This is a genomic window from Chryseobacterium oryctis, assembly GCF_025971925.1.
Taxonomy (GTDB): Bacteria; Bacteroidota; Bacteroidia; order Flavobacteriales; family Weeksellaceae; genus Chryseobacterium; species Chryseobacterium oryctis.
In genome coordinates this window covers 1-57671 of the sequence record NZ_JAPDHV010000002.1, presented here as the reverse complement: position 1 = coordinate 57671, position 57671 = coordinate 1, and the positions used below count along the sequence as shown (strand labels likewise).

Genomic DNA, 57671 nt, shown 5'->3' with positions numbered 1-57671 from the left:
GCAATTTTAGTTACAAAAACACTTCCTGCATCTGTGCTTATATTAGTTGAGCCTCCATCATTATAGGAAATACTTCCTTTATATGTTCCTGCAAAAAAATCGTTGTCCGTAGGATCGTCATCATTACTACATGATAAAAATGATGTCACCGTGAAAAGAACTAACGCAAATAGTCCTAAAATTTTAATAGCTTTTTTCATAATATTTAAATTTCATTTAGAGTTGAATTTTAATTTTCAAACTATATGCCATTAAATTATAAAGGATATTTTTTAACTAATAATTAGAATAAATTGTAAAAAATTATGATTTGTCATGATTTTGTGTGCTTTTGTTGCTGTTGTGGTTGTTTGGGGCGAGATTGTTTAAATCAAAAAAAAACTCTGGAATTTTCCAGAGTCTTGATTGAATTTTAAATTAAACTACTGTATAATTTCACAAAGTTTATTTGGTAAATTATAGATTTGAGATGGTGTTTATCTCAATATCTTGTGATTTGGTTTGACGAAAGTACAAAATATTTTTCATACTCAGGGGATATAATTTAAAATAATTTAAGTTTTTTATCTTTGCATTGTCAAAAAACGGTTTCGGAAACTTTCTGAAATCGCTTTTGCCATTTATACCAACACTATTTATGCAATTGAAAACCATTAAAGAAAAATTTCTTCCGGAGCTTTTACAACTTGAATTTGGAAAAGAAATTTTTACTCAGCTAGAAAATAATGACCACATTTTTGTAAAGGGGAGTGCAGGATCTTCAGTTTCTATTTTCGTGGCCGAATTGTTTCTTACCCAAAAGAAAACGGTTCTGTATTTAGTAGATGATAAAGAAGATGCATTGTATGTCAATACAGAAATGGAAGATTTGTTGGGAAAAGATAAGGTTCTTTACTTTCCGGCAACTCATCTTGAGCCTTATCAGGTTGAAAAAACGCAAAATGCCAATTTGGTGTTGAGAACTGAGGTGATAAATAAAATTACATCTGAAAAATCACCCAAAGTAATTGTAGGTTATGCAGGAGCACTATCTGAAAAGGTGCTAAAGAAAGAAGATTTTAAAGCAATTTCTCATCATATAAAAGTTGGAGACCAGCTTGATTTTGATTTTGTTGATGAGTTATTGAATCATTATAATTTCCAGCAAGTAGATTTTGTTTCTGAACCTGGCGAATTTTCTGTAAGAGGAGGTATTGTAGATGTTTTTTCTTTTTCTAACGAGAAACCTTATCGTATTACTTTTTTTGGGAATGAAGTTGAAAATATAAAAACTTTTGATATAGAAACACAGCTTTCTGTAGATAAGGTGAATGATTTTCAGTTGGTTTCTAATATGAATTTTTCTGTAACGGGAACGAGGGTTTCATTGTTGCAGTTGCTTGATAAAGGAAGTTTTGTAATAACTAAGAACGGAATCGTAGGAATGCAGAAAATCAAAACATTCTACGAAAAATCATTAGGGAAATATGAAACTTTAAGTAAAGATATTGCACACAGAACACCACAAGAGTTATTTATATCAGATCAGGAGTTTTTATTTGATTATAAAAAATTTAAGACAATAGATTTTGGAAGTGCTCCTATTGAGGGAATTAAAGAGCTTGCTGAGCTTAAGCTTGAGCAAACATCTCAACCATCTTTTCATAAAAATTTTGAGTTGCTGATTGAAGATTTGGAAGAAAAACAAAAAAATGGTTTTGATACCTGGATTTCCTTCTCTACAGAAAAACAAAAAGAAAGATTAGAATCTATTTTTGAAGAATTGGAACATGAGGTTCCTTTTAAAAGTTTCAAATCTGAGCTTCATGAAGGTTTTATAGATAATCATCACAAAGTATTGGTGTATACAGATCATCAGATATTTGACCGTTATCAGAGATTTCAGGCTAAAAATACTTTTGCAAAGTCTGAACAGCTTACTTTAAAAGATTTAATGTCTTTAAAAATAGGAGATTATATTGCTCATATAGATCACGGAATTGGAAAATTCATGGGGTTGGTAAAAGTGAATAATGATGGTAAAATTCAGGAATGCTTTAAACTGACTTATAAGAATGGAGACTTATTATATGTAAGTATTCACTCTCTTCATAAAATATCTAAATATAATGGGCCTGAAGGGAGAGAAATTGTTTTAAGTAAATTAGGCTCTCCGGCCTGGAAGTCCTTGAAACAAAAAACAAAAGCTAAAGTAAAACAAATTGCATTTGATCTTATTAAATTATATGCACAACGAAAAACGGCTAAAGGTTTTGCTTTCACTCCAGATTCTTATTTACAAAACGAATTAGAGGCAAGTTTTATTTATGAGGATACCCCAGATCAAGAAAAAGCAACCATTGATGTGAAAAAAGATATGGAAGCTGATACTGTAATGGATAGGTTGGTATGTGGTGACGTAGGTTTTGGCAAGACTGAAGTGGCTATTCGTGCTGCATTTAAGGCGGCAACAGATGGAAAACAGGTTGCTGTTTTGGTTCCGACAACAATTTTGGCTTTTCAACATTATCGAAGTTTTAAAGAAAGATTAAAGGATTTTCCGGTAAATGTTTCTTATGTCAACCGATTTAGAACAGCAAAACAAAAATCAGAGACATTAGAAGAACTTAAGAACGGAAAAGTAGATATTATAATAGGAACGCATCAGTTGGCTGGAAGTTCAGTAAAGTTTAAAGATTTGGGATTGTTAATCATTGATGAGGAACATAAGTTTGGAGTTTCTGTAAAGGATAAACTTAAAACTTTAAAAAGTAATGTAGACACTCTTACGTTAACGGCTACTCCAATTCCTAGAACATTGCAGTTTTCTTTGATGGCAGCAAGAGATTTGTCTGTTATTAAAACACCTCCACCAAACAGGCAGCCTGTGGAAACGCAATTGGTTGGGTTCAATGAAGAAATTATTCGGGATGCGGTTTCTTACGAGCTTCAACGAGATGGACAGGTTTATTTTATTAATAACAGAATTGAAAACCTCAAAGATATTGCTGGTTTGATTCAAAGACTGGTTCCAGATGCAAGAGTAATTACCGGACACGGACAAATGGAAGGAAAGCAACTGGAAAAAAATGTGCTGGATTTCATGGAGGGCAAATATGATGTTTTGGTTTCCACAACTATCGTAGAAAGTGGAGTAGATGTACCCAATGCCAATACAATTTTCATTAATGATGCGAATCGTTTTGGAATGGCGGATCTTCACCAGATGAGAGGTAGAGTAGGTAGAAGTAATAGAAAAGCATTTTGTTATTTGATAACTCCTCCTTATGATATGATGACCACTGATGCAAGAAAACGACTTGAAGCAATTGAACAGTTTTCAGATTTGGGAAGTGGTTTTCAAATTGCAATGAAAGATTTAGAAATTCGCGGTGCCGGAGATTTATTAGGAGCAGAGCAAAGCGGATTTATTAATGAAATGGGTTTTGAAACTTACCAAAAATTGATGCAGGAAGCATTAGAAGAATTAAAAGGTGACCAGGATTTTGAAAGTTTGTTTGAAAATGAAGAAGACAGACAAAAACTTTTCAAGTCTGTGAAAGATGTTAATATTGATACAGATTTAGAATTGATGCTTCCAGATTCTTATATTTCAAATACAGAAGAAAGATTATTGCTTTATCAAAAGATTGCAGAGATTGACAATGAGAAAGATTTGCAAAAATTTGAATCCGAGTTAATAGACCGTTTTGGAGCTTTGCCTAAAGAAGCAATTAATTTACTGAAAAGTGTAGCACTGAAATGGCTTGCGGCTGATATTGGTTTTGAAAAAATAGTGATGAAGAACGGTATCTTTTTAGGGTATTTTCCAAGTAATCCACAGGATAAGTTTTATCAAACGGATAAGTTTAAGCATATAATTAATTACTTAACCCAAAATCCAAAACAAGCTCAGCTTAAGGAAAAAATAAATAAAGATGGAAATCACCTTATGATGAGAAAGGATAAAGTTGGAAATGTAGATGAGGTAAATTATTTATTAAAATCTATACTTGGAAATGAGTAAAAATATATTTATTTGATTATCAAGCAAATATTATTTTAGTGTGAAAGCGAAATAAAACCAACAATAGAATCTTTTATAAAAGATTCTATTGTTGGTTTTATTATAATATGAATAAAAATTATATTTTTATTCAAAAAAAAATTATATTTGTGAAATAATAAACAATCTTGTGAAGATGAAACAACTTTTATATTTTATTGTACTATTAGCGGGTCTTTCTTCCGTACATTCTTGCAAACAATTGTTGGATGAAGAAGATGGGAATTCATTGTTGGATATCAATGATAATTCAGGATTTACAGGACCAAGAGCTTTATATAGAGAAATAACAGACTCTGATACTTTAGCAGAATACCATTACAACGGATTACTTCTTACTAAGGTGCTTTTAGATAGTGGTTCTGTTGCTAATATTTCGTATAGCGGAGATAAAATAAGCAAAGTTGATTTCAATGGATTCTTAGATCTAGATGGAAACGGAAAATTAGACAAGGATAGTGTTACTTATACTCAATTATTCACTTACGGACCTACCGGAAGATTGGAAACAATCTCTGAAAACCGTTCATTTTTCAAAAGAGCAGTTGGACCTCCTCCGGGACCACAGACTCTTTACAAAAAAACAAAAAGTCTTTTTAATTTAAAATATTCTGCATCTACAGCAAAATTAGATTCTATCATTATGAGAAACGGACCGGATGTCTCTGGAGTTCCATTTGCTTATACGGATTATTCAAAAACAAAATATGAATATCAGGGAGATAATGTATCACATGTAGAAAGACATTATGGGGCGATGGCTAATGGTATTTTTGGAACTCCTACGACTAAGCTTTCTTATGAGTATATGATTTATGATACAAAAATTAGCCCGTTCACTTTATTGCCTTTCGGATATAAAGTTTCAAGATTGTTATCAACGGATATCAACGATAGACAAAGTTTTATTTTGTCTCCGAACAGTCCTAAAAGGATATCAATATCAGATTTGATGCTTCCAATTCCTTCACCTATTATTTTCAGTACAGATTATAGTTATGATGCTCAAACATATATGAAAGTTGGATATGGAGTAAATTATATTTACAAACCTTTATAAAAGTATAATTTTTAATAAAAATATAAACTCAATCTTGCAGAAGGTTGAGTTTTTTAGTTTAATGGCTTAATTTTGCAAAAAATTTCTCAATGAAATATTTAATAGTTGGTCTTGGTAATAAGGGCGCGGAATACGAAAACACACGACATAATATAGGTTTTAAAGTTGCTGAGAAAATAGCTGAAACATTGGATGTATCTTTCAATACGACTAATTTCGGTTGGATGGCAGATGGAAAATATAAAGGCAGAAGAGTTTTGGTTTTAAAACCGGATACCTATATGAATCTTTCTGGAAATGCTGTGAAATATTGGATGCAGAAAGAAAATATTCCATTGGAAAATGTTTTGATTATTACTGATGATTTAGCTCTGCCTTTTGGAGCCTTAAGATTGAAAGGAAAAGGTTCAGACGCGGGTCATAACGGACTTAAGAATATTAATGAAGTATTGCAAACGCAGAATTATGCACGTCTTCGTTTCGGAATATCAGCTGATTTTTCTGAAGGAAGGCAAGTAGATTATGTTTTAGGAACTTGGAATGAAGAAGAGTCTGAAAAACTGCCCGAAAGAATTGAAAAATTTTCTAAAACATGCCTTTCTTTTGTATTTGCAGGGATAAATAATACAATGTCTGCTTTTAATGGAAAATAGATTTATTTGAATAATATAAATTAGAAAGACCATCAAATATTTGATGGCCTTTTTGGGTTGTACTTTTAAAAATTTAATTTCCAATCTATCTAACTATATATTTTTTAATAATTACATGGCTCTTCTATGGGTGATAAGAACGTGAGAGTCCTGGTCTTCCTCGTAATCTTTATAGGAAGTTTTAAAGCCCAAAAGTTGCACGTCAATATCATCTTCTTTTGCTCTAATGTTTGCAAAATCCTGGATCATTTCTAATACATCAGTAGCAATATATGATGTACCTAATGCATCAATCACGACTTTAGAGTTGGGTTTGATGTTCTTTAAAGTCTTTTTAATTGCTGCTTTATTTAGGAATGAAACTTCTTCAGCCAATTTGATATTAATTTCATCAGCGTCGTTTAAGTTTTCTCTGCTTAAATAATATGCTCTTTTCATATTTCCCTGAAGGATATAGAAAACAGAGATTGCCAAGCCAATTCCAACTCCTTTTAGAAGGTCTGTTGCTACAACTGCAACTACAGTCGCAAGAAAAGGAATAAACTGGAACTTTCCTAAATGCCAGAAATGCTTAAATGTAGCTGGTTTTGCCAGTTTATAACCTACCAAAATAAGTACGGCTGCAAGTGTAGCAAGCGGAATTAAATTTAAAATCATTGGGATTGAAATCACACAGATTAATAGTAAAACTCCGTGAATTATCGCTGAGACTTTTGATGTAGCTCCTGCGTTTGCATTGGCTGAACTTCTTACAACAACGGAAGTCATGGGAAGTCCTCCAATGAATGCACTTACTAAGTTTCCTATTCCTTGAGCTTTCAATTCAAGGTTAGTGTCTGTAATTCTTCTTTGATTATCTAGTCTATCTGACGCTTCAATACAAAGTAATGTTTCAATAGAAGCTACAATAGCAATGGTTGCTCCTACAATCCATACTTTTAGGTTCATAAATCCTGTAAAATCAGGCATTACTACCAAATTTTTAAAATCATCGAAAGATTGTGGAACAGGTAAAGTCACTAAATGTTCAGGTGAGATTACTAATGAACTTCCTGTAAGTTTAAATACTTCATTTAATAAAATACCGGCAACTACGGCAACTAAAGCTCCTGGAAGCATCTTCATTTTTCGTAAAGTAGGGATTTTATCCCAAGCCAGTAGAATTCCTATAGAAACTAATGTTACAATAATCGCTCCGGGATGAATGGCTCCGAATAAGTCTGTAAAATAATTGAAGTTGATTCCGTTATCAAAAATTGATTCGTGACCTTCATAGTCTTTATCAAACCCTAATGCATGCGGAATTTGTTTTAAAATAATAATGATACCAATTGCAGCAAGCATTCCTTCGATAACGTTATTAGGGAAGTAATTTGATATACTTCCGGCTCTTATAAATCCTAAAATAAGCTGTATGATTCCTGCAATCATACCCGCGCAAAGGAAAAGCTCAAATGCTCCTAAATCGGTAATTGCTGTTAAGACAATTGCGGTAAGACCTGCCGCAGGTCCTGAAACTGAAATGTTTGAATTACTAAGTAATCCTACAACTATTCCGCCAACAATTCCGGAAATAACTCCCGATAACGGTGGAGCTCCTGATGCTAATGCAATTCCTAAACATAAAGGAAGTGCAACTAAAAATACGACGAGTCCTGAAGGGAAGTTCTCCTTGATCCCTCCTATTAGTGATGTTTTTTTCATAATATATTTGAAAAATGTATATGATTATAGCCGATCTATTTGTCTTAAATAAATCAATTATAAAAGATTGGAATTTTAATTTTTAAAGCACAGTTTATTGATATTCAAATAAATGAATACAATAAAAAATGATGACACTTAAAAATTAAGCTTCCGGAGGCGGAGAAAATATAGTAAGTAGGGGGGATAGATGGAAAGAATCATCCATCAATACAAAAGACCTACCCTTTAAATCGGGTTCAAAAAACTTCAGATAATCGAAAACGTCTAAAGTTTTTGGAAGTGTCTTTTCATAAACAATAAAAGATGTTGGGCTGGAATGCTGTTCTTCTTCATTTACTATAACATTTGTTGCTAGCAATTCCCAATCCAAAACAGCAGCAATACTCGGCAGTGCTGTAAAGTTTAGAAAAAACAATAATGTGATAATACTCCAGAATTTCATTTTACATTCTTTTTAAGAAAAACTATTTGGTTTTTCTGCTCATTACCCAATCTGAACTTGTAAGATTATAGATTTTTTGAATGTCTTTCAAGATTTTCTCGAAATCGATTTCCAAATCAATTATTTTACCTGTTCTAAGGTCAAAAACCCAGCCATGAACCATAGGATACTCTTCTAAGATGTATCTTTCCTGAACACAAGCCATTTTCACTACGTTAATGCATTGCTCCTGAACATTTAGTTCTACAAGTCTGTCATAACGTTTACCCTCATCTTCGATAGAATCTAATTCAGCTTGGTGCAATCTGTAAACATCACGAATGGTTCTCAACCAAGGATTCAATAATCCTAAATCCTGAGCTGTCATCGCTGATTTTACACCGCCGCAGTTGTAATGTCCACAAACAATAATGTGTTTTACTCTTAAATGTTCTACAGCATATTGAATAACTGCTGTTGAACTCATGTCTAAAGTATTAACTACATTAGCAATGTTTCTGTGAACGAAAACTTCTCCCGGCTTTGCTCCCATCAATTCTTCTGCTGTAGCTCTACTGTCTGAACATCCGATGTATAAATAATCAGGGTTCTGCGTTTTTGCTAGTTCTTCAAAGAATTTAGGGTCTTGCTCCAATTTGGATTCTACCCACTTTTTGTTGTTTTCGAAAATAACTTCATACGATTTTGGCATAATTTAAAATTTAAAAGGTTTATAATTATTTATTTCGTTTAAATTATTTTCAAATTCAATAGACTGAATCAATAATCATGCAAAAATATAAATTTTATAGAAATAGAAGTTATTTTTAACAAAGTTTAATATTGACATTTGTTTAAAATCATATACAAGCCTTATTTAAAATAACTGTTACTCCATTTTAAACTAATATTTAAGCTACCAAATTCCAGTGTAAAATTACAAACTATAAGTGATTAAAAAGTATTTTTTACATTAAAATACTCTTAAATATTAAAAATAAAAACGACCTCCCTATAAGAGAGGTCGCTAAAGATTAAAAATATCAATTATTATTCTTTAATAATCTTCACAATGGTTTCAGAATTATTTATTCTTACCAAATATGCTCCGGTAGATAAAGAAGATAAATCTGTTTGCTCGTTTTCAAACTTCCCAGATTTTACTAATTGTCCAGACATATTATAAATCTGATAATAGTATTCTTTTGCTTTATCATTTCCTTTGATATAAAGTGTACTCTTAACCGGGTTTGGGAAGAACTCAAGTTTGTTCTGAGCTACTTTTTCTTCAATAACTGTTTTTGCCAGAACATTTGTGGCTTTTGCAGTTGCATTTTGTGGAACTGGAATTGCGAACGGTTCATATCTTCCGATTTCTTTTCCATTAGCATCATATTCAATTTTTGCACACCTACAAGACATTGCAGCTTGAGGGCGGAAAAGATTAGTCGGTGTCAAATAATATAATTTATTATTCTGTGTAGGAGAACTTTGTGTAATTTCTGCATTGAAATACATTCCAATGGCCTGCTCATTTGCTGCTGCGGCAGTCCAGATTCCAGAGCGAATAAAATTATCATCGGTACCAGGAGCAACAGCAGTCTGAGAAGCTGTAAGTGTATTTCCTCCAATATATCCTCTAATACCATTATTGGGGAAGTTTCCAATATTATATTCTGGTTGATTAAGAATGAATCCGTATCTGGTTTGTGTTCTTCCTGAGCCTGTTGCTCTTACATATCCTCCCAGATAATTCATTTTATTGATGTCATAAGTTTCATTGCTTACAAAAATATTGTAGTTTGAAGGATCTATACCATAAACAGATTGATTGTTTTGAATGAAATTTGCGTTATAAAACCATGGTGAATTTCCTTTTGTATAAGAATGATAACCATCGTATAGGTTTACTCCATCAATCATATTCATCATAGTATCCGGAATTCTCCATCCTTCAGGGCACGGATCGTAAGGTGATTTTTCTGTAGCATGTCCCCATCTGTTTTCTGCAAGTCCATTTTCGTTAGAAACCCAGTCTTTTGCAGTTGAAGAAGCAGGTTGGTACATGAATGTTAACGGATTCGAAACAGAATATTTTAAAACTTTTTTGATTTTATCATATTTGCTGTCGTTTGCTGTAATCCCGCTGGAATATGTAGAGTAATCTTTTGAATAACTTGAAATGTAAGTTGCTTCATTTACGGTTCCATAGGTGATACTTGTTCCGCTTATACCAGTTTGTCTAAAAACAGAATATTTTCTAAAATTATCACGCGTTGTTCCTCCCGAAGAGTGCTCATAAAATCCACCAGGATAATAGAATACAGGAATAGGATCTTTTCTTCCCCATTGATAATGTAGTCCGCCACTGCTTCTGATAGCTTGTGCTCTTAAACTGTTTTCAGAATTAGGGTAAGTAGGATTATATATGAAATCTGTTAAACCTGCTCCTACAAAATGCTGGTTCAGAAAAGGTGCCTGTGCTCCTAAATCTCTATCCATTAAAATTGTCTTCAATGGAACACCATAATAACTTTTAACTGGATTTACAAACTGTCCTGTTGGGTCATTTTTAATTCCGTTGTTGGCTATCGTTTCTGTTGTAAATGTAGGGTGCTCTTGAATAACGGTTTTTGGCACCCAAATATGCCAACTCCAGATTACAGGGTCATTGTGGTTCCCATTTGACCAGGTTCCGTTGCTTCCTAAATGGAATGCCACCACAGCATTACCCGTTTTATTCTCATTAAGTGTAACTCTTAATATTGCGTTTTCAATTGAAGAATCTCCATTAATAATCTCAACAGAAGAAATTAAGCTTTGCTCTGTTGTCCAAACTACAGATGCTGATTTTTTATCACCTGTTGGAAAATCATTTGTTTCAGATAAATAAAGTTTTTGCATTGCATAAGCTTTTCTCAAAGGAATGTCAATGATTCTGTCTTTATCTGCTGCGCTTGGTGTGTCTAACGTTGAATTAGTATATTCAATATAGCTGTTGGGTTCTTTAGTCCAAGATTTTAATTGCTCTATTGTGTATTGGGAAGCACCTGTAGAAACATATTCTGTTTCAAAAATGCTAGGCATATAAGCGTTGTTTGGATCTTTGATACAACGTACTCCTCTCGATTCGTATGTATTTGGATCTGCTATACGATTGTGGGCTAAGAAATGCCATCCTAGTGTCGAGTGATTAGGAACATTTCCCGCATCGGAAACATAAACTAAACCTCTTGCTCCAACTTCTGTTGGTGCACCATGTGTGAAGAATGTAGAACTGTGTAATGCTCCATCTGTGATTTGATCCTGAAGCAGAGCTTCTGGCCCTTTTGTGCTTGTACCCATTCCTAAGAATAGCTTGTTACTGTCTCTGTTGACTCCTGTGCCATTTTTTAAAGTCATTGGTTGAGGATAGTATTCATAATTACCATTAATAGGAATTACGCCTAAATTTCTGTCAGTAACTCCACTAAAATCAAAACCGTAACTTGGGAGAACTTTAATTCCTGGATAATCTGTATTTTGAGAGTCTGGCGTAATGTTTGACATCGCATTTTTCCCAGCTTTGCCCCAAGGACTAGCTTGATTTTCAGGACCTACACTAGAATAGAAAGATGGAACTCTCCATCCGCAAGGACAAGGATCATAAGGAGATTTCATACTGTAACGTTTACTTTCTTCTGAAACGGTGGCATCACTAGTGTTAATATGACTCCATTTTCCACCTCTAGTGTCTCCCCATAAATCCCAGGCAACATTGTTATAATAGTTATTAGCATCAAAGTTTTTAAACTTACTTTTAGAGAACCATGTAGTATATTCTTTTTTGTCCCAGTCGGTTGTTGCAGGGCCTTGAATAGCATAGTTTTCTCCGTTGTTATTAACGGTTTCTCCTATTTTATAGATATAGACCGGTGGAATAATATAATTGATAGGGTTTTTAATGGAATATCTGATATTTCCATTTGGAGAGTCAAAACCTGTATTGTTGTTATTTCCATTGGCATCTAAAGGCTGAATGTTTCCTCTGAATTTAACAGGAATAGGATTCTGTTGAGCAATACCGGGGCTAAACTTTCCAGCCTCACCTTCTATTTTAAATACAGGGAAAGGATCTTTTCTACCCCATTGGTATTGAAGACCTTTAGTTTTATCCCAGTCATGACCTGTAAGTTTTGCATTGGTTGCACCTAAGTTTCTATCCATCCATTTCCAGTCTGTAACAAGATTTCCGTTTTTGTCTTTTTCAAAACCTTGGTGATAAGTGCTTCCGTCTGTTGGATCGTCTGTTGCCCAAACATGCCATGTCCAATAAATTTGATTGTCTACTTTATAGGACACCACAGCATTTCCTTCTTTAAGTTTGTTAACTAGTACCTTGATTTTAGCATTTTCTCCCGTACCCTCTAATGAAACAGATTTTATTAAACCTACTTCATCTTCCCAGTATAATCCTGCACTAGCAACTCCTGATGGAATAGGTGTATAATTCTGATTTTCATCTTTCATGAATTCACCTCCTTTATCCCACATTTCATAAGCTTTTTTTACAGGGATATACAGACCGTCAACATCATTTCCATTTTTGTCTTTTCCTGTAAATATATAACTGTTTGGTGCTTTTGTCCAGTCAACATAATCTGATTCAGCACCTGTATTTACTGTAAAACAAGTGATTGGGCACTCTTCAGTGATTGGATTACCGAAAAGCCCTACATATTTTATAAATTTATTGATTTCATTTTCAATATCCATTAAAGGTCTTGAAGGGCCGTTCCAGCTATTGATTACTTTTGTATTTCTAATAGCACCAACCCCATATAATGAAGCTTGAGATGTATTACTTAATGAAAAATTTTCAGATCCTGGACCTCTATGTTTGTCATATAAAGGAGGGTATCCGAAATCATTGGTTGAATTGTAATTACTTGTAGCAGTAAGAGAAACATATTGTCCATTGCCTTTATAAACCCTTAGCCCAGTAATCTTACTTATAACAATTACAACTGGTTGTTGACTTGCAAAAACATCACCCAATTTTTCATTAATATAATTATATAGATTATAATATCTATTAAGAAGAGCATTAGGGTTTGTAAAATCTAAATAACCTCTACCCCAAGGCTCTCCTCCTTCTTCAGGAGGTAAAAACCAATTGCTGAAATTGATAAAGAAACTTTCATTTGAAAACTTTCCGGCAAACATATAAACTGGATCATGATAAGAGAACTCGAACGGGCTTGTATCACTACCTTGGTAAATATATTTCTGGGAACTGGCTATTGTAGTAAGATTATTAGGGTTTGTGATGTTAATAATCGGTGAATTAGCATTAGAATTATCTAAAGTCGCATTACCCTGAAAAGATAAAACAATATCATCAAGTTTTTTTGACAAATGCTGAGATGTTACCCTATCTTTTACCCCAGAAACTGTTCCGTTTGAGTTATATAAAACTGTTCCGTCTTTTTTAGGGGTGAATAGAATAGTATACTGGTTTTCATCCAAATCACAGTTTGCATAGGTGTAATCTGCTTTTTTGTAATGTTTTACTGTCTTATCCCATGTGATTGACGACCAGTTTGTAATGTCTGAGTCAGAACTTAATTCTACTTTGATAGAATAGGAGTTTAAAGCAGATTCAGGAAGCTCAAAATTGGCAGTAAGATCTTCATTGTATTCATAATTTCCTGCAAAGGTTTTGCACCATACAGAAACCCAATTGTTTTGGGCATTTTTGTATTTTACGGTTACCTTTACATCTCCGGAAGTATTTGGCTTGAAAAAGTTTCCTTTTAGAATTACCAAACCTTTTTCGTTGACGTTTTGCTGAACAACAAAACTTGGGTCGAGATCATAGGTGTACGGGGGTAAAAAAAAATCCGTACTGGTTTTCAATGCTTTTCCTCCATAATCATGGACAATGAGTGTCCTAGAGGTAGCATGAACAGATGCAACACAGAGCATTGCAGTAAAAATCTTCAAAATCGATTTTTTTTTCATACGCGTTAAAATTAAAGTGTTTTTTTATTAAATGTTTTTAAAATAAAGTACTAGAATGCATTAAAAAATTACTTTTATATGTTAAATGTGATTAGGTTTTTAGAGTGTTTTTATGATGAATAATTCGGTTGTTTTTATTAATATATTTTTAATTAGATTTGTGTGGAAGAATAGACGAGATATTAATTCTTTAGACCAAATTTATTTTTTTTTTTAACACAAACAAATAAGTCAAAAAAATATGACTAGTAATAACATAAATGATGATTCGGTAATTTGCCCTGTACAAAAACTTTTAAAGTTTCTTTCAGGAAAATTAAAACCTGAAATATTTCGACTGTCTATTAAATCTTCTTTACGCTTTAATCATCTACTACGTCAAATAGAGGGTTCTAATAAGCAATCATTAGCAGTAGCATTAAAAGAATTGGAAGAATTAGAGATATTGGAAAGGGTAGTAATTAATAAAAAGCCTTTACACATCGAATATCATCTCACGGAAAAGGGCAAATCACTTGTTCCTGTTTTTGAGCAATTGGAAGGAGTTATGATGAATAAAAATTTTTAGCATATTTGAATTAAAGTAGTTGTATCTAAAAATTCTTCTCAAAATCCTTTTTTATAACATATAAGGTGTTAAATCTTATTATTGATGTAACCATCTGTTGCATTGTTGCTTGGGTAAACTTTGGCAGGGTTTCCGACAACGATGGAATTGGCAGGAACATCAAAATTTACATAAGAATTAGGGGCAATTAATGAATTGGTTCCAATGGAGATTCCGCCAACAATTACAGCGTTTGTTCCTATCCATACTTCATCTTCAATGATGGGAAATCCTTGATTTTTTCCACGATTTTGCTGACCAATAGTTACCCCTTGCGCAATATTGCAATTCTTGCCAATTTTAGCTTTAGGATTAATAACTAAACTTCCCCAATGTCCTAAGTAAAAGCCTTCTCCTATTTCTGTTTCGGGATAAATTTGATAACCGTATTTTATTTGATAATGTCTTAAAACAAATTTCCAGAAAACATTTAAAACAGATGTTTTTCTATATTTTTGAGCTTTCCTGAATATATAAATAAAATGCAGATTCGGATTTAGGCATTTTTTCCAAATTTCAAATGTTGAAAGCCATTTTCCGCTTTCTCTGTAAAAATCTTTTTGTATGATAGAGTAGTTAGGCATGATTGCAGAGATGTTTATACTTCATCAATTATTTGTTGAAGATACTGAACAGACTTTTCTAAAACAAAAGGCAATTCCGTATTTTCTATTTCGTTTTTATAATGGTCTGAAAGGGTTTTGTCAGTAAGGAATTTTTTCATCCCTTCGTAAATGCCATCTTCGGAATTTGGAGTGATAATTCCTAATTTACCATTCTGTAAAAGGTCTTTAATGCCTGAAATATCAGTTGCAGAAATAGGCTTCTTTAAAATAAGTGCTTCAGCAATGATTGTAGGGTATCCTTCATGTCTGGAAGACATTACGTAAAAATCAGCTTTGTCCAGATAAGGATAAGGATTGCTTTTATAGCCCAACATTTTTGCTGTTTTCTGAAGGTTTAAGCTATTCAGTAAATTTTGAATATTTTCAAGGTCATACCCATCTCCGATGATTAAAAGGTTATGCTGAAATCCTTCATCTAATAATCTTTTGTGAACGTGTAAAAGCCTGTCATAACCTTTTTGTGGATATACCGTTCCTACAGACACAAAAGTGGGATGCTTACTATCAGTGAAAGGCATATCATTAATAGGAGTATTGGCTTTTTCTAAAGTGTCATTTTTATCAATTGGATTGAAAATTTTGATGATTGATTGCTTTTCGTTTTCATTTTTAGCAAACTTTAGCATTTCTTCTTCCAACTTATTGGAAATGACTAATATTTTATCAAACTTAAAAAATTCTCTAATAACTTTGGGGGTGTATTCTTTTAAACTAAAAATATCGTTTTGTATCCAAATTATTTTTTTTGAATCCTTTATCGGGCTTGTCAGAATATCATTATACATCCCATGAATAGCACCTATTTCTATATCATATTTTTTATTTTTCAGGATATATTTGTACAAAAGGCCCGGGAATTTTGAAAACATTTTCTGGTAAAGTACACGAAAGGCTTTCACCGGAATTTCATGAGGCCTGTTTGTGGTAATCATTTCGCCTTTAAGCAAATAATGTAAATTAACCCATGAGGGAACCTCTTTGATATATTGCCCTGAATATAAATTGATTAGTAAGTCGATTTCATATTTATCAGATGGGATGTTTTTTAAAAAATTAATCAAGGCCTTTTCTGCGCCGCCATGACGTAGGGAACCAATTCTAATCAATATTTTTTTCTTCAAAACGATAGTGTGTGTTATTTAGTTAAACTTCTTTTAAGTTTTAGTAATAAATGAAATTGTCTGGCTTTAAGAAGCAAAAATAAAACTTTTCGATAATAACTGGAGTATAAATAATGGTTGTTGTCTAATGTTAATGTTAACGTATGCAGAGATTTGTATGTTTCTTCTTTGTTTAATTTCTTTCCGATAATTCCCTGATCTATACTTGCCTCAACAATATCCCAGTCAACCTGATAAAGGTATTTTTTTATTGCTTTTTCGTTGGGTTTTTTGAAGGCAATAAAATTCTTTATAGCAGAGTGTAATGTGAACAGTGTGTTGAATGAATGCTGTACTCTACTTAAAGAGTTTTCTGTATATTCATAATGGTAGAGTGCAGCGTCAATGATTTTTATGGCTTTAATTTGTTTTATATATTCAAGGAAAAACATCAGATCTTCACCATAGCTGATATCTTTATTGAAGGTAATACTGTTTTTTATAATAATTTCCCTATCATAAAACTTTACATAAGGAGCACCATAATACAGCAGATTATTTTTAATGAATAATTCTGAAAAGTCATTTTTTAACTGATAAGTTTTGTAGTATAATTCTCTAGGCTTGCCTCGAATAAGATTTTGAATCAGCAATGTATCAGAAGATTGGTAATTATCAATAAAAACTTGAAGATAGTTTTTTTCTACCCAGTCATCGGAATCTATAAAGCAGATTGCCTGTCCTTTAGCGTGAGAAATACCAATGTTTCTTGTATCGCTTACTCCGCTGTTTTTTGCTTTATCAATGACTTTTACTCTTGTGTCTTTTTCAGCATAAAAATTCATTATTTCTAAAGAATTATCTGGTGAACCATCATTAATTAGAAGTAATTCAAATTCCGGATATGTTTGTGCCAAAACAGAATCAACACATTTATGCAAAGTGTTTGCAGCATTGTAAACAGGAATAATAACGGATATTAAAGTATTTCTTTCCATTGCTGTATTATTTTTTCTTTCTTCCATTTGTGTGATTCCTCATAAGATGACTTCATAAGTGCATTGAGATGTTCTTCGTTTTGTGTAAGCAATTGTAGTTTTGAGACAAAAGATGGCTTGTCGTGAACAGGTATTAGAAAACCATTGTTTTCATTTATGATATCGGATGGTCCAAATTCACAATCGTAGGCAATAAGGGCATTGCTACAAAACATTGCTTCTAATAGTACCAACCCAAATGCTTCACTCAAAGATGTAAATGCGAAAATTTTTGATTTTTTCAGTAGTTCAGAAATTTCTTCAGGACTTTTTATACCAAGTAAAAAAACGCTTTCGTCTAGTTTGTTTTCTTTAATGTAAGCTGCAATGTTATTCTTTTCTGGCCCATCTCCGATGATCTGTAATTTCCAGTCAGAAGATGTTTTAGTATCATTAAATATTTTTACAACGTCAATTGCATTTTTAGTTTTATCTAATCTTCCAACGAAACTTATGATGTTTTCTTTTTCATTACTTTCAATAAATTTAACGTCTTCATAAATATTATCGATAATATTGGGAATAAAGAACGTGGTATTAAAGTGTTCATAATACTTTACAGATGGCTTATTGATGCAGACAATGTGCTTCAGATTTTTATATTTTTTTCTTAATAATTTGTCATAAACAATACCTCCGACTCTGAAAGAAGAATGTTCCCAAGCAATCGTTTTTTTACTAATTACTTTGTCAAGCGAAAGCATTACAGAAAGTTTGTACCAGCATGAAACAATAGTGTCGTAATTATGATGATTTTCTTTAATCCATTCTTTAAGAACCTGATATGAGCCTAAATCATAGAAATACGCATGGATATTATAAACTTTCGGAATAGAGATGTATTTCTTCTTGAGATGAGTGGCAAATTTTGAATATTTATTTGAAAAAGAATCGATGTAATGTTTTTTTATGGTGGGATCTATAGAATAAAAATCCTGATGTGGAGCCATCAAAAAAAGTATTTCGATATTATATCCCTGTTTTGCTAGCTCAGAAGTTAGGTTTGTAAGAACTTTTGCTACACCACCAGGTTTAAGATTCTGGTAATATATAAATAGAATTTTTTTTTGAGCCATTTGTGTATTTTGTATTATTTAATCCTTCTTGCTTTTTTGAATTTATAAGGAAGGTTTTCTTTCAAATATTTGTCTAGCTTCTTTTTGTCCGCTTCTAATTCCCTAGGGTATTTAGGAGAGTTTTTCAATACGATATCTCCATAGTCTTCAATGGTACAAAGGAATTGTGCAGGATTTCCAACAAAAACAGTACCATCGGGCATAGATTGTGATAGTACAGAATTAGCACCTAAGATACAATTATTTCCAATTTGAACATCCTGCATAATGACTGAGTTTATACCAATCATACAGTTGTTCCCAATCTTTATTCTTCCAACAATTCTTGCGTCTTCGTATCCAGGGAGTTTTTTAAGAAGGGAAGCCGTACCACCATGATTTACGAATCTTACTCCTGCTGCAATATTCACATCATCTCCTATTTCGATAAGATAAGGTTCGGTGCCAAAATAAATTTTGTCGGGCATAAAGAAGTTCTTACCTACTTTCATTCCCTGATATTTTGCAACCTCTAAGCTTGCTTTATTCAAAAAAGTATGATAAGTAGAATATATCTTTAATATAATTCTAAATATAAAAATCATCATTATTGTAAATTGTTTTTTACTTTTGCAAAGAAAAAAAAATTTAATGATAAAAGTTTCCCAAATAGAATATTATTTACCTCCAAATATTCTAACCAATGAAGATTTGGAAAAAGAATTTCCCGAATGGAGTTCTGAAAAGATTCAGGAAAAAGTAGGTATCAGCCAAAGACATATCTCTTCTGATGCGGAAACGGTCTTAGAACTTGCTATAAAGTCTTCCGAAAAACTTTTTGAGAATTACGACAAAAATAACATCGATTTCATACTTTTTTGTACACAAAGTCCTGACTATTTTTTGCCAACTACAGCGTGTATTTTACAGGATAAGCTAGGGCTAAGAAAAAATATTGGCGCAATGGATTTTAATCTAGGATGTTCAGGTTTTGTATACGGATTGGCTTTTGCAAAAGGTTTGATTTCTGCAGGTATAGCCAAAAGTATTCTATTGGTCACTTCAGAAACTTATACCAAACATATTAATCCGAAAGATAAGGCTAATCGCAGTATTTTTGGAGACGCATCAGCTTCTACGATTGTCGAAAAGTCTGAAATATCAAAAGATTATCAGTTCTGTCTTGGGACAGATGGTAGTGGAGCAGAAAATCTGATGGTAAAAAAAGGAGCCTTCAAAACAAATTTTGAGCTGAATCCTAATAATGAGTTTAATCCGGAAAATCTTTATATGGATGGTCCTGAAATATTTAATTTTACTATTGGGAATATTCCGAAGCTTGTAAAGGAAACTTTGGAAGTGAATAATTGCACAATGGATGATATTGATTATTTTGTTTTCCATCAGGCAAACTCTTTTATGCTGAATTATTTGAGAAAAAAAATAAAGATTCCCGTAGAAAAGTTTTATATTGATATGGAATTTACAGGAAATACTGTTTCAGCAACCATACCTATTGCTTTGAAAAACATGATGGATAAAGGAATTGTGAAGAAAGGGGATAAGGTTTTATTGGCTGGTTTTGGAGTTGGATATTCTTGGGGAGCAACAATATTAGAAATTTAAATTTATAAAAATCATTAAAAAAGACATATGAAGAAGTCAGTTTTTTTAGAAAAATTACAAGAAGAATTAGAAGAGGATGAAACTCTTACGGTAGATACAAATTTGAAAGGTTTAGAGAGTTACGATTCTGTAAGTTTACTGTCTATAATAGCTTTTGTGGATGAAAACTTCAATAAAACTATCGATACCAAGCATTTTAAAGATATTGAAACAATTTCTGATTTAATGAATGTTATCGGAATTGAAAATTTTGAAGACTAATGAATTCTTTTTCATTAAAAAATAAAACTATTCTTATTACAGGCGCTTCTTCCGGTATCGGGAGAAGTTGTTCTGTAGAATGTAGTAAAAATGGTGCAGATTTAATTCTGATTGCAAGAAACGAACAGGAATTGGCAAAAACAGTGTCGTTATTAGATTCTGCTTCAAAAGTAGAAACTATTATAGCAGATATTACCAACTGTGAGAATCTTGAAAACCTTATCGAAGAAAAAGTTGCCATTTTGGGCAAAATTTCTGGGTTTATTCATTGTGCAGGGCTTGAAAAAACACTGCCGTTTAAAAAGCATTCTGCCCAGTTGTTTAATGATATTTTTGCGGTAAATGTTGTTTCAGGATTCGAAATCGCTAAAATTTTATCTCTTAAAAAATATAAAACCGAAACTTCAAGTTTTGTTTTTATTGCTTCGGTTGCCGGAATAGTAGGAGAGAAAGGTAAATTGGCTTATTCAGCAAGTAAAGGGGCTGTAATTTCAGGGGTTCGTTCTATTGCAATGGAACTTGCAAAAAGTAACGTTCGGGTAAATAGTATTAGCCCGGCTATGATAAATACTCCAATTTTAGAAAAAATGTTTGAAAATATAGGAGATGAGGCTTCCCAAGAAATCATCAAACAACATCCATTGGGTATTGGTGAGCCGGAAGATGTGGCAAATGCGTGTGTTTTCCTTTTATCAGATGCTTCAAAATGGATTACAGGTTCAAATTTGGTAGTTGACGGAGGTTATTCTGTGGGCTAATTTTATTTATTATAAACCTCTAGTATAATTTCTTCCACTGCATCAAATATTTTTTGATTATCAAATTCTTTTTCGATGTCGATGAGGTTGTTTTGAATTTCTTTAACTAAGTTTTTGTTGGATAAAAATTCTTTCATGGCTTTGTATAAACCTTCTTCAGAATATTCTGTTAAGTAGCCTGTTTTATTGTTTTTAATCATTTCAGGAATTCCTCCAACATTTGTTGCAATAATCGGTTTTTGAAGAATAAGAGTTTCTGCTATAATCAATGGCCAGCCTTCACTTTCCGAAGGCATAATATAGAAATCTGCATTTTTTACATAAGGATACGGATTCATTTGCGTACCCAATAATTTGAATGAATCTTGGAGATCTAATTCTTTAATTCTTGCAGCTAGAAGGTTATAATCTTCACCATCACCAATTACGATTATTTGATGAATAAATCCGTCATCAATGAGTCTTTTATGAGTTTCTAAAAGTGTTCTGTAGCCCTTTCTATAATGTAATCTTCCTACAGAAACAAAAGTAGGGATGCTGTCAAAATCAGGTTTGAATGCTTTCGCTTTTAGTTTTAATTCATCTATCGGAATAGCGTTGAGAACAACTTTTCCGGGAGGAAGTTTTAGTTCAGGATAATTTTTATCCAATACATCTTTACATTGCTGTGAGCCGTAAATAATGTAATCAAACTGCTGCATATTCTTGAAAATCTTTTCTCTGTAGGGTTTAAAGCCTTCCTGTGTGAGATCAGAATGAAGCCATGCAATTTTTTTAGAATTCTTATTGCTGGAATTAAGAACAGAAGAGTAAGCGGCATAAGTAGGTGCAATTTCTACATCATACTTATCTTGTAAAATCTTGTCTGCAATTTTCGGATTTTTCTCTGCTTTTTCTAGTTTTATTTTTCTTTTTGCAAGTTGAAGTTTCTGAATGATAGAATTATTAGAAAAATCTTCTTTTCCTTCGGTAAGATATACTTTTCTTACATGTTTAGGGATTTCATTTCGTAGTTCTCCTTGATTTAGATTCAAGCATAGAGTCATCTCAAATTTTTCCGGATTGAGATGATTAAGCATACTTAAAATCACTTTTTCTACACCCCCCATTTCCATAGAACGGTGTCTGAAAAGAACCTTTATCTTGTTAACAGACATTCTAAAATACTTTTTGCAAAAGTAATGAGATTTTTTTCTTTATACGAAATGTAATAGTGTTTTGGTATTCTAATAGATCGTAAATGTCCTGTGGGTTTGTATATGTTTCAGGGATATGTTTTCCATGAATTGTTTTCAGGTTCCTACGTTTCATTGTATTGAAAATTACCTGTGCGAAATACTCTTTTGTTTTTGGTCTATTGTCATTTTGTGAAATTCCACCAGAGTGTATTCTGTAGTAATAATTGTTTTCGTTAATGAAATGAACTTTACCCTTTTCATACATTTTTAAATAAAGATCCTGATCTTCTGCAATTTTTAATGAGGTGTTCATTTTTTCCGTTTGCATATAAACATCTTTTCTAAAGGCTACAAAATGAACAATATGAACTGGACAGTTAAAAAAATATGGATCGTTATTGATGACTTGCTTTGTTGAAAATTCAATTCCTAATGGTTTGAAATTTTCATCAAATTTTGAGAATTTTGAATAACATAATACCACATCTTTTTCTTTCTCAAAAACAATAATGTTTGCCCGTAAAGCATTCGGGGATATCGCATCATCTGGGTCTACAAACCCACAAATGTCACCATCTGCAAGTTCAATAAGTTTAGCTTTCGTTATGCCAACACCTGAGTTGGTTTCGTTTTTAAATAATTTGAAACGTTTATCACCGTCTATTAATCTGGTAATAATTTCAACAGAGTTATCAGTGGAGCAATCATCTAGAATAATGACTTCCCAATTTGAATAGTTTTGGGCAATAATTGAATTATAACAATTTTGAAAGAATTTACCATTGTTATAGTTGGCAATAAGAATCGAAAATTTCATTTATCAAAAGCATGTGTTCGTAATGCAAATATGATGATAAAATTGATATGTTTTGTTTTTTAAAAAGAAATAATTTCATATTATGTTCGGTTATGTTGATTTTAGATAAGTGGATATTATTTTAGACTATTTTGCTAGATATAATATTGTTATTTATTAATAATATTGATTGGCGATTTTATAGTTCATATCTTTCATGAGAACTATGGCTGTTTATGTGATGAAAACCTCCTGTTGGAAATAAATTAATGATAGTTAAATAAAAATATTTATTTTTGCAAATTAAAACCAACACAGTGAGCGAAATAACAAGAGTTCTCAAAACGTTTATTGCCTATCTGAAAAGGCCGGATCTCTACCCCGAATTAGGTAGAAAAATCATTAAGAATACTGTTAATAGAGGCAATGCTTTTAAAGGGAAAGAAAAGACCAATTCATGGGCTGCCACAAAATCTATTTCTCAGCAAGAAGCTATCATAAAGCTTTTTGGTGCAGATATGACACCTTTCAGACGTGAATTTCAAGATATTTTGAAAACAGCTCAGCAAAAAGAAATAGAATGTCCTGTGAAAATGGGAGGTCCTGGAGCTTTAGAGCTGATCTATTATGCTTGTGAGTTTACAAACGCCAAAAATGTTGTGGAAACGGGTGTCGCTTATGGCTGGTCTTCTTTAGCAACTCTTTTGTCTTTAGAAAAAAGAAATGGAGTGCTTTATAGTTCAGATATGCCATATTTGGCTCAGGACGGAGATAGATTTGTAGGCTATGTAGTTCCTAAGAACCTAAAATCAAATTGGAAATTGTTCCGTTTTGCTGATAAAGAATCTTTACCTAAAATTTTCACTGAATGTTCTTCTTTTGATGTTCTTCATTATGATTCAGATAAAAGTTATAATGGTAGGATGTGGGCTTATGAAGAACTTTACAAAAAATTAAGAAAAGGAGGGGTATTTATCAGTGATGATATTGGTGATAATTCTGCTTATCAAGATTTTTGTGAAAAAAATAATATAGAAACTACAGTAGTAGAGTATGAAGGAAAGTACATTGGGGTTTTTATAAAGTAATTTTTATTATATTTATTACATTAAAGAAAATTCTATGCTCTTTAATTCTATTGCCTTTCTTATTTTTTTACCCATCGTTTTTATTTTATACTGGTGCGTATTCAATAAGAATTATAAATTCCAGAATATACTTTTATTAGCAGCTAGTTTTTATTTCTATGGCTGTTGGGATTGGCGTTTTCTGTTTCTTTTGATGTTTTCAATTGGGTTGGACTATTTTTCCGGAATCCAAATTGAAAATAGTAAAACAAAGAGACAGGCGACAATCTGGTTGATCATAAGTATTGGTATTAATCTTGGTTTTTTAGGTTTTTTCAAATACTACAACTTCTTTATCGAAAACTTTGCTGAATTACTGAAAGCGTTTGGTTTTGGGGTGAATATGTGGTTGCTGAAGGTGATTTTACCAGTAGGTATTTCTTTTTATACTTTCCACGGATTGTCTTATGTAATAGACGTTTATAAGAAACGAATTCCTGCAGAGAGAAACTATGTGGATTATGCTGTTTTTGTGAGCTATTTCCCATTATTAGTTGCAGGACCTATTGAAAGAGCAACCCATCTATTACCACAAATCCAGCGAAAGAGATCTTTCGATTATCAAAGAGCAAAAGACGGAATGTCTCAGATTCTTTGGGGATTTTTCAAAAAAATGGTTATTGCAGATAATTGTGCACCTATTGTTAATGAAATATTCAGTAATTATCAAACGGAAAGTGCAAGTAATCTTGTTGTGGGAGCTGTTCTTTTTGCATTTCAGATTTATGGAGATTTTTCGGGTTATTCAGATATAGCATTAGGAACATCAAGACTATTTGGAATTGAATTGTTGAAAAACTTCTCTTTCCCATATTTTTCTCGTGATATTGCTGAATTCTGGAGAAGGTGGCATATTTCATTGTCTTCATGGTTTAGAGATTACCTGTATATACCTCTAGGTGGAAGCAAAGGAGGATTGGGAATGAAAATAAGGAATACCTTTATTATTTTTTTGGTAAGTGGTTTTTGGCATGGAGCCAATTGGACATTTATTATTTGGGGTGGACTGAATGCATTGTTTTTCTTACCCCTCTTGATTGCGGAAAAAAACAGACATAATCTGGAAGTGGTTGCAATGGGGAAAATTATTCCTTCATTTAGAGAGGTTTTGAGTATTTTGATAACTTTTACTCTTACTTGTTTTGCATGGATTTTCTTCAGGGCAGAGAGTGTTTCTCATGCGATTGGATATATTAAAGGGATTTTTAGCCAAAGTTTATTTACATTTCCTACAGAGTTCAGACCTGTTTTATTGGGCTTAATTATTTTTATGCTTGGAATGGAGTGGATGAACAGAACTCATAATTATGGATTGAAAATTCAGGAAAGAAAACCCATGGTTCAGGCTGTTATCTATATTGTAGTAGCTTATTTGATATTGAATTTTGCCAATTTTGGCAGTAATGAATTTATTTATTTTCAGTTCTAAATGAAAAGATTTCTTTCCATATTGTCTTTATTTATTGTCATAATGTTTATTATTGGCTTGATAAAGCTTGCTTTTAGCCCAAATAGCAACTATTCTTATCCTTTCCTTAATGCTAAGCTGGAATATTTAAAAAAGCATCCTGAATATAATCTTTATTTTATCGGAAGTTCTAAAATCAATGACCAAATTGACTGTAAATTAATTGATGAAAATATCAAAGGTCTAAAATCGTATAATTTGGGAGCAAATGCAGGATTTAATCTGGAAAATTTCCAAACCTTGGAATATGTTCTCGAAAATTCTTCTTTTAAGCCAAAATATATTGTTCTTGAGCTTCAGGATAAAATTAATATTACAAAACTTAATCTGAAAACTGAAAGAAGTTTTGGGGCTTTCAATTTTGAAAATACGGTTTTTGCAAGTAAGTTTCAAAAAGAGGAAGGAAACTATAAACAAATTGCGTTGTCTTGGGCATCATTTATTTTAAATGTTTTTCATTTTAATAAACATTCTGATGAAAGAGCTGTTGAGAATGCACACAATAGGATGATTGATGAGAATCAGGGTTTTTCTCCATTAGAGTATAGTGTGGTGAAAAGAACAGAGGAAAAGGAACTTAAGAAAGTTATACAAGATAGATTGAATAGATATCATCAAGATAAGGAGGCTCATAAACCCAATAAAGCATTGGTTGACAAAATTAATGGACTAGCTGAGAAATGCAAAAAAAGGAATATTCAGCTTATCATGTTTATTCCAGGTCCTGCAGAACCGGATGCTAAAAAACTGGAAGCCTATAAAAATGCATTCAAAGTTCCTGTAATAAGTCTTATAAATCCGGCTGAACATCCTGAGTTTCATTTGTATGAAAACAGATGGGATTATGGACATTTAAATGAAAAAGGATCGAAAATTCTTTCCCAGAAAACTGTTCCTCAGTTAAAAAGAATTTTAAAATTAGAATAGAAATTTGAATTATATTAAAATTAGTTAAATACTTTTAAAAACTTCATGTATTTTATTTAATAATCTCTGAAGTTTGAATTTGGCAGTTGGAAACTTTAGGATCTGGTTGTTCTGAATCCAGAAACTTATACCCTTTATCAATTAATATTGCTTTAAATAAAAGAACTGCTGAATTATTCTTTTCATTACTATCCTTATAATTTTTATAAATGATATTTATAGATTTATCATTTGTCTTGCAGATAAGTGTTTCATATTTAGGAATATGTTTTATAATGCTTTCAGAATGTTTAATCAAAGTAAAACTGTTTATTCCCAATGTAAATATTACGAAAACTTTTGCATAATTAATGATTGATCTAGGTATATTGAATGCTATTAGTAAAACCAGATAGAGATAAACATTACTTTTAATTCTTATGGTATCATCAATTCTTGTAGTATAATAGCTGTATAAAAGGGTTAATAATATTCCGATAAAAGAAAATGCTAAATAGAGATTGAAGTAGCTTATTTTCTTTCCTTTTTTGAGTAAAACTAAAAATGCAGTAATAATTAGAACAGCACCAACAAAAATATTTATGAAAGAGATTTTATTGAGAAGTCCTTTATGAATGATTGCATTAAGAAAACTAAAATCTTTACATGTTGACACTGAAATTCTGGAAATAAACTCTATACAGTTTTCAGGTTCAATATGAAGGTGATCTCTTTGCCCTAATGGGAAACCACAGTACAAATAATTAATCAACAAATAAGACAAAACTCCGAATAATGTTGAAATAACCAAGAAACTATATGATTTTATGGAATATTTTTTCTTAAATGTAATATACCCTAGAAAAGCTATTGCTGTTGCAAAGACAAATACTCCCGAAAATCTTATAGAGGTTAGAATGAAAAATAATATTGCAAGAGAAAAAATCCTTTTTGTATTGAAGCCTCCCTCTATGATTTTGTAAACAAAATAAATGATAAGATAATTAAAAAAATAATATACAGATTCTGATAATGTCAGAGTATATAATCCGAGAAAAGGATAAAATGAAAAAATAAATAGAGTCTGTGGAAAAAAGAACTTCTTTTTATAGGAGAACAGTATAATACCAATATATGAAAGAATATTGATAAGTTTAGAAGCGATAATTAAGCTTCCTGTAAAGAGACTAAAAATATTAATAAGAAAAGGATAACCTAATGGAAAGTTAACCTTATAGTCCCAAAAATCCTGTGCCTGTTGAAGGTACTGAATGCTATCCGGAGTAAACTCTCCTGAAGAATATATAATCCTTAAAACAAAATAAGCAATTACTCCAAGAAATACTAAAATATCAAGAGCAATTGATTTCTTTTCTCTTTCAGATAATATTTTTTCCATCAAAATAAATTTTTCCTGAAGTTAATATTAAATAACCCGGAACGAATACTTGGGTAATCTGTTATTAAATATTTTGCTATCATTCCCCATTTTTTGGGTGTTGGAGCAATAGCAATTTCAAAACTACGATGCATTCTTTTAATATGGGTTTTGATGTCTTGTGGAATAGTGTTTTCACTTTCTGCCCACTTATTAACTTCTCTCCAAAGAAGAACTCTGGTTGTAGCCGGATTTATTTTCCCTGAATCTACTTTTGTAATTCTGTTATCTTCATGTACTCCCCTTACTGATACAGCTTTATCTAAAATGCCAGGATAAAGATCTAAATAATATGATAGACGAAATAAAAATTCTGTGTCCTGATGAAGCCTTAAATGTGTTTTGAAAAAAGGATTTATTTTTTTTAAAGATTCTCTGCGAATAGTTAATGCATCCAAGCTAAAAAGTCCAAATGAGCCCTTCATATGTAGCTGTCCTGGGAAAACATCTTTGGGAGGATGTTTTTTGTAGACTGTAGTTAATCTGTCTTCAAACAAACTATAATATTGCTCTTTTGCTTTTTCCGAATAGTAATGTACACCTATTGCTCCATAAACACCTTCTACTTCAGGATTTTTAAAAAGTTCTTTTTCCGCATCGAACCTATTGGGGAGGAAATAATCATCAGCATCAAGAAATGCAATAAAATCTCCGGTTGCTTTTTCTAAAGCTAAATTTCTTGTCGCTCCAGCCCCATGATTTCCTTTATCAGGATGCTGAAAAAGTTTTACTCTGTCATATTTTTTAGCTAAATTTTGGCAAACTTCCAAAGCATTGTCCGGAGATTTGTCTTCAACTAGAATCACTTCATATACTTCCTCAAATTGCAGGGCAGATTCTACTGCCTGAGTAATATATTTTTCGGCATTATATACTGGTGTTATAACAGAAACTTTTATCACAGTGTTTTATATAATAATATTTTTGTACTTGAAATTAAGAAGGTTTATTTAAAAGATATTTTAGGGAAAATCTGTTTTATCTTTATGCCTAAATCTTTATATAATTTAGGGTAAGCCTTTTCGTTTCCCCAAATACCATATTTTTGTTTTTCTCTAATATAAGAAGTAATGAAAACCTGATTTATAGGCTTTATTTTGTCGATTAATTCTTTACAAATAATAGGGTTTTCATCTATAGTTTCATCAAATCTTATGTATATATGTAAGGAATCTTCTGGTTTTAGGATTTCTTTAAAATTAAGAACTGTTTGATGAAAAAAATCAACATCATTAGAGTCTTTAAATTTATCTATTTCCAATATATATAGATAAGCAACAGGGGTTTCTTTTATGATGTTTAATAATCTTTTACTTCGTTTTTCGAAGGTTTTTCTTAGATTGGCATCCGTTAATACCGCTTTTGCATGAGTAAATTCTGCATTTGGATATTTTTCTGCATAGGTATTCCCTTCTTCATTTTTTTGAAGATTATGAAGAAAATATTCAAACTTTTCTTTGATGTTATCACTTACGATTTGTAATCCCAAAATGGGTTTTAGACGAATCCAGTCGTAGGGTAAACTCTGAGTACGGATATTTAGAATATCCAGAGAATGTGCAGCATGACAGTCTCTTCCAATAGGAACAATGAATTTTTCTGACTTGTACCTTTTTTTTATTTCTAAAAAATATTTGTATTTAGTTCTAGGTACATAAATTAAAGGTATTTTCATTATTGTGTATTTACTTGTGGAGGTAATAAAATCTATATTTAGTCTTTAATATTTTATAATTATAAAAAATTGCAGAAACAAAGGTAAAAAATTTTGCTATACCCTTTTTTCGGGCAATTTTAAATGTAAGATAGAAAAGATAAATATGTTCTTTATAAATATTATCGATATTGGAATCTTTTGCCCATTTATATATCGATTCCCTCAATAATAGTTGTCGCTTGTCAAATTCAGGGGAAAATTTTTCGATTTTCGTTATCCGATTATTATCATGTATTCCTCTTATTGCAATCGCGTTATCAATAATTCCTGATTTCAGATAACAAAGGTAAGATAATTTTACGATGAAATCTGTATCCTGATGAACTCTCAAATCTTTATTAAATCTAAGAGCAACCCTGTTTAACGCTTTTTTTCTTATCGTTAAAGTATTAAGATGGAAAAATGCTCCAAAAGGTTTAGGTGTTAATCCTAATAGGCCTTCAAAAACGTCTCTGCCTTCTGCAGAATAATTTACGGTAGTTAGCTTTAAAGACCTAAATTTTTTGTCATATTCTTCTTTTCCTTTTTCAGATAAAAATTCTACACCAATTGCTCCAAATGTTCCTTCTATTTTAGGATCTTTAAAAATTTCTTTCTCAACATCAAAGCGATTGGGAAGGTAATAATCATCAGAATCTAAAAATGCAATAAACTCTGATTGCGCTTTTTCTAATCCTAAATTTCTTGTTGCTCCCGCTCCGTGATTTCCTTTGTCAGGATGTTGATATAATTTAATTTTGGTATTTTGAAGAACTAATCTTTGGCAGACTTCCAGAGAATTATCTGTTGACTTATCTTCAATTAAGACGATTTCTTTTACTTCATCAAATTGCAAAGCCGAATTTACAGCCTTTTCTAAAAATTCTGTTGCGTTATAAACAGGTATGATTATAGAAACTTCAAACATTATAAAAACGATTGATTATTGTGTGCCCAAAGTGCTAATTGCAATAGATTCCAATGTTTTTGATCCTTATTCAAGAATTTTTGAGTTGAATTGAAATCAATAAAATTAAAAACTTTTTGGTTAGGATTTTTAAGCAAATCATTAGAAAGATTCATTAGATTCTCTTCTTTAAACCAATCATTAACACTCATTCCGAAGCCTTGTTTATGTCTATTTCTGATTGTATCAGTCCAATAAGAATTCATAGATTCACGAAGAATAATTTTATCCTGCTCATTATTCAGTTTTAATTGCTCTGGAAGCTGAATGCAAAATTCTGCAAAATCAATATCCAAAAACGGAGTTCTTACTTCCAAAGAATTTGCCATTGCCATTCTATCAGATTTTACCATCATATTTCCCGGAACATATTTTTCTAAATCTACTCTCATAATATCATTTAGAGAGTCAGGACGTGGAGTAAAACTATATGATTGCTGATAATTTGAACTTATTCCTAATGATTTTCTTTCGTTTTCGTTGAAGAAGTTTCTTACAGAGTTTTGATGGAAATCTAAAATACTAGCATGTTCCAGATTTTTCTGTGAAACGTAAGATAGTTGTTTTAAGTTCTTATATAGCTTAAGACCAAATTGTGTTACAATATTCTTATAACTGAAATGTTTTCTCAGTTGGTTTTCGGTTCTATAAAAATTATATCCTCCAAATAACTCGTCTCCTACATCTCCAGAAAGTACTACGGTAAGATTTTTTCTTGCACTTTTACAAATTTCATAGTGCGGAAGATACGATTTGTCTGCAAAAGGTTCATCTAAAAATGGAGAAACCTTTAAAAGAGATGTTGCCAAATCTTGTTTCTTCTCATGAATTTCTATGTGGTTGGTTTTATACTTTTCGGCAATTTCTTTAGCATATTTGAGCTCACTATCTTCATGATCATAGCCAAAACTTATTGTAGTTTGCTGAGGCAGAAACTCGCTTACCAAAGCAACAATTGAAGATGAATCTAATCCTCCACTTAGGAAACTCCCGACTTCAACGTCTGCGATAAGTTGTTTTTTTACAGCATTTTTCAGAAGATAAATAAACTCTTCTTTTGCATCTGATAAACTTATGCTTCTGTCTTTTGAGGGCAGGTTGTAATATCTTGAAATATTGACATTTCCATCTTTCCATGTTAATTGGTGGGCAGGTGGAAGAGTATGAATATTTTTATAAATACTTTGATATGTGTTTACATAGCCATATTGTAAATAATGTGATAATGCTTCATTATTAACTTGTGGCTGAATCAATCCTGACGCTAAAATTGATTTGATTTCGGAAGCGAAAATAAATTCGTTGTTTTTTCCGATAGCATAGAAAAAAGGTTTTTCTCCGAAACGATCTCTTGCACAGAATAATTGTTGCTTTTCTTCATCCCAAATGGCAAAAGCAAACATTCCGGGAAGATCATGAATAAGATTTTCTTGTTTTCTCTGATACATTGCAAGAATTACTTCTGTGTCTGAACTTCCTCGATAAGGATATTCCAGGTATTGATTTTTTATGGTTTGGTAGCCATAAATTTCACCATTCAGAACGATACATTCTCTTTTAGTATTAGAAAACATAGGTTGTTTTCCGTTTTCGGATAAATCTATGATGGAAAGTCTGCGATGTCCCAAAGCAGCATTGTCATAAAATTCATGATCTGAAGCATCGGGACCACGATGTTCCATTGCATCAGTCATTTTCTGAATTTCGGACTGATAATTTCGGGCATTGTTAGCAAAGATTCCGGCTATTCCACACATCTGTTTATTTTTTTGAAAAATTTGAAGGAAGGTATACTGTAAATCTTCCGGTTTTTATTACTTGATATTTTTCGGGATGTTTTACAAACTTTAAAGGAACAATCTCTTTCGGGCTGAAAGGGTAGTCATTACTTTCAATATATATGAAATCATCTGGTTTCTTTCCCCGTTTTTCAATAACAAATTTAACGTAATCTTTTAAAGTAAAGTAATAATAAATAGGAGGTTTTGCATTTAAAATATACAAATACCCCATTAAATGGTTACTTGAATAGATTACATTATTTTGATTTTCTAAATAAGGTCGAAGGTCTTCAATGTCCTTTTTTCTTCCTTTATCTAAATATAGGTCATACCCATTTACCTTTACATTCTCAGTTTGTTCAGTAACTACAAAATCTTTCCAACCTTTATCATGAAGAATATTAGGATACGTGATGCAGTTGTAAGCAAATAAAATGATAAATAGTATATAATATTTTATGTTGTATAATGAGAGTAGAATAATTATTAAAGATAAATACGGATATATATTATAAAGTCCTCCTCTTGTTTCAAAATAGGCTCCTGAACCAAATGATAACCCAAAAGGAATCAAAAATAAAACAATAAGCATTGTCTTTTTTATATCACTGATATTTTCTAAAGAATATCTGTATATTAAAAGAGCAAATAACACATAATTAATATAAATTGACGGGTAAAAGAGATTTGAAATAATAAAAATAGCAGTAAGAATTATGAGAATTACATTCAAATCCTGAACTTTTCTTTTGGAAATTTTATGAATATATCCAAGCAAAACACCTGTTGGGATAAAAATAAACCCTAAAACTTTCAGTATCCAAATAGCATAAAATCTTTTAGGATGCTGTTTGGTGTGGAATTCTTTATAATATTTAATCCACTCAAATTGTGAGATGAAAGTTGAGAAACTTTCTATAAAAGTAAAATAGAAAATGATTCCTATTATTCCCCCGATGAGAGTATAAACAATTGTTTCTTTTGAGTTTTTCCAAAAATTAAATAGTAAAAAACCTGCGATAGGTATCAGTACAATTGTATGAGGAATACCATTGAATAAAAGTAACCCCATGCAAAACCCAGCTATTATTAAAGGGAAAAGTTTTTTATATAAAAGATGAATTAGAATAAAAGCTAATGAAAAATTTATAAGAATTGTATTTCCTATATACTGGTGAATTACAATATTACTGATTCCCCAAGTTATAAAGTTGAGTGCTATACCTAAACAGCCTATTAAAAATGCATTAACCTTAAGATTATAATATTTACTAATGAGAAAATAAAATATAAATGTGGAAATATTTAATAATCCATAAGTAATGCACCTGAAAAGGTAAATGTTTTCAGTGTATAAAACTTTAAAGATACGATAGAAATTGGTCGCATCTATTGTTGGCAGTGTATCATGATCTCTATAAAAAAATAAATAGAAAGCTTCATCATTAAAGATAAATCCTTTATCAAGGTTTGAATAAACAATATAACCTGTAAATATTGCACCTATTACAAAGATCCAACTGAGAATATTTTCATATTTGTAGTGTGTTTTTTCCATTTCATTACTTTTTTTCTGCCCAAATACTAAATCCGGAAGCCATATTTTTGCTCATAGGATAATATTGTAAAATAACATCTAAAAATTTAATAGGGAACGTAGCAATCATAAAAAGAAGATACAGAAAGGTGTGAAGTGGCTTTATACCAAAAGAAAAAACCAATGCAAACCATTCCTGAACAACCCATAACATACCAGATGTAGGACCTATTGGTTTAAGTTTTTTTATTTCAAAATCCTTAAACTGATGTTTCATGCCTTCATATGTAAATCTTTGAAAATCATACGGAGAGGCATGGAAAGGCTGCATGAAAGGAATAAAACAATAAATTTTTCCTCCAGGCTTTAAAATCCTGTGTATCTCTGAAATCACTTTTTGAGGGTTGGGAACATGTTCTAAAACAGCAATATTGATAATGTAATCGATAGAGTTATCTTTAAAAGGGATTTTCTCGATATCACAAATAATATCTACATTATCATAAGGAAGCAAATCAACGTTTAATAAATCATCTCCGAAGTCAGAATTTCCGCTTCCGAGGTTTAATGCAACTACATTTTTTCCTTTTATTTCGTTTCTGATGATACGTTTTGCATCAAAAAAAGGCTGGGGATATACAGGACTGATGATTTCTATCAATGAACTATATATCTTGTTGAATTTCTTTATTTTATATTTTATTTTATCAAGGAAATCTGTCACCACTTCTTCCTGAACAGGAATGAAAATATATTTTCCATTTTTTACCTGATATTGATCTTTGAATACTTCTGGATTTACTTTTTTCATGGAAAATTATTTAAAATTCATTAATTAAGTCAATTACTCTTTGTTGCTCATTCTCTGATAGTTCATAGAATAGTGGTAACCTTAAGAGATTTTCTTCAAAATGGTCAGAATTTGGCAGCTCTCTTTTATCGTGTTTTTGATTATAATATTCACTTTTGTGTAATGATAGATAATGAAAAACCGCTAAGATACCATTGTCTTTAAGTTTTTTGATAAGTGCAGTTCTGTCATCTAAGTTTTCACAAATGATGTAGAACATATGGGCATTATTTGTAGCATATTCAGGAATAATCGGTAAAGAAATTTTAGAATTGTTTTTTAATCCGTTATAGTATCTGTCCCAGATTTCTAATCTTTTTTGTTGAATGTCGTTAAGGTTTTCTAATTGTGCCCACAAAAATGCAGAAATAATTTCGCTGGGTAAGAATGAAGAGCCTGTATCTACCCATCCGTATTTATTGATTTCTCCGCGGAAAAACATGGAGCGATTTGTACCTTTTTCCCAAATTATTTCCGCTCTGTTGATAAATTTTTCATCATTTATAGTAAGCATACCTCCTTCTCCTGAGATGATATTTTTGGTTTCATGAAAAGAAAAAGCTCCTAAATGACCAATACTTCCCAATGCTTTTTGAGTACCGTCTTTGAAGGTGTAAAAGCTGTCTATAGCCTGTGCTGCATCTTCTATTAATATAAGATTATGCTTGTTGACAATACTTAGGATTTTTTCCATATCACACGCAATACCTGCATAATGTACAACAACAATTGCTTTTGTTTTTTCGGTAATTAATTCTTCAATTTTATTGGCATCTATATTCGGATTGTTATCATATGAATCTGCAAAAACAATATTTGCTCCTTGTCTCACAAAAGCCAAAGCTGAAGAAACAAACGTGTAATCGGGAACTATTACTTCATCTCCAGGATTAATATTTGCTAATAAAGCACACATCTCTAAAGCATCTGTACATGATGTTGTAAGCAATGCTTTTCTAAAGCCATATTTTTCTTCAAAAAAAGCCTGACATTTTTGTGTGAAAATTCCGTTTCCTGAAATTTTCCCTGATGCTACTGCTTCTTCGATATATTTAGTTTCTTTTCCTGTGAGGTATGGTTTATTAAAGGGAATCATTCTTCCAAAAGTGTTTTATTATTATTTCATCTTTTATCTCATAGCCTTGTTTCTTATAAAAAGAACAAGCCTGAATATTTTCTTTTTGTGTAGGAATTTCCAAGTGGGTAATTCCGTTTTTAATACAGAAGTTTTCTGCCTTATCCAATAGTTTTTTTCCGAAACCTTTTCCCTGATATTCGGGATGAGTGGCAATAAGACCGATCTTTCCTAGACTATCATATTTTTGAACCGTTACAAAGCCTATAGCTTTATTGTCTTCTTCAATGTAAAAAACTTTGACAGCAAATTTTTTGTTTAAGCTATTGATAACCCACATGTCATAAAGTTCTTTAAACTTCGCTTCTCCAAACCTTTTATCAAGTAGAAATCTGCTCATTTTTCCACTTTCATAAGCTAGCTCTTTAAAGAAATCTTCATCTCTTGTATCCTCATCAGTATCTTTGATGATTTCATAAATAGGTTTAGATTCTTTAGACAGAGTTTTTATGAAATTAACCTTAGTTTCTTTAAACGAAAGACTATAACCTGCTAAATTCTGTTCAAAATCTGCGAATTGTTTTACAACTATAAGGTCATAATCTTCAGATGTATCTACATCTTCTTTATCTTTTAATGTTATGTCTCCTATTTTCTTTTTAAAAAAATCAGAGTCCCATTGTAATTCGTTAATCTTCATATGCTTCGTCTATTATAAAAACTGGTCTGTTTTTGGTTTGGTTAAATGTTTTTCCTAAATAAATGCCCACAATTCCTATACAACTTATTATAACACCTGATAAAAACCAAATAGATAAAATGATAGAACTGAATCCTGGTTCTGTAATCTTCCCTTCAAAGTAGGTAACAGCAAAGTAACCTGCTACAATAATGGAAAGTAAAGAAATTGCAGCTCCAAAACCGACGAATATTTTAAGTGGTTTATCTGAAAATGATATGATTACATTGAATGCAAGAGAAATAAGTCTTGAAAGGTTATATGCTGATTTTCCTTCTTCTCTAGATGCATGTTCTACAGAAATAGCAGTTGTCTTATAACCTACCCAATTGACAAATAAAGGGAAGAATTTTATATTATCATTAATGTTTAAAATAGACTGAACAACTTTTCTTTTATAAATTCCAAAATTGGCGATTTCATTATTTATTTCTATACCAGCCAAATAATTAAAAACTTTATAAAATATTTTTGAGCTCAGTTTTTTTATAAAAGAATCAATTCTGATTTCTCTTCTTGCAAGTACAACATCGTAGCCTTCAATTGCTTTTTGGTATAATTTCTCTATTTCTTTAGGCTGATCCTGTAGATCACAATCCATAACAACAATCCAATCACCTTTTGCTTTGCTTAAACCTGCCATAATGGTAGGGTGTTGCCCAAAATTGCGGCTTAATCTATATACTTTTAAGTGGTCATTTTTTTTAGCAAGGGATTTCATTACTTCCCAAGAATCATCAGGACTTCTGTCATCCACTAGAATGATTTCGTAATCTTCTCCGATTTTGTTCGCAATATTGGATATTTCGGAAACTAGTAATGGGAGTATTTTCTCTGCTCTGTATACAGGACTAACAATGCTAATCATGAATTAAGGGAATAAATTTTTTTCAAATATAAATAAACAATCTGTTTTTGTATTAAAATACAACTTTAATTATAGATTGAGAAATGTATTTTTTTCAGTTATTATTTTGTGTTTAATTTTTGTAAGTTCTGAACTGTTCTTCTTTACCTCATTATATCTTTTCAATATTTTTTTTGCTTGTTTGATATTACCTGTAAAAGAATTTTTAATAAAACTCTGTAAAAGAGCTTTTTTTTCTTGTTGTAAAGAATCCGGAAAATTAGGATTTAAAATTTTTGTTTCGATTGATAAATCCTTATACTTACCATAATCAACTTTTCCTAAAACTTGTTTTCCGTCATGCACAACTTTACTTTTTGGAGCTAGTAAAATCTTCTTTTTATGAAAGTGAATGCGGTTTACATATTCATTGTCCTCTCCATAATGGAAGAAATAGGGGTTGAATCCTCCTACAACTTCAATAGTCTGTCTGGGAATAAACCAATGTGCTGCATTAATGAAACTTATTTCATAATACGATTTTAGACTTTGAAAATATAAATCAGAAATGAGTCTTGTTTTTTCAAAATTGGTAGCAATATATTTGTCTAAGAAAATGTCAAGGTATTTTTCGGTTCCATCCAAATGCATCGGGCTTAAAATACCAATCTCTTTATTACTAGGATGACTATTGTATACATCTAATAATTGCTGAATACTTTCCGGATAAATCCACGCATCCTGGTTCATGAGATAGAAGAAGTCAGCCCCTTCTTTATATGCTTTTTCTATACCTATGTTATTGGCTTTTCCAAAGCCAAGATTTTCTTCAGATTGTATAAAATCAACTTCAGGGAAATTGGTTTTAATGTATTCCTGTGTACCGTCAACAGAGCCATTATCAATTACAATAGATTGTACAGGGATGCATGAGTTTCTTAAACTTGTAAAGCATCTTTCCGCCCATTTCATGGCATTATATGTAACAATAATAAAATAAACCTTTTGCATCTTAGTTGTTTAAATATATTTTTCTGCTAAAGTTTTTATGTAATCTTCAGACTTTACATTTGAGAAAAAAGTATTGATATGCTCATCAAAAGAGACTTTGTAAAAATCTCCTTCATTTATTTCATCATAAATGGCTTTTTTGCCAATTTTATCTTCAATAGCAGTTATAATCTCCTTCAGATTATAATAGTAGGGGAAGGCATAATTGATTATCTTACTATTAATATCCGGACAAATGTTTAATAAAAACTTATTAATATCATCCATATCAATTAGTAACCTTCTTGCGTTGCTATGAACTACAAATTTATTATTATTTATGATTTGATTTTTAAGATAATTGAAAAGTGTATTAGGATTTCCTCCTTTGCCTACAATATTTCCTATTCTTAAAATAAGATATTTTTCAGCATTATTTTTAATATAATCTTCCATTGCCAATTTGTGCAGTACATAATGGCTGTCTTGTTTTGATAAATCGTTTACACTTAGAGTCGAAAAGTATATAAATTTCTTTTCTTTATAATTTTTTAGAGTGTCTTTTATTAGCAAAAACTCTCTTTCAAATTCAGAATTTCTGGTTTCGAGGGAATTTGAAACACCAGATGCAAAGAATAAATTATCCTCTGAATCTATATTTCTTAATGAGTTTGCGATAAGCCCGTTTCCTATAATCATATATAAAGATATGAGTTTTGTTATTTAATTTTCATCTTTGTTTATAAATTCAGCATTAAAATCTTTTGAAAAAGGAAGCTAATTTATAATGAATTTTTAATCCTAATTTTCTTTCTGTTTTTTTCATCACATTAATAATCTCATTGGTGTTTTTATACCAGTTTTCAAATAATTGAATTTTTGTCTGAAGTACTTGCTTACTTGTTTGTTTGTTGTTAATACTTTCTAATATTGCCTTCTCAAATGCAAGAGATGCATCTTCCCAATTATACCATTGCTCAGAAGTTGAAATAGCATTTTTCTTTAAAGTTTCAAGCTTTTCAGGGCTATCTTTTAGTAGATTGATATACTCAAGAATTTTATTGTCATCATTCATTTCGGCTATAAGCGAATTGAAATCATGCTTCATATACTCTTCGTGTCCTGTAACGTTGTAGGTGATAGCTGTGCCTCCACAATGGAACATCTCTAACGGAGGACCAAACATACCTTCGATGGTACTTAGTTTTACAAGTACATCACAAGAGCGATAAATTTTTTGTGTTTCGTGGGTAGGTATATTAGAAAATACTCTGCTAACTCCTTCATACTGAGAAATAGGAGAATTGGTTAAGAGCCAAATTTCATCAGCTTTCGATTTTTTGCAAATTTCTATTGTCTTGGGAACATTTTTAAAGCTACTGCTGATATTTCCTTCTATCAAAACCCTAAGTTTACCTTTTTCTCTTGGGGCATGAGTTTCACCAGAAATAGAGTAGTTTTCTTTTTTTATACCATTTAGAACCAATTTAGCATCAATGTTATAATTATTTTTAACATATTTTTGAATCCAGCTGGCTTCAGTAATAACATTAAGATCTAAGAGATATGTCGATTCTGCAGCATTTTTTGTATTAAAATCATTATCTGGATAAAATCTGGATTCAACAGATTGATTAAAGTACAAGTAGCTATTGGCATTTAGATTTTTAAGTAAATAGCAGGTTCTCCAGAAAGTTGCAATAAGTACATCAAAATTAATCTTTTCAGCCTCTTTTAGGGTGAGTCTTTTAACATTCTGCAGCCCTTCAAACCAAAATAAATCTTTATCCTCTACTTTATTTTCAAAAATGAGAATAATATCAAGATTTCCTCGCTTATGAATATGAGAAACATGCTCAAAAATAACATTGTTCCCTCCAGAGAGAGAAGGGGAAGCAATAACGCCTACTTTTAATTTTTGTTTCATCTTTTTGTTTATTTTGGAATTAAAAATATTTACAAGCTATTTTATACATACTTGGAGGAACGTGGTATTGCACACAAAAAACCAGTCTTTTTATATTGAAGGGATAGTTTTTGTAAAGTGCGAAAAATTCCTGAGGTATCTTCTGATTTGCCAGGTATTTATCTTGAACAAATCCGTTAATCTTATGTCTTGCAATTCCTTTTTTATCAAACATGGTTTGAAGCATTGCGAATTCAAGATTAATCCTTTCTGCTTTTACTGCAGAAATATTTTGGGTATGTATTCTATAATATGCCAGCTTTTCAGGAATGTAAGAAATAAAATATTTTTCGTTGATTTTCAACCATCGGTAATAATCTTCAACCAAAAATTTTGAATCATATTTACCTGTTTCTTTCAGTACATCGGTTCTCATCACAACCGTTAGTGCAGGAATTCGGTTTCCTTTCAGAAGTTCATCTCTGAAAACAATTGGTTCTAAAGTACCTGTCGTGTTATAGTCTGCAATATCTGATATGATGCTCGAGTTATCATCTATCGCATAAGTATCTGTGAAAATCATTCCATAGGCATTGCCTAGGTTTTCTAGTTTTGTAATACATTTTTCGATAGCTTCTGGATGTAAAAAATCGTCTGCAGCAATTATTTTCACATACTTTCCTTCTACTAGTTCAATGCATTCATTGAGCATAGCAGAAAGTCCTGTATTTTTCTGATGGAAATTCGTGGTTGCGATGTAATTGTTCTCTTCCAGCCAAGCTTCAAATACCTCTACAGATTTGTCCTGAGAAGCATCATCTGCAAGGATTAATTGTATAGAAGAATAGGTTTGAGCCTTAATGCTGTTCAAACATTCTCTTATATATTTTTCCTGATTATAGCAGCAGACAACAATACTTACTATTTCCTTTTCTTTCAAAATAATTTTTTTAAAATTTATTTACAACACTTATTATTTTTGATATCTCATCTTCCGTCATTACTGGAGAAATAGGTAAGCTTAGTACTTCTTCGTGTATTTTCTCACTTATTGGAAAAGATAAGGTATTCCATTCTTTATACGCCTCTTGATGATGAGGTGGAATAGGGTAGTGAATAATCGTTTGAATACCGTTTTCGGTAAGATATGCCTGCAATTCATCTCTTTTTTCTGAACGTATTACGAATACATGCCAAACATGTTCTTTTTCATTAGTCGGATTTTCAGGAAGGATAATTGAAGGATTTGTTATTTCGCTAATGAATTTTTTTGCAATCTCTCTTCGGATTGTATTTTCATTATCTATATATTTAAGCTTTACATCTAAAACAGCAGCTTGAATTTCATCAAGCCTGGAATTTAATCCCTTGTAAATATTTACATACTTTTTGTTAGAACCGTAATTAGCTAAAGCCCTGATTGCTTTTGCAAGTTCATCATCATTAGTTGTTACAGCTCCTGCATCTCCTAAGGCACCAAGATTTTTCCCTGGATAAAAGCTAAATCCGGCAGCGTCGCCAAGATTTCCGGATTTTATACCATCCCATTCTGCGCCAATTGCCTGAGCATTATCTTCAATGATTTTTAAATTATGTTTTTTAGCAATTTCTTTAAGCTGGTTTGAAAAAACAACCCTTCCCTGAAGGTGAACAATAAGTATTGCTTTTGTTTTTGGAGTGATTTTTTCTTCTATTTTAGAAATGTTAATGTTATAAGTATTGATTTCGGGTTCTACTAAGATAGGGACCAAATTGTTATCAGAAATAGCAAGGATGGAAGCTATATAAGTATTTGAGGGAACAATAATTTCATCCCCCTGTTTCATAATTCCAAGTTCAATATAAGCACGAAGTATTAAGCGCAGCGCATCAAGACCATTAGCAACTCCAATGGCATGCTTGGCTCCAATATACTTTGAAAGGTTTTCTTCGAAATTGTTTAATTCGTTACCCATAAGATACCATCCTGAACGAAAAACTTCTAAAAGCTTTGTTTCAATTTCCTGTTGATATGCTAAATTGATTTTTTGTAGATCTAGGAACTTTATCATGAGAATAAATTTTTTAATTTTTTATTAAACGGTTTTTCTATTGCTTCGTAAGCAAAAATGCTTGCAATAAGTGTTATAAAAAACATCAATAAGGCTAAAGGAATACCATTAAGTTGAATCCCGATTAAACCATTATATTTTTGTGTGTAAGTTATGACTAAATAATGAATAAGATAAAATCCAAAACTTATCTCACCCAAATATACGAACCATTTCCATGAGAGAAATTTCGTGAACCAAGTTATATTACTTTCCGAAATGTAAGAATTTGCTGCACTTAATATTATTAAGCACATTGGTAGCCAATAATAAATTGAAAATCTATAACTTATTGGTACATACAAATGACATATAAATGATAATACTAAAATGCTTAACGCTCCAATTTCTAAAAAGATAAATGATTTTTTATGTAATGTCTTTTTTCTTTTAAGGTAAAGTGCAATTTCAAACAAAAGAATTCCTAATATAAAATCAAATATTCTTGTAAAAGGTGATATATAGAGCCAATAATGGATTTTTTCTTCTGGTAATAAATTGTTTAATACAAGTAATAATGCTATAAATGTTATTAATAATACTATTTTCAAAACTTTACTAAATTTAAAACCAATACCAATTAAAAAAGGAAATAAAGCATAAAAAAACATTTCATCAGAAATACTCCATGATGGAGCATTGTAGGAGAAAAAATATAGTTGGTCAGGAATATAACTCTGAATTAGTAAAATGTTACAAAACAATATTTTAAGACTACTATAGAATGTAGGGATAGAAACTAACATTGTGAAAAAATACAGTGGATAGATGCGTGCAAATCTAGCAATATAGAATTTTTTTAAAGAGATATTTTTATTTTTAAATTTATCTCTATAGTTTAAAGCGAGTATAAAACCACTTAGTATAAAAAAGAAACTAACTCCCAAGAAACCTTCTGAAAATATGTTTTCAAAAATACCTTTATATCGACCATCATATTTTAGATAAGATAAATGGCTTAAGAAAACGCAAAACGCAAAAAAGAATCTCAAAGAAGTTAAAGGCTTAATCATTTTTTCAAAAATTCATCATTTAAGAATTGATAAGAATTACCTTCTTTATCTATCATATTTAAATCTAATATTTTTCCCTCTGAAGTAATGTAGCCTGTTTGCTTTGCCGGATTTCCGAACCAAACAGTGTTTGCAGGTATGTTTTTAGTTACAACACTTCCTGCCCCAATCAAGGCGTTTTTACCAATTGTATTTCCTGCAATAATAGTAGAGTTTGCCCCAATTGACGCACCTCTTTCAACTAAAGTTTTAGCGAATTCCGCTGGGTATTGCTTAGATCGTGGGATGAGATCATTGGTAAATGTAACATTAGGTCCTACAAAAACATTATCTTCTAATGTTACACCGTCCCAAACCTGAACACCAGGTTTTATTGTAACATTATCTCCTATTTTTACATCATTCTCAATGAAAACATTGCAATTAATATTGCAGTTTTTACCAATTTCGGCACCTTTTAAAATTACACAGAATTGCCAAATCATAGTGTTTTCTCCTATGTTTTCGGTTTGGACATCGGCTAAATTATGAATCTTATAATTCATTTTGTATTTTTAAAAAAGTATCATAATCTCTTACATAATCCAGCTCGTTATAATGGTGAGAAGCCAAGACTAGGCAAATGGCTCCTGATGAAAAATTAATTTCAGATGCCCAAATTCCAGGAGGAATATGGAGACCAATGTCTGGACGATTAAGAAAAACTTGTCTTTTGAATTTTCCGTCGTCTAAAGAAACTTCAAAACTTCCACTTGCAGCAATTAGAAATTGATGACATTCTTTGTGAGAATGTGCACCACGGCTTTCTCCTCCTGCAATATCATACAAATAAAATATCCTTTTGACATCAAACGGAAAATCTGAACCATTTTCAACAACAGTAAGGTTCCCTTCATCAAAGCTTACTTTGCCCAGATCTATGACACTGCAGTCAAATACTGAAAGTTTATTTTTCATTTACAAACTTTTTAAATTCTTCAAAATCTCTGATATAGTCATTTTGGTTGTAAGCCTGATCAGAAACAATAATTGCTAATGAATTGGTAGAGAAATTTTCTAATTTTCTCCAATACAATTTGGGAATATAAAGCCCATAATAAGACCTGTTGAGAGAAAATCTTTGCTCTTCTTTCCCGTTATGTATAACTACATCAAAGCTTCCTGAGAGAGCAATAATGAATTCCTGTTGTTCTTTGAAAGCATGACTTCCTCTTGTTTCTCCCCCTGGAACATCATAGATCCAATAAGTTCTTTTTATTTCAAAGGGAAGTTGGCCCGGATGTTCAAAAAAAGAAAGATTTCCTCTTTTGTCATATATTTTTGGAAGTTCAATTATTTTAGGAATCATGGTGCTTGTATTTTATATTCAAAAGTAGGTCTTGTAATTCCAGGATAAAGATGTAGTTTGCTACCAACTTTTACGTTTTCAACTTCAAAACCAATAAAATTATCCATAGCGAATAATACTTCTGTTTGGTTTCTTCCGAATATAAGTTTAAAATAGTAATTTCCGGCATTTAATAATCCTGCAGGTATATCAAATTCCACAATATATTCTCCTATTTTAGAATCATTATTCTCTGTAATGAGTTTTCCAACATGGAAGATAATGAGCTCTTCATAGTTTTTCAATTCAAATGTAGTATCTAGATTGATATTTGGAAAATAGTTTTCAAAAACCAATTTCACTCGTACTCCAGATTCAATATCAATTAAATTTCCCTGAATAGGATTGACCGAAAATTCTTTTACTCGGATTTTTTCATTTCCTAAAGCATCATTAATATTTCCGTTATAATGATAAGATGTTGCTGTAGTACTGTTTTTCTGATATTCAATAATGGTATTCAACATATTCCCTTCATAAGCAAGTGTGCCTTGGCTGAGAAGAATACCTTTGCTACAAAGCTCTTTTACAGCTGTCATGTTGTGGCTTACAAAAAGAATTGTTCTGCCTTCTCCCTTTGTAACGTCTCCCATTTTTCCGAGACATTTTTTTTGAAATTCAGCATCACCTACGGCTAAAACTTCATCAACAATTAAAATTTCGGATTCTAAATGTGCTGCGACAGCAAATGCGAGACGAACATACATCCCTGATGAATATCTTTTTACAGGAGTGTCTATATATCTTTCTACACCAGAAAAAGCTACAATTTCATCAAATTTTCTTGTGATTTCTTTTCTTGTCATACCCAGAATTGCTCCGTTAAGGTAAACGTTTTCTCTACCCGTCATTTCTGGGTGAAATCCCGTGCCTACTTCCAATAAAGAAGCGATTCTTCCGTTGGTAAATATTTTTCCTGTGGTAGGTTTTGTTACTTTGCTTAAAAGTTTTAGTAATGTAGATTTTCCGGCACCATTTCTTCCGATAATTCCGACTGCATCCCCTTGTTCGATTTCAAAATTGATATCACGAAGGGACCAAACATAGTCTGAATCTCCTTTTGATGTTCTATCATTAGTTTCACCAATTTTTAAATAAGGGTCTTCTTTTCCTCTTACTTTGTACCAGAATCTGTTTAGGTCATGAGAAAGAGTGCCTGTTCCTACTTGTCCTAATCGATATTGTTTTGATATGTTTTCTGCTTTTAGAGCTAGCATGTTTTCTGTGTTTTATTTTTATCAGGTGTTTTTCATACGGATTATACCGTATCCATAAATGTTTTTTCTACTTTATTGAAGATAACAATACCTAGAAATAAAAGTACTAAAATTATACAAGAACTTACCATAAGCATTACCGGAGAAAAATCTCCGACACCTAGCCAGCCGTATTTAAAACATTCAAAAATACCTGTCAGAGGATTGAACTTTGCTATATTTCTAAAATATCCAGGGAGCATAGATACCGGATAAATTACTGGCGTTGCATACATCAATAAACTTACGCCAAATGTTAATAGCATACTTAAATCTTTGTATTTCGTGGTAAGTGCAGAAAATATCATACCTACACCTAATGAAAACAATGCCATAAGAACTATCAAAAGTGGAGTTGCCAAAATCCACCAATTAGGGGATATTTGATGGTTAGCAGTATAATATACCCATACAATTAAAAATAATAAAAACTGAACGCTTAATCTCATTAGGTTAGAAAGTACAATTGAAATTGGAATAACAAGTCTAGGAAAATAAACTTTACCAAAAATATTTGCGTTGCCTGTAAAAGTCGCCGAAGTAGCGAGTAGGGCCCCTGAAAAATAATTCCATAAAGTAACACCGGCAAGATAAAAAATTATTCCCGGAGCACCATCAGTAGAAAGTTTGGCAAATTTGCCAAAAATAATCAGATATGTGATTGTTGTAAAAACAGGATTGATAAAAAACCAAATAGGTCCTAGGATAGTCTGCTTAAAGCTTGATATAAAATCTCTTTTTACAAACATGTAAACAAGATCTTTATATCTCCATACTTCTTTAAGTTGTAAATCAAGCAAAGAATGTTTTGCTTCTATTGTTTCTGTCCACTTCTGTTGTGGTTCATTCATCTGTGTGAAAATTTTTACAAATTTATAATAATTAAATATCTTAGCGTTTTCTGGATTATGAATTATTGTTTGCATAAAACCAGAAAACAACAACTAATATATTAATATTTGTTGTTATGAACAAAAACTATCAATCATAATGATAAATAGTTTGTAAATATTTAAAATTGGATTGCTATTTGTCTACTAGTTTTTTCAGATATTCTCCATATCCACTTTTGCCATATTTACTAGCTGTCTCAAGAAGCTTTTCTTCGTTGATGAAATTATTCCTGAAAGCAATTTCTTCAATACAGCCGATTTTAAATCCTTGTCTTTTTTCAATAACACTCACAAATTCTGAAGCGTCATGAAGAGAGTCAAATGTACCTGTGTCTAACCATGCTGTACCTCTATCTAAAACACCAACTTCTAATTTGCCGTTCTTTAAATAAACATTGTTTACGTCGGTAATTTCTAATTCTCCTCTCTTTGATGGTTGGATGTTTTTTGCAATTTCTACAACGTCATTATCATAAAAATATAGTCCGGGAACAGCATAATTTGATTTAGGTTGTAAAGGTTTTTCTTCAATAGAAATAGCTTTGAAGTCTTGGTCGAATTCTACAACACCATACCTTTCAGGATCTGAAACATGATAAGCAAAAACGACCCCTCCGTTCGGGTTTGTTTTATTTTTTAATAAAGTTCCCATTTCAGAACCATAAAAAATATTATCACCTAAAACTAAAGCCGCAGAGTCATCTCCAATAAATTGGTCTCCTAAAATAAATGCCTGTGCAAGACCGTCTGGGCTTGGTTGTACTACATATTCAATATTACAACCAATCTGTGAACCATCACCTAAAAGTTTAATAAATCCGGCTTGGTCGTGCGGAGTTGTAATGATTAAAATATCTTTAATTCCTGCCAACAATAATGTGGAAAGCGGGTAATAAATCATTGGTTTGTCATATACCGGCATTAACTGCTTGCTTACTGCAATTGTTAATGGGTAGAGTCTTGTGCCTGAACCTCCGGCTAAAATGATACCTTTCATCTGTTTTGTGTGTTTAATTATACTGTTTTTCGTAGTATTTCTGGTAATCTCCGCTTGTGACATTTTCAAGCCATTCTTTGTTGTCAAGATACCAATCAATTGTTTTTGAAAGTCCTTCTTCAAATGTTACAGATGGTTTCCAGCCCAAATCTTTATTCAATTTTGTAGCGTCAATGGCGTAACGTTTATCATGACCAGGTCTATCTTTTACAAAAGTGATTAGTTTTTCAGAATAACCTTCCGGTTTTCCTAGCTTGGCATCCATTTGTTTAATAAGTTCTTTTACCAGATCAATATTTTGCCATTCATTGAATCCTCCAATATTGTATGTTTCCCCTGTTTTAGCCTCATTAAAAATCTGATGAATTGCTCTTGCGTGGTCAATTACAAATAGCCAATCTCTTGTATATTTTCCGTCACCATAAATAGGTAATGGTTTTTCATTAATGATATTTGAAATACAAAGAGGAATTAACTTTTCAGGGAAATGATTCGGGCCATAATTGTTTGAACAGTTTGAAACAATAAAAGGCATTCCGTAAGTATTTCCATATGACCTTACCAAATGGTCGGAAGCTGCTTTTGAAGCTGAATATGGAGATTGCGGATCGTAAGCTGTTGTTTCTAAGAAAAAACCTGTTTCTCCTAGACTTCCATAGACTTCATCGGTAGAAATGTGATAGAAAAGATTGTTTCTTTTTTCATTAGGAAATCTTCCGTGGGTGTGGTCTGGATTTAACGTCCAAAACTCTTTGCAAAGATTAAGAAGGTTAGCAGTTCCGTTTACATTGGTATTGATGAAAGCCATAGGATCTGTAATACTTCTGTCTACATGACTTTCTGCAGCTAAATGAACTACTGCGTCCGGATTATATTTTTCGAATACTTTCCTTAATTCTTCAGGTTTTGTAATGTCTGCTTTCTCGAAAATATAATTAGGTTCATTTTCAATGTCCTTTAAATTTTCAAGATTTCCAGCATAAGTAAGAGCATCAAGGTTGATAATTGTGGTGTTCGGATTGTTTTTTACAAACTCTCTTACCACATGTGAGCCTATAAATCCGGCTCCTCCTGTAATGATTATATTTTTCATCTAGTTATTTTCTATTGTTTTTCTACCAATGCTTTTGTAATAGAATCCGTTTTGTTTTGGAATTTCTAATGGGTACATATTTCTTCCGTCGAAAATTACCTTAGCATTCATTTTTTTAGCCATTAATTCAAAGTTAGGATTTTTGAATTCCGGCCATTCTGTGGCAATGAATAATGCATCTGCATTTTCCAATGCGTCATACATACTTTTTGCATATTGTATTTTGTCTCCTAGAAGTTTTTTTACATTGCTTTCGGCAATTGCATCATAAGCTACAATTTTCGCGCCTTTTCCTAAAAGAAGTTCAATGTTATCTAAAGAAGATGCTTCGCGAATGTCATCAGTATTGGCTTTAAAGGCTAATCCCCACATTGCAATTTTCTTTCCTTCTATATTTCCTCCAAAATATTTTTCAATTTCGGATACTAAAATTACTTTTTGGGCTGTGTTTACACTTTCTGTTGCTTCAAGAATTTGGAAGTTAAAATCTTCTTGTTTTCCTGATTTGATTAAAGCTTTTACATCCTTAGGGAAGCAGCTTCCTCCATATCCAATTCCGGGGAATAAAAATCTGTGACCGATTCTGTCGTCACTTCCCATTCCAAGTCTTACTTTGTCTACATCTGCTCCTACTTTTTCGCAATAGTTCGCAATTTCATTCATGAATGTAATTTTTACAGCTAAAAATGAATTTGCAGCATATTTTGTAAGTTCGGATGATTTTTCATCCATAAATATAATAGGAATTCCCGTATTGGTAAATGGTTGGTAAATTTTAGCCATGATCTCTTTGGCTTTATCAGAACTTGCACCGACAACAACCCTTGATGGGTTCATAGAGTCTTCAACTGCAAAGCCTTCTCTCAAGAATTCCGGATTAGAAACTACATCAAAAGGGATGTTTGTTTTTGAAGAAATAACCTCTCTTACTTTATCGGCTGTTCCTACAGGAACAGTACTTTTATTTACAATTACCTTGTATTCTGACATTATTTCGCCGATATTACTGGCAACATTAATAACGTAAGATAAATCAGCCGACCCATCTTCTCCTGGAGGGGTTGGCAAAGCTAAATAAACAACTTCACTTTTATCGAGTGCTTCTTTTAGGTCGGTAGTGAAAAATAACCTTTCAGCCTGAATGTTTCTTAAGAACATTTCTTCCAGGTTCGGCTCATAGATGGGAACGATGCCGTTTTTCATACCCTCTACTTTTTTTTCATCAATATCTACACAGTAGACCGAATTACCAAGTTCTGCTAAGGTTGTTCCTGTAACTAATCCTACATAACCTGTTCCTACAATAGTAATATTCAAAATGTATGTTTTTAAATTAAATGACAAAAATAGTAAAAATACTTTCATTCCATTCCTTTAAATTAAGGTAAATCATTTTTTAGTTATTTGTTTGATTATAAGATGATTTTGATTTTTTGAAAAAAAAGTGTATATTTGCAATGGATTTACGGAAAAATAATGGAAAGGCCTTCGGAAGAAAGCCTTTTTTCGTACGGTAAATCAAGATTTAAGTGATTGTATGGAGTTTAAAAAAAGAATTGAAGAATTATTAAACGAATTTCTTGAGACTAGGAAAGATTTGTTTCTTATTGATTTAAAAATTTCTGCTGGAGATGATATCACGGTGACTTTAGACGGTGATAATGGGGTTTCGTTGCAAGATTGTCTGGATGCGAGCCGTGCAATAGAATTTAATATGGATCGTGAAGAACATGATTTTAGTCTACAGGTGATGTCGGCAGGATTGAGCGAACCTCTTTCAACGCCTAGACAATTTAGAAAGAATATTGGGAGAGATATTGAAGTGTTATTGAATGATTCTACTAAAGTTGAAGCTGAGTTGATAAAAGTGGATGATGAAAAAATTACACTTATGCTACGTTATCGTAAGCCTAAAGATATAGGAAAGGGTAAAGTAGATGTGGAGGAGGAAAAAGAAATTCCGTACTCTGAGATAAAAAAAGCATTAGTAACAATTAAATTTTAAAAGAAAAAAAATAAATGGATAATATAGCGTTGATTGAATCCTTTGGTGATTTTAAAGACGAAAAAGGGATCAGTAAGATTGATCTTATGGCAATTATTGAAGATTCTCTGAAAACTCTTTTAAGAAAAAGATATGATTCGGATGATCATTTTGATGTAATTGTAAACCCCGATAAAGGAGATTTTCAGATATTTTTAAATAAAACGATTGTAGAAGATGAAATGTCGGAAGATGATGATTTGGAAATTGAAATTTCTGAAGCAAAGAAGATAGATCCTACATTCGAAGTTGGGGAGGATTTTACAATGGAAATTCCTGTTGCTCAATTAGGAAGAAGAAATATTCTTACCTTAAAGCAAATATTGGCTACTAAATTGCAGGAGCATAATAATGCTATGTTGTATGAGCAGTTTAGAGATAAAATCGGGGAGATTGTTGTAGGCGAAATTCATCACATACGTCACAAACATGTTATTTTGTTGGATGATGAAGGAAATGAATTTATCTTGCCGAAAGAAAATCAGATTCCGTCAGATTTCTTTAAAAAAGGAGAAAATATCAGAGCTATTGTTGAAACAGTAGATTTTAAAGGTTCAAAACCGCAGATTATTATTTCCAGAACAGCGCCTAAGTTTCTTGAGAAATTGTTGGAACTGGAGATTCCTGAGATCCAAGATGGTACTATTATCTTGAAAAAAGTAGTAAGAATTCCTGGAGAGAAAGCAAAAATTGCGGTGGATGCTTATGATGACAGAATTGACCCTGTAGGAGCTTGTGTGGGAGTGAAAGGTTCAAGAATTCATGGAGTTGTAAGAGAGTTGAGAAATGAAAACATCGATGTTATTCAGTGGTCTAAAAACCCTGAGATTTTGGTGAAGAGAGCTTTAGGTAATGTTACCATCAATAAAATTGACATCAATGAGGAGCAAAATTATGCATTAGTATATACTCCTGTTGAAGAGATTTCTAAAGTTATCGGAAAGCAAGGTCAAAACATTAGACTTGCTTCTTGGTTGACAGGTTATGAAATTGATGTACATAGAGAATCTAGTGAAGATGACGATGTTGAATTGAGAGAATTTAATGACGATATCGAGCAGTGGATTTTGGATGAGTTTAAGAAAGTAGGTCTTACTACTGCGAAATCAGTATTAGATAAAGAAACTGAAAGTCTTCTGAATATGGTTGACCTTGAAGAGGAAACTATTGAAGAAGTGAAACGTATTCTAAGAGAAGAATTTGAAGATTAAGATTTGTAAATAAATTTTAATAAACAGTAAAAAAGAAATACTTTAATTTTAAGAATTAAAAAACAGTAAATAATATAGATGCCAAAAATTAGATTAAATAAAGCGGTTAAGGAATTCAATATTTCGATGTCTAGATTAGTAGAGTTTTTACAGTCAAAAGGCATTGAGGTTGAAAGCAATCCTAACGCTCAATTAGAAGAAGCGGCATATTCTGCATTAGAAGCTGAGTTTGCCAAAGATGGTGAGCAACGTAAGGCTTCTCATGAGGTGGTAATTACTAAAGTTCCGGAAGAAAAACTGGAAATTGAAGAAAAGAAAACCCCTGAAGTAATAAGAGCTAAAGCTAACAAACCAGAAACTAGAATTTTAGGTAAAATAGATTTAGAACCTAAAAAGTCTGAAGTTGTAGAAACTCCTGTTGAAAAACCGACTCCTGTAGTTGAGGAAAATAAGGAAGCGATTCCTGCTTCTCCGGAAGTAAAAGCGACTTCTGAAAAACAGGAATTTAAAGTTCTGGATAAAATTGATTTGTCTCAAATAGAGACTAGAAATAGACCTGTAAAAAAAGATAAACCAAAAGCGGAGGAAAAGAAGGTTGAAGAAAAGCCTGTTAAAAAGGAAGAGGTTGAGCCTGTAAAAGAAACTCCAAAACCAGTTGTTGAAGCTCCTGCTAAACCAGTTGATGTGAAAGTTCAGGCTGAAAAAACTGAAGAAGAGTCTCAAGAACCTCAAAAAATTGAAACAGTTTATCAAAAACTTGATGGGCCTAAAATTGTCGGGGAAAAGATTGACTTAACTCAATTTGCATCAAAGCCGAGTTCTGGAGCGAAGAAAAAAAGAAAAAGAATTGAAAAACCTGGAGGTAATAACAACCAACAGGGTGGAAATAATCAGCAAGGCGGAAATAATAACCAAGGAGGAGGTCAAGGAAACCGCCCTCATGGAAATAATCAAAACCGTCCGCAAGGTCAAGGTGGTCAAGGAAATCGTCCACAGGGTCAAGGTGGCGGAAACCGTTTTGGAAATAATCAAGGAAACCGTCCGCAAGGTCAGGGTGGCGGAAATCGCCCACAAGGTCAAGGAGGAGGTAACCGTTTTGGGAATAACAGACCAGGTCAAAGAACAATGCCTGTTGAGTTGACTGATGAACAAGTTAAAAACCAAATTAAGGAGACTCTTGAGAAATTAACAAATAAAGGAGGTAAGTCTAAATCAGCAAAACACAGAAAAGATAAGAGAAACTTCCGTAGAGAACAAGATGAACGTCAGCAGGAAATTGATGCTCAGGACAGAACTTTAAAAGTTACAGAATTTATTACTGTTGGTGAATTAGCAAGTTTGATGAACGTTTCTCCAACTGAAGTAATTTCTGCATGTTTCTCTCTTGGTGTAATGGTTACAATGAACCAAAGACTAGAAGCTGATACATTATTATTGGTTGCTGATGAGTTTGGTTATAAAATTGAATTCTCTGATGCTGATTTAGGTGAGTCTGAAGAGGATGAAGAAGTGGATAGCGCTGAAGATTTATTACCAAGAGCTCCTATTGTTACGGTAATGGGGCACGTTGACCATGGTAAGACATCGTTACTTGACTATATTAGAAAAACCAATGTAATTGCAGGTGAATCAGGAGGTATCACACAGCATATTGGTGCTTATAATGTGAAATTGGAAAATGGTCAAAGAATTACATTCTTAGATACTCCGGGGCACGAAGCGTTTACAGCGATGAGAGCGAGAGGAGCACAGGTTACGGATATTGCAATTATTGTAATTGCTGCCGATGACGATGTAATGCCTCAAACAAAAGAAGCGATTTCTCACGCACAGGCTGCTGGTGTTCCAATGATTATAGCTATCAATAAAGTTGATAAGCCAAATGCTAATCCTGATAATATCCGTCAACAGCTTTCCGGAATGAATATTTTGGTAGAAGAATGGGGAGGGAATGTTCAGGCGCAGGAAATTTCTGCTAAGTTTGGTAATAATGTAGATGTGTTGCTTGAAAAAGTTTTATTACAGGCTGAATTACTTGAATTAAAAGCAAATCCCAACCGTTCTGCAAATGGAGTTGTTATTGAAGCGTCTTTAGATAAAGGTAGAGGTTATGTTGCTACAATGTTGGTGCAAACTGGAACTTTAAGAGTAGGGGATTACGTAGTAGCAGGAAAGAATCACGGTAAAGTGAAAGCTTTGCTTGATGAAAGAGGTAAAAATCTTTCAGAGGCAGGGCCGTCAATTCCTGCAACAATCTTAGGATTGGATGGAGCGCCAACAGCTGGAGATAAATTTAAGGTTTATGCCGATGAAAGTGAAGGGAAGGCAATTGCGAACAAGAGAGAACAGCTTCAGAGAGAATTGTCGATTAGAACTAAAAAGCATACAACGCTTGAAGAATTAGGAAGACGTATTGCTTTAGGAGAATTCAAAGAACTGAACATTATCCTTAAAGGTGATGTGGATGGTTCCGTAGAAGCGCTTTCTGATCAGTTACAGAGATTATCAACGGAGGAAATCAGTGTGAAGATTCTTCACTCAGGTGTAGGACAAATCACTGAGTCTGATATCAACCTGGCAACAGCTTCAGATGCAATTATTATAGGGTTTAATGTAAGAGCAGGTGCTAACGCAAAAGAACTTGCAGATCGTGAGGAAATTGAAATTAGAACATATTCTGTAATCTATAAGGCGATTGATGAGGTAAAAGAGGCGATGGAAGGTATGCTTTCTCCAGAGATTCAGGAGCAGGTAATCGGTAACGTGGAAATCCGTGAAGTGTTCAAGATTTCTAAAGTTGGAACGATTGCAGGATGTATGGTTCTTACCGGAAAAGTTACAAGACAATCTAAAGTACGTTTGTTGAGAGATGGTATTGTTAAATTTGATGGCGAACTTGAGAGCTTAAAGCGTTTCAAAGATGATGTTAAGGAAGTCACAAAAGGTTACGAATGTGGATTGAATCTGAAAGGCTATAATGATATCGAAATAGGTGATATTCTTGAGGTTTACGAAGAAGTTGCAGTAAAGAAAAAGTTGAAATAACTTAGTTTCTTATAAATAAAAAAACCATCTTTTTTAAGATGGTTTTTTGTTTTGTGGTAATGTGGTCAAAAATAGTTGGTGTTTTTAACAAAAATAATTCGTAATATTTGGCGGTTGATTGGAAGAGGAAATAAGCTCTGCTGAGGAGCGACTTATCAGCAATATAATCAACGCTGTAAACGATAGTTTATAAGGGTGGTTTTGTCATCCTTATTTTGAACAGCTTTATGGCTTAAAAAACCTTTTACCACTTTTCATTTTTATAAAAAAGATACCACTGAATAAACTTTTTTCTCCGAGTTTTGGTAAGTCCTCGGTGAATATTAAGATTAACCTGAGTTCGGGATAAGGATTTTTCGTAAGTATTAATAAATCAGGTGTTTAAATTAAATTTTCTAATTTCTTACCTCATTCTCTTAATTTTCAGGATATAAAATAAGTGTAAATTGAAATATTTTATTCATTTATTATAAAATTTTAGAGGACTAAAAATCTAGAATCCTAATAAAAAATTGTCATTGTATTTATTATCAGTGTTTTGAAAATCCTTTTGTTGTTATTTCTTATCCCGAACTCAAGTTAAGATTAGCTTTTAGATGCCCAAAAAAAGATTCTATTTCATTAGTTGTTTTCGGGATTTTATGATTTTGAAGGAAGGTGAACATATTAGGCAAAGCTTTTTAATAACTGAAAAACACCTTCTTACCATCTTGTGTGTATACCAATATCTTCCTGTTTCCTCACTATAAGATTTTTCATTTAAAAATCCCTGATGCTTTTCAGACCAGTCCAAAAATTCTTTAATCCAATATTGCTTTTTAACTTCACTATCAATAAAATGAAGTTTGGAAATCATCTCACGAAGTTCAAAACACGCTTCAGACTTTGGATAAGCAGAAAGCTGTATTTTGCACATCCTCTGAATATGAACCAAGCTCCTCTGAACAGGAACTTTCGGACAAACCTTACGAATGGCTTTCAATAAAGACTTATCGCCATCGCAGGTTATTCCGCCAATTTTAATTCCTAAGTTCAGAATATTTTCTAAATCTTCTTTAAGTTCCTGATAATGCTCTCCGTTTGTAATTCTATATAGTTGAGTTTGTTTAAACACATTATCTCTATATACGACCAAACAAATTTCATTGGAAAAATATATACCATCAATCAATAAATAAACATCCTTATTCTGACTATAACTGAGGTTTGGATCTTTTCCCAAAGCATCATATTGAAATATCGCTGAAGAGAGCTTACCGAATGTCCCGATTCTGCTGAAATTTGCTCATATGTTTGTTTTTCAATAATCCATTTTTTGAACCAAATTTCTTTGTTTTTCAAACCTACAGATCTATTTTGGGAAGTACCACATGTTTTGCATTTAAAAAGCCGTTTGCCATTTTGCTTTCCCCAAGAAATTACATTGAGACTTTTGCAACTCCAACAACTTTTTTTTTTGAATTTTCAGCCATAAAAAAAGTTTATTGAAGCAAAGTTCAATAAACTTTCTGTATCATCAATAATAATCGGCATTACAGAAAATTTTACAACTATTTTTGACTATTAAGCCTTTTTTGTTTATATTAATCTTGATTTAAAAAATTAATAAGCTTTACTAAGTCTTCTTCTTTGTCGAACTTAATTTTATTAGACTTGAAGAAGATGTTTAAACTTTCTTTTTTATCTGGAAATTGTGCGATAATGTCTTTTGGGTTCTTGGGTCTTTTAATGTATTCTCCTTTTTCGGTTTGGATGTAATATATGGAAGGGAGTTTCTTAAAAGCGGCAGGTTTGTCGGCTGCATAAGAGTTTGCTGCGGGAACGATATCAATAAAAATTATTTTATCTTTTTTGTATAAGCTGTTTTTTCCATCTACGAGTTTGAAAAAATATCCACTTAAATCGTCAGATGTCTCAATTAAAGCTATTATTTGTTTTGAATTGGTAAATTGAATTTTAGAAAACTCACTGTCTTTGGGAAGGACTAAAATTGTTTCATTCTTTTTAAATTCAATCTCATCTTTGTAGCTATTATATCTGATAGGAACCTCCTCGTATTTTTGTGATACTTTAGCTTTGTTGAAATTTTTGTCCAGATATGGGGTTCCTGTTATTTGATCATATGTTAACGATTTGCCATAATTATCTCCTTTTATATTATTAAAAACAGCGACTTCACTTTTTATATCATTAATAGAAATAGGAGCTTGTGCTGATAGGTAAATAGAGCTTAAAGTGAGAAAGATATTGAGTATTCCTTTTTTCATTTTTAAAAAAAATTAAGGTTGATAATACAAATTTAAGTAAAAACATTATAAATATTGTAATTTTAGTAAAATTTCACAAATACATTGTTTGTAATCATTATAAATAATATATTGC

Annotated in this window: 51 protein-coding genes and 1 pseudogene (1 of these 52 running past the window's edge); 13 read left to right on the top strand and 39 right to left on the bottom strand. The window is 31.9% G+C overall.

The window, feature by feature from the left end; all coding sequences use genetic code 11:
* On the bottom strand, positions 1-200 hold the 5' portion of the coding sequence (locus OH806_RS04010) for a hypothetical protein (RefSeq protein ID WP_264742383.1). The gene continues 196 nt to the left of window position 1, outside the view; the window shows 200 of its 396 coding nt (coding positions 1-200); its start codon is at positions 198-200; its stop codon lies beyond the left edge, outside the window.
* Positions 201-637: 437 nt separating this feature from the next.
* On the opposite strand from OH806_RS04010, the gene mfd reads away from it, so the two are divergent.
* From mfd to pth, 3 genes are all read left to right on the top strand, one after another.
* Positions 638-4006 (top strand): transcription-repair coupling factor, encoded by a 3369-nt coding sequence (gene mfd, locus OH806_RS04005; RefSeq protein WP_264742382.1) that lies wholly within the window; start codon positions 638-640, stop codon positions 4004-4006.
* A gap of 175 nt (positions 4007-4181) precedes the next feature.
* Positions 4182-5105: a hypothetical protein gene (locus OH806_RS04000; protein WP_264742381.1), complete on the top strand. Its 924-nt coding sequence runs from the start codon at positions 4182-4184 to the stop codon at positions 5103-5105.
* An 89-nt stretch (positions 5106-5194) separates the two neighbouring features.
* Positions 5195-5758: an aminoacyl-tRNA hydrolase gene (pth, locus tag OH806_RS03995; protein ID WP_264742380.1), complete on the top strand. Its 564-nt coding sequence runs from the start codon at positions 5195-5197 to the stop codon at positions 5756-5758.
* Positions 5759-5869: 111 nt separating this feature from the next.
* On the opposite strand, the gene OH806_RS03990 is transcribed toward pth, so the two are convergent.
* The 4 genes from OH806_RS03990 to OH806_RS03975 all read right to left on the bottom strand — a co-directional run bounded on the left by OH806_RS03990 (position 5870) and on the right by OH806_RS03975 (position 13889).
* Entirely contained in the window at positions 5870-7462 is a 1593-nt protein-coding gene (locus tag OH806_RS03990) for a SulP family inorganic anion transporter (RefSeq protein ID WP_264742379.1), read from the bottom strand.
* Positions 7463-7607: 145 nt separating this feature from the next.
* Positions 7608-7907: a hypothetical protein gene (locus tag OH806_RS03985; protein WP_264742378.1), complete on the bottom strand. Its 300-nt coding sequence runs from the start codon at positions 7905-7907 to the stop codon at positions 7608-7610.
* A gap of 22 nt (positions 7908-7929) precedes the next feature.
* A complete protein-coding gene (locus OH806_RS03980) occupies positions 7930-8598 on the bottom strand; it encodes a carbonic anhydrase (RefSeq protein ID WP_264742377.1) in 669 nt (222 codons plus the stop codon).
* Positions 8599-8936: 338 nt separating this feature from the next.
* On the bottom strand, positions 8937-13889 hold the full coding sequence (locus tag OH806_RS03975; protein WP_264742376.1) for a T9SS type A sorting domain-containing protein: 4953 nt from the start codon (positions 13887-13889) through the stop codon (positions 8937-8939).
* 241 nt (positions 13890-14130) lie between these two features.
* Between OH806_RS03975 and OH806_RS03970 the strand changes: the two genes are divergently transcribed.
* Positions 14131-14457, top strand: a complete 327-nt coding sequence (locus OH806_RS03970; RefSeq protein WP_264742375.1) for a winged helix-turn-helix transcriptional regulator — start codon at positions 14131-14133, stop codon at positions 14455-14457.
* A 68-nt stretch (positions 14458-14525) separates the two neighbouring features.
* On the opposite strand, the gene OH806_RS03965 is transcribed toward OH806_RS03970, so the two are convergent.
* The 5 genes from OH806_RS03965 to OH806_RS03945 are packed head-to-tail and all read right to left on the bottom strand — an operon-like array spanning position 14526 to position 18922.
* Positions 14526-15080 carry a serine O-acetyltransferase gene (locus OH806_RS03965; protein WP_264742374.1) on the bottom strand — a complete coding sequence of 185 codons (555 nt, stop codon included), beginning with the start codon at positions 15078-15080 and terminating at the stop codon, positions 14526-14528.
* A 14-nt stretch (positions 15081-15094) separates the two neighbouring features.
* On the bottom strand, positions 15095-16243 hold the full coding sequence (locus OH806_RS03960; RefSeq protein ID WP_406567587.1) for a glycosyltransferase: 1149 nt from the start codon (positions 16241-16243) through the stop codon (positions 15095-15097).
* Positions 16244-16257: 14 nt separating this feature from the next.
* Positions 16258-17247 carry a glycosyltransferase family 2 protein gene (locus OH806_RS03955; RefSeq protein WP_264742373.1) on the bottom strand — a complete coding sequence of 330 codons (990 nt, stop codon included), beginning with the start codon at positions 17245-17247 and terminating at the stop codon, positions 16258-16260.
* Complete coding sequence (locus OH806_RS03950) at positions 17202-18335, bottom strand: glycosyltransferase (RefSeq protein ID WP_264742372.1); 1134 nt, start codon at positions 18333-18335, stop codon at positions 17202-17204. Before OH806_RS03950 ends, OH806_RS03955 begins: the two co-directional genes overlap by 46 nt.
* Before the next feature lie 14 nt (positions 18336-18349).
* Positions 18350-18922 (bottom strand): acyltransferase, encoded by a 573-nt coding sequence (locus tag OH806_RS03945; RefSeq protein WP_264742371.1) that lies wholly within the window; start codon positions 18920-18922, stop codon positions 18350-18352.
* Between the two features lie 43 nt (positions 18923-18965).
* On the opposite strand from OH806_RS03945, the gene OH806_RS03940 reads away from it, so the two are divergent.
* The 3 genes from OH806_RS03940 to OH806_RS03930 are packed head-to-tail and all read left to right on the top strand — an operon-like array spanning position 18966 to position 20959.
* Positions 18966-19940 (top strand): 3-oxoacyl-ACP synthase III family protein, encoded by a 975-nt coding sequence (locus tag OH806_RS03940; RefSeq protein ID WP_264742370.1) that lies wholly within the window; start codon positions 18966-18968, stop codon positions 19938-19940.
* A gap of 27 nt (positions 19941-19967) precedes the next feature.
* Positions 19968-20201, top strand: coding sequence for a phosphopantetheine-binding protein (locus OH806_RS03935; protein ID WP_264742369.1), 234 nt, complete (start codon positions 19968-19970; stop codon positions 20199-20201).
* Positions 20201-20959 carry an SDR family NAD(P)-dependent oxidoreductase gene (locus OH806_RS03930; RefSeq protein WP_264742368.1) on the top strand — a complete coding sequence of 253 codons (759 nt, stop codon included), beginning with the start codon at positions 20201-20203 and terminating at the stop codon, positions 20957-20959. Before OH806_RS03935 ends, OH806_RS03930 begins: the two co-directional genes overlap by 1 nt.
* Positions 20960-20961: 2 nt before the next feature.
* Here the strand turns inward: OH806_RS03930 and OH806_RS03925 are convergent, their stop codons facing one another.
* Positions 20962-22116, bottom strand: coding sequence for a glycosyltransferase (locus tag OH806_RS03925; RefSeq protein WP_264742367.1), 1155 nt, complete (start codon positions 22114-22116; stop codon positions 20962-20964).
* Between the two features lies 1 nt (position 22117).
* Positions 22118-22954, bottom strand: coding sequence for a glycosyltransferase family 2 protein (locus tag OH806_RS03920; RefSeq protein ID WP_264742366.1), 837 nt, complete (start codon positions 22952-22954; stop codon positions 22118-22120).
* A 296-nt stretch (positions 22955-23250) separates the two neighbouring features.
* On the opposite strand from OH806_RS03920, the gene OH806_RS03915 reads away from it, so the two are divergent.
* From OH806_RS03915 to OH806_RS03905, 3 genes are read left to right on the top strand one after another with little or no spacing between them, the layout of a single operon-like run.
* Complete coding sequence (locus tag OH806_RS03915) at positions 23251-24021, top strand: O-methyltransferase (protein ID WP_264742365.1); 771 nt, start codon at positions 23251-23253, stop codon at positions 24019-24021.
* A gap of 34 nt (positions 24022-24055) precedes the next feature.
* A complete protein-coding gene (locus tag OH806_RS03910) occupies positions 24056-25489 on the top strand; it encodes an MBOAT family O-acyltransferase (protein ID WP_264742364.1) in 1434 nt (477 codons plus the stop codon).
* Entirely contained in the window at positions 25490-26455 is a 966-nt protein-coding gene (locus tag OH806_RS03905) for a hypothetical protein (RefSeq protein WP_264742363.1), read from the top strand.
* 52 nt (positions 26456-26507) lie between these two features.
* Here the strand turns inward: OH806_RS03905 and OH806_RS03900 are convergent, their stop codons facing one another.
* From OH806_RS03900 to OH806_RS03785, 24 genes are all read right to left on the bottom strand, one after another.
* Entirely contained in the window at positions 26508-27833 is a 1326-nt protein-coding gene (locus OH806_RS03900) for a hypothetical protein (protein ID WP_264742362.1), read from the bottom strand.
* A complete protein-coding gene (locus OH806_RS03895) occupies positions 27833-28774 on the bottom strand; it encodes a glycosyltransferase family 2 protein (protein ID WP_264742361.1) in 942 nt (313 codons plus the stop codon). Before OH806_RS03895 ends, OH806_RS03900 begins: the two co-directional genes overlap by 1 nt.
* A gap of 44 nt (positions 28775-28818) precedes the next feature.
* Positions 28819-29547 (bottom strand): papain-like cysteine peptidase, encoded by a 729-nt coding sequence (locus OH806_RS03890; protein WP_264742360.1) that lies wholly within the window; start codon positions 29545-29547, stop codon positions 28819-28821.
* A gap of 10 nt (positions 29548-29557) precedes the next feature.
* Positions 29558-30496 carry a glycosyltransferase family 2 protein gene (locus OH806_RS03885; RefSeq protein WP_264742359.1) on the bottom strand — a complete coding sequence of 313 codons (939 nt, stop codon included), beginning with the start codon at positions 30494-30496 and terminating at the stop codon, positions 29558-29560.
* Positions 30496-32292 carry an asparagine synthase (glutamine-hydrolyzing) gene (gene asnB / locus OH806_RS03880; RefSeq protein WP_264742358.1) on the bottom strand — a complete coding sequence of 599 codons (1797 nt, stop codon included), beginning with the start codon at positions 32290-32292 and terminating at the stop codon, positions 30496-30498. The genes OH806_RS03885 and asnB overlap by 1 nt, the downstream gene beginning before the upstream one ends.
* 4 nt (positions 32293-32296) lie before the next feature.
* A complete protein-coding gene (locus OH806_RS03875) occupies positions 32297-33874 on the bottom strand; it encodes a hypothetical protein (protein ID WP_264742357.1) in 1578 nt (525 codons plus the stop codon).
* A 4-nt stretch (positions 33875-33878) separates the two neighbouring features.
* The gene (locus OH806_RS03870) at positions 33879-34664 is read right to left on the bottom strand and encodes a class I SAM-dependent methyltransferase (protein ID WP_264742356.1); all 786 of its coding nucleotides are present in this window, start codon (positions 34662-34664) and stop codon (positions 33879-33881) included.
* Between the two features lie 10 nt (positions 34665-34674).
* Positions 34675-35799: a dTDP-4-amino-4,6-dideoxygalactose transaminase gene (rffA, locus tag OH806_RS03865; RefSeq protein WP_264742355.1), complete on the bottom strand. Its 1125-nt coding sequence runs from the start codon at positions 35797-35799 to the stop codon at positions 34675-34677.
* Complete coding sequence (locus OH806_RS03860; protein WP_264742354.1) at positions 35786-36478, bottom strand: GNAT family N-acetyltransferase; 693 nt, start codon at positions 36476-36478, stop codon at positions 35786-35788. Before OH806_RS03860 ends, rffA begins: the two co-directional genes overlap by 14 nt.
* Positions 36468-37385: a glycosyltransferase family 2 protein gene (locus OH806_RS03855; protein ID WP_264742353.1), complete on the bottom strand. Its 918-nt coding sequence runs from the start codon at positions 37383-37385 to the stop codon at positions 36468-36470. Before OH806_RS03855 ends, OH806_RS03860 begins: the two co-directional genes overlap by 11 nt.
* Positions 37386-37454: 69 nt before the next feature.
* Entirely contained in the window at positions 37455-38375 is a 921-nt protein-coding gene (locus OH806_RS03850) for a glycosyltransferase family 2 protein (protein WP_264742352.1), read from the bottom strand.
* A 9-nt stretch (positions 38376-38384) separates the two neighbouring features.
* Positions 38385-39053: a Rossmann-fold NAD(P)-binding domain-containing protein gene (locus tag OH806_RS03845; protein WP_264742351.1), complete on the bottom strand. Its 669-nt coding sequence runs from the start codon at positions 39051-39053 to the stop codon at positions 38385-38387.
* A gap of 55 nt (positions 39054-39108) precedes the next feature.
* Positions 39109-40281: a glycosyltransferase gene (locus tag OH806_RS03840; RefSeq protein ID WP_264742350.1), complete on the bottom strand. Its 1173-nt coding sequence runs from the start codon at positions 40279-40281 to the stop codon at positions 39109-39111.
* 19 nt (positions 40282-40300) lie between these two features.
* On the bottom strand, positions 40301-41200 hold the full coding sequence (locus tag OH806_RS03835; RefSeq protein ID WP_264742349.1) for a glycosyltransferase family 2 protein: 900 nt from the start codon (positions 41198-41200) through the stop codon (positions 40301-40303).
* A 10-nt stretch (positions 41201-41210) separates the two neighbouring features.
* Positions 41211-42311 carry a DegT/DnrJ/EryC1/StrS family aminotransferase gene (locus OH806_RS03830; RefSeq protein WP_264742348.1) on the bottom strand — a complete coding sequence of 367 codons (1101 nt, stop codon included), beginning with the start codon at positions 42309-42311 and terminating at the stop codon, positions 41211-41213.
* Positions 42308-43363 (bottom strand): acyltransferase family protein, encoded by a 1056-nt coding sequence (locus OH806_RS03825; protein WP_264742347.1) that lies wholly within the window; start codon positions 43361-43363, stop codon positions 42308-42310. The genes OH806_RS03830 and OH806_RS03825 overlap by 4 nt, the downstream gene beginning before the upstream one ends.
* A complete protein-coding gene (locus OH806_RS03820; RefSeq protein ID WP_264742346.1) occupies positions 43360-43908 on the bottom strand; it encodes an acyltransferase in 549 nt (182 codons plus the stop codon). The genes OH806_RS03825 and OH806_RS03820 overlap by 4 nt, the downstream gene beginning before the upstream one ends.
* Entirely contained in the window at positions 43898-44320 is a 423-nt protein-coding gene (locus OH806_RS03815; protein ID WP_264742345.1) for a sugar 3,4-ketoisomerase, read from the bottom strand. The genes OH806_RS03820 and OH806_RS03815 overlap by 11 nt, the downstream gene beginning before the upstream one ends.
* On the bottom strand, positions 44310-44711 hold the full coding sequence (locus tag OH806_RS03810) for a sugar 3,4-ketoisomerase (protein WP_264742344.1): 402 nt from the start codon (positions 44709-44711) through the stop codon (positions 44310-44312). Before OH806_RS03810 ends, OH806_RS03815 begins: the two co-directional genes overlap by 11 nt.
* Positions 44708-45967: an ABC transporter ATP-binding protein gene (locus OH806_RS03805; protein ID WP_264742343.1), complete on the bottom strand. Its 1260-nt coding sequence runs from the start codon at positions 45965-45967 to the stop codon at positions 44708-44710. Before OH806_RS03805 ends, OH806_RS03810 begins: the two co-directional genes overlap by 4 nt.
* Before the next feature lie 41 nt (positions 45968-46008).
* Positions 46009-46857 carry an ABC transporter permease gene (locus OH806_RS03800; RefSeq protein ID WP_264742342.1) on the bottom strand — a complete coding sequence of 283 codons (849 nt, stop codon included), beginning with the start codon at positions 46855-46857 and terminating at the stop codon, positions 46009-46011.
* 175 nt (positions 46858-47032) lie between these two features.
* The gene (gene rfbA / locus OH806_RS03795; RefSeq protein WP_264742341.1) at positions 47033-47896 is read right to left on the bottom strand and encodes a glucose-1-phosphate thymidylyltransferase RfbA; all 864 of its coding nucleotides are present in this window, start codon (positions 47894-47896) and stop codon (positions 47033-47035) included.
* Positions 47897-47909: 13 nt separating this feature from the next.
* Positions 47910-48989: a dTDP-glucose 4,6-dehydratase gene (gene rfbB, locus OH806_RS03790; RefSeq protein WP_264742340.1), complete on the bottom strand. Its 1080-nt coding sequence runs from the start codon at positions 48987-48989 to the stop codon at positions 47910-47912.
* Complete coding sequence (locus OH806_RS03785) at positions 48990-50306, bottom strand: UDP-glucose dehydrogenase family protein (RefSeq protein ID WP_264742339.1); 1317 nt, start codon at positions 50304-50306, stop codon at positions 48990-48992.
* A gap of 220 nt (positions 50307-50526) precedes the next feature.
* Between OH806_RS03785 and rimP the strand changes: the two genes are divergently transcribed.
* The 3 genes from rimP (at position 50527) to infB (ending at position 55289) form a co-directional block, all read left to right on the top strand.
* Positions 50527-50994 carry a ribosome assembly cofactor RimP gene (gene rimP / locus OH806_RS03780; RefSeq protein ID WP_264742338.1) on the top strand — a complete coding sequence of 156 codons (468 nt, stop codon included), beginning with the start codon at positions 50527-50529 and terminating at the stop codon, positions 50992-50994.
* Positions 50995-51008: 14 nt separating this feature from the next.
* Positions 51009-52244, top strand: a complete 1236-nt coding sequence (gene nusA, locus OH806_RS03775; protein ID WP_264742337.1) for a transcription termination factor NusA — start codon at positions 51009-51011, stop codon at positions 52242-52244.
* Between the two features lie 78 nt (positions 52245-52322).
* The gene (infB, locus tag OH806_RS03770; protein WP_264742336.1) at positions 52323-55289 is read left to right on the top strand and encodes a translation initiation factor IF-2; all 2967 of its coding nucleotides are present in this window, start codon (positions 52323-52325) and stop codon (positions 55287-55289) included.
* 613 nt (positions 55290-55902) lie between these two features.
* Here infB and OH806_RS03765 read toward each other — a convergent pair.
* The 3 genes and pseudogenes from OH806_RS03765 to OH806_RS03760 all read right to left on the bottom strand — a co-directional run bounded on the left by OH806_RS03765 (position 55903) and on the right by OH806_RS03760 (position 57556).
* Positions 55903-56511, bottom strand: a complete 609-nt coding sequence (locus OH806_RS03765; protein WP_264742335.1) for a hypothetical protein — start codon at positions 56509-56511, stop codon at positions 55903-55905.
* Positions 56457-56723, bottom strand: a pseudogene (locus tag OH806_RS16635) (hypothetical protein); the annotation flags it as partial. The pseudogene OH806_RS16635 and the gene OH806_RS03765, both read right to left, overlap by 55 nt.
* A gap of 149 nt (positions 56724-56872) precedes the next feature.
* Positions 56873-57556 carry a hypothetical protein gene (locus OH806_RS03760; RefSeq protein ID WP_264742334.1) on the bottom strand — a complete coding sequence of 228 codons (684 nt, stop codon included), beginning with the start codon at positions 57554-57556 and terminating at the stop codon, positions 56873-56875.
* Between the last annotated feature and the right edge of the window lie 115 nt (positions 57557-57671).

Coding starts and splice junctions, on each gene's coding strand:
- OH806_RS03860 (WP_264742354.1), bottom strand. CDS start 36,478: ATGAAGATTAACGAATTACAATGGGACTCTGATTTTTTTAAAAAGAAA.
- infB (WP_264742336.1), top strand. CDS start 52,323: ATGCCAAAAATTAGATTAAATAAAGCGGTTAAGGAATTCAATATTTCG.
- OH806_RS03870 (WP_264742356.1), bottom strand. CDS start 34,664: ATGAAAAAAGTAAATCCAGAAGTATTCAAAGATCAATATCAGGTAAAA.
- OH806_RS03950 (WP_264742372.1), bottom strand. CDS start 18,335: ATGGCTCAAAAAAAAATTCTATTTATATATTACCAGAATCTTAAACCT.
- OH806_RS03830 (WP_264742348.1), bottom strand. CDS start 42,311: ATGATAAAGTTCCTAGATCTACAAAAAATCAATTTAGCATATCAACAG.
- OH806_RS04000 (WP_264742381.1), top strand. CDS start 4,182: ATGAAACAACTTTTATATTTTATTGTACTATTAGCGGGTCTTTCTTCC.
- asnB (WP_264742358.1), bottom strand. CDS start 32,292: ATGTGTGGAATAGCCGGAATCTTTGCTAACAATGCCCGAAATTATCAG.
- OH806_RS03845 (WP_264742351.1), bottom strand. CDS start 39,053: ATGATTATAGGAAACGGGCTTATCGCAAACTCATTAAGAAATATAGAT.
- OH806_RS03935 (WP_264742369.1), top strand. CDS start 19,968: ATGAAGAAGTCAGTTTTTTTAGAAAAATTACAAGAAGAATTAGAAGAG.
- OH806_RS03800 (WP_264742342.1), bottom strand. CDS start 46,857: ATGAATGAACCACAACAGAAGTGGACAGAAACAATAGAAGCAAAACAT.
- rfbA (WP_264742341.1), bottom strand. CDS start 47,896: ATGAAAGGTATCATTTTAGCCGGAGGTTCAGGCACAAGACTCTACCCA.
- OH806_RS03945 (WP_264742371.1), bottom strand. CDS start 18,922: ATGATGATTTTTATATTTAGAATTATATTAAAGATATATTCTACTTAT.
- OH806_RS03940 (WP_264742370.1), top strand. CDS start 18,966: ATGATAAAAGTTTCCCAAATAGAATATTATTTACCTCCAAATATTCTA.
- OH806_RS03815 (WP_264742345.1), bottom strand. CDS start 44,320: ATGAAAAATAAACTTTCAGTATTTGACTGCAGTGTCATAGATCTGGGC.
- OH806_RS03820 (WP_264742346.1), bottom strand. CDS start 43,908: ATGAATTATAAGATTCATAATTTAGCCGATGTCCAAACCGAAAACATA.
- rimP (WP_264742338.1), top strand. CDS start 50,527: ATGGAGTTTAAAAAAAGAATTGAAGAATTATTAAACGAATTTCTTGAG.
- OH806_RS03920 (WP_264742366.1), bottom strand. CDS start 22,954: ATGAAATTTTCGATTCTTATTGCCAACTATAACAATGGTAAATTCTTT.
- OH806_RS03985 (WP_264742378.1), bottom strand. CDS start 7,907: ATGAAATTCTGGAGTATTATCACATTATTGTTTTTTCTAAACTTTACA.
- OH806_RS03875 (WP_264742357.1), bottom strand. CDS start 33,874: ATGGAAAAAACACACTACAAATATGAAAATATTCTCAGTTGGATCTTT.
- OH806_RS03850 (WP_264742352.1), bottom strand. CDS start 38,375: ATGCAAAAGGTTTATTTTATTATTGTTACATATAATGCCATGAAATGG.
- OH806_RS03890 (WP_264742360.1), bottom strand. CDS start 29,547: ATGAAAATACCTTTAATTTATGTACCTAGAACTAAATACAAATATTTT.
- OH806_RS03885 (WP_264742359.1), bottom strand. CDS start 30,496: ATGTTTGAAGTTTCTATAATCATACCTGTTTATAACGCAACAGAATTT.
- OH806_RS03805 (WP_264742343.1), bottom strand. CDS start 45,967: ATGCTAGCTCTAAAAGCAGAAAACATATCAAAACAATATCGATTAGGA.
- OH806_RS03855 (WP_264742353.1), bottom strand. CDS start 37,385: ATGATTAGCATTGTTAGTCCTGTATACAGAGCAGAGAAAATACTCCCA.
- OH806_RS03760 (WP_264742334.1), bottom strand. CDS start 57,556: ATGAAAAAAGGAATACTCAATATCTTTCTCACTTTAAGCTCTATTTAC.
- OH806_RS03965 (WP_264742374.1), bottom strand. CDS start 15,080: ATGCCTAACTACTCTATCATACAAAAAGATTTTTACAGAGAAAGCGGA.
- OH806_RS03900 (WP_264742362.1), bottom strand. CDS start 27,833: ATGGAAAAAATATTATCTGAAAGAGAAAAGAAATCAATTGCTCTTGAT.
- OH806_RS03925 (WP_264742367.1), bottom strand. CDS start 22,116: ATGTCTGTTAACAAGATAAAGGTTCTTTTCAGACACCGTTCTATGGAA.
- OH806_RS03825 (WP_264742347.1), bottom strand. CDS start 43,363: ATGATTAAGCCTTTAACTTCTTTGAGATTCTTTTTTGCGTTTTGCGTT.
- rffA (WP_264742355.1), bottom strand. CDS start 35,799: ATGATTCCCTTTAATAAACCATACCTCACAGGAAAAGAAACTAAATAT.
- OH806_RS03975 (WP_264742376.1), bottom strand. CDS start 13,889: ATGAAAAAAAAATCGATTTTGAAGATTTTTACTGCAATGCTCTGTGTT.
- nusA (WP_264742337.1), top strand. CDS start 51,009: ATGGATAATATAGCGTTGATTGAATCCTTTGGTGATTTTAAAGACGAA.
- OH806_RS03930 (WP_264742368.1), top strand. CDS start 20,201: ATGAATTCTTTTTCATTAAAAAATAAAACTATTCTTATTACAGGCGCT.
- OH806_RS03955 (WP_264742373.1), bottom strand. CDS start 17,247: ATGGAAGAAAGAAAAAATAATACAGCAATGGAAAGAAATACTTTAATA.
- OH806_RS03970 (WP_264742375.1), top strand. CDS start 14,131: ATGACTAGTAATAACATAAATGATGATTCGGTAATTTGCCCTGTACAA.
- OH806_RS03840 (WP_264742350.1), bottom strand. CDS start 40,281: ATGAAACAAAAATTAAAAGTAGGCGTTATTGCTTCCCCTTCTCTCTCT.
- OH806_RS03905 (WP_264742363.1), top strand. CDS start 25,490: ATGAAAAGATTTCTTTCCATATTGTCTTTATTTATTGTCATAATGTTT.
- mfd (WP_264742382.1), top strand. CDS start 638: ATGCAATTGAAAACCATTAAAGAAAAATTTCTTCCGGAGCTTTTACAA.
- OH806_RS03980 (WP_264742377.1), bottom strand. CDS start 8,598: ATGCCAAAATCGTATGAAGTTATTTTCGAAAACAACAAAAAGTGGGTA.
- OH806_RS03910 (WP_264742364.1), top strand. CDS start 24,056: ATGCTCTTTAATTCTATTGCCTTTCTTATTTTTTTACCCATCGTTTTT.
- rfbB (WP_264742340.1), bottom strand. CDS start 48,989: ATGAAAAATATAATCATTACAGGAGGAGCCGGATTTATAGGCTCACAT.
- OH806_RS03810 (WP_264742344.1), bottom strand. CDS start 44,711: ATGATTCCTAAAATAATTGAACTTCCAAAAATATATGACAAAAGAGGA.
- OH806_RS03990 (WP_264742379.1), bottom strand. CDS start 7,462: ATGAAAAAAACATCACTAATAGGAGGGATCAAGGAGAACTTCCCTTCA.
- pth (WP_264742380.1), top strand. CDS start 5,195: ATGAAATATTTAATAGTTGGTCTTGGTAATAAGGGCGCGGAATACGAA.